Origin of the sequence: Mesorhizobium sanjuanii (assembly GCF_002529485.1) — a bacterium.
Lineage (GTDB): Bacteria > Pseudomonadota > Alphaproteobacteria > Rhizobiales > Rhizobiaceae > Mesorhizobium > Mesorhizobium sanjuanii.
On sequence record NZ_NWQG01000047.1, the window covers coordinates 1 to 55,054 of the forward strand.

At 63.8% G+C, this 55,054-nt stretch carries 58 protein-coding genes (1 of these 58 cut by a window edge); 27 read left to right on the forward strand and 31 right to left on the reverse strand.

Annotated elements, in window-relative coordinates:
- Positions 1–95 precede the first annotated feature (95 nt).
- The 3 genes from CN311_RS09190 to CN311_RS09200 all read left to right on the forward strand — a co-directional run bounded on the left by CN311_RS09190 (position 96) and on the right by CN311_RS09200 (position 1,151).
- A complete protein-coding gene (locus tag CN311_RS09190; RefSeq protein WP_097573011.1) occupies positions 96–377 on the forward strand; it encodes a cupin domain-containing protein in 282 nt (93 codons plus the stop codon).
- 115 nt (positions 378–492) lie between these two features.
- A complete protein-coding gene (locus CN311_RS09195) occupies positions 493–741 on the forward strand; it encodes a type II toxin-antitoxin system VapB family antitoxin (RefSeq protein ID WP_097573012.1) in 249 nt (82 codons plus the stop codon).
- Positions 738–1,151 carry a type II toxin-antitoxin system VapC family toxin gene (locus CN311_RS09200; protein WP_097573013.1) on the forward strand — a complete coding sequence of 138 codons (414 nt, stop codon included), beginning with the start codon at positions 738–740 and terminating at the stop codon, positions 1,149–1,151. The genes CN311_RS09195 and CN311_RS09200 overlap by 4 nt, the downstream gene beginning before the upstream one ends.
- A 133-nt stretch (positions 1,152–1,284) precedes the next feature.
- Here the strand turns inward: CN311_RS09200 and CN311_RS09205 are convergent, their stop codons facing one another.
- From CN311_RS09205 to CN311_RS09230, 6 genes are all read right to left on the reverse strand, one after another.
- Positions 1,285–1,704: a VOC family protein gene (locus tag CN311_RS09205; protein WP_097573014.1), complete on the reverse strand. Its 420-nt coding sequence runs from the start codon at positions 1,702–1,704 to the stop codon at positions 1,285–1,287.
- A 37-nt stretch (positions 1,705–1,741) separates the two neighbouring features.
- A complete protein-coding gene (locus CN311_RS09210; protein WP_097573015.1) occupies positions 1,742–3,067 on the reverse strand; it encodes a bifunctional folylpolyglutamate synthase/dihydrofolate synthase in 1,326 nt (441 codons plus the stop codon).
- Between the two features lie 125 nt (positions 3,068–3,192).
- Positions 3,193–4,119 (reverse strand): acetyl-CoA carboxylase, carboxyltransferase subunit beta, encoded by a 927-nt coding sequence (gene accD / locus CN311_RS09215; RefSeq protein ID WP_097573016.1) that lies wholly within the window; start codon positions 4,117–4,119, stop codon positions 3,193–3,195.
- Between the two features lie 47 nt (positions 4,120–4,166).
- Positions 4,167–5,006, reverse strand: coding sequence for a tryptophan synthase subunit alpha (trpA, locus tag CN311_RS09220; RefSeq protein ID WP_097573017.1), 840 nt, complete (start codon positions 5,004–5,006; stop codon positions 4,167–4,169).
- Between the two features lies 1 nt (position 5,007).
- A complete protein-coding gene (trpB, locus tag CN311_RS09225; RefSeq protein ID WP_097573018.1) occupies positions 5,008–6,228 on the reverse strand; it encodes a tryptophan synthase subunit beta in 1,221 nt (406 codons plus the stop codon).
- Between the two features lie 87 nt (positions 6,229–6,315).
- Positions 6,316–6,975 carry a phosphoribosylanthranilate isomerase gene (locus CN311_RS09230; RefSeq protein ID WP_097573082.1) on the reverse strand — a complete coding sequence of 220 codons (660 nt, stop codon included), beginning with the start codon at positions 6,973–6,975 and terminating at the stop codon, positions 6,316–6,318.
- Positions 6,976–7,087: 112 nt separating this feature from the next.
- On the opposite strand from CN311_RS09230, the gene CN311_RS09235 reads away from it, so the two are divergent.
- Positions 7,088–7,306 (forward strand): hypothetical protein, encoded by a 219-nt coding sequence (locus tag CN311_RS09235; RefSeq protein WP_097573019.1) that lies wholly within the window; start codon positions 7,088–7,090, stop codon positions 7,304–7,306.
- Positions 7,307–7,423: 117 nt separating this feature from the next.
- Here the strand turns inward: CN311_RS09235 and CN311_RS09240 are convergent, their stop codons facing one another.
- The 4 genes from CN311_RS09240 to CN311_RS09255 all read right to left on the reverse strand — a co-directional run bounded on the left by CN311_RS09240 (position 7,424) and on the right by CN311_RS09255 (position 10,830).
- Positions 7,424–8,182, reverse strand: a complete 759-nt coding sequence (locus CN311_RS09240; protein ID WP_097573020.1) for a M48 family metallopeptidase — start codon at positions 8,180–8,182, stop codon at positions 7,424–7,426.
- Between the two features lie 119 nt (positions 8,183–8,301).
- Entirely contained in the window at positions 8,302–8,802 is a 501-nt protein-coding gene (locus CN311_RS09245) for a DUF2852 domain-containing protein (RefSeq protein ID WP_097573021.1), read from the reverse strand.
- A gap of 117 nt (positions 8,803–8,919) precedes the next feature.
- Positions 8,920–10,062, reverse strand: coding sequence for a benzoate/H(+) symporter BenE family transporter (locus CN311_RS09250; RefSeq protein WP_097573022.1), 1,143 nt, complete (start codon positions 10,060–10,062; stop codon positions 8,920–8,922).
- Positions 10,063–10,065: 3 nt separating this feature from the next.
- Positions 10,066–10,830 (reverse strand): alpha/beta hydrolase, encoded by a 765-nt coding sequence (locus CN311_RS09255; protein WP_097573084.1) that lies wholly within the window; start codon positions 10,828–10,830, stop codon positions 10,066–10,068.
- A 205-nt stretch (positions 10,831–11,035) separates the two neighbouring features.
- On the opposite strand from CN311_RS09255, the gene infC reads away from it, so the two are divergent.
- From infC to CN311_RS09295, 9 genes are all read left to right on the forward strand, one after another.
- A complete protein-coding gene (gene infC, locus CN311_RS09260) occupies positions 11,036–11,572 on the forward strand; it encodes a translation initiation factor IF-3 (RefSeq protein WP_097573023.1) in 537 nt (178 codons plus the stop codon).
- Positions 11,573–11,719: 147 nt separating this feature from the next.
- Entirely contained in the window at positions 11,720–12,361 is a 642-nt protein-coding gene (locus CN311_RS09265) for a methyltransferase family protein (RefSeq protein WP_097573024.1), read from the forward strand.
- 181 nt (positions 12,362–12,542) lie between these two features.
- A complete protein-coding gene (gene rpmI / locus CN311_RS09270; protein ID WP_006201248.1) occupies positions 12,543–12,746 on the forward strand; it encodes a 50S ribosomal protein L35 in 204 nt (67 codons plus the stop codon).
- A 93-nt stretch (positions 12,747–12,839) separates the two neighbouring features.
- Positions 12,840–13,241 carry a 50S ribosomal protein L20 gene (gene rplT / locus CN311_RS09275; protein ID WP_006201247.1) on the forward strand — a complete coding sequence of 134 codons (402 nt, stop codon included), beginning with the start codon at positions 12,840–12,842 and terminating at the stop codon, positions 13,239–13,241.
- A gap of 142 nt (positions 13,242–13,383) precedes the next feature.
- Positions 13,384–14,481 carry a phenylalanine--tRNA ligase subunit alpha gene (gene pheS / locus CN311_RS09280; protein WP_097573025.1) on the forward strand — a complete coding sequence of 366 codons (1,098 nt, stop codon included), beginning with the start codon at positions 13,384–13,386 and terminating at the stop codon, positions 14,479–14,481.
- The gene (locus CN311_RS09285; protein WP_097573026.1) at positions 14,478–14,936 is read left to right on the forward strand and encodes a GFA family protein; all 459 of its coding nucleotides are present in this window, start codon (positions 14,478–14,480) and stop codon (positions 14,934–14,936) included. Before pheS ends, CN311_RS09285 begins: the two co-directional genes overlap by 4 nt.
- Positions 14,933–17,341: a phenylalanine--tRNA ligase subunit beta gene (gene pheT, locus CN311_RS09290; protein WP_097573027.1), complete on the forward strand. Its 2,409-nt coding sequence runs from the start codon at positions 14,933–14,935 to the stop codon at positions 17,339–17,341. The genes CN311_RS09285 and pheT overlap by 4 nt, the downstream gene beginning before the upstream one ends.
- 123 nt (positions 17,342–17,464) lie before the next feature.
- Positions 17,465–17,692: a hypothetical protein gene (locus CN311_RS32195; protein WP_133117159.1), complete on the forward strand. Its 228-nt coding sequence runs from the start codon at positions 17,465–17,467 to the stop codon at positions 17,690–17,692.
- Between the two features lie 44 nt (positions 17,693–17,736).
- A complete protein-coding gene (locus CN311_RS09295; RefSeq protein ID WP_097573028.1) occupies positions 17,737–18,339 on the forward strand; it encodes a nucleotidyltransferase family protein in 603 nt (200 codons plus the stop codon).
- 110 nt (positions 18,340–18,449) lie between these two features.
- On the opposite strand, the gene CN311_RS09300 is transcribed toward CN311_RS09295, so the two are convergent.
- Positions 18,450–19,445 (reverse strand): aldo/keto reductase, encoded by a 996-nt coding sequence (locus CN311_RS09300; RefSeq protein ID WP_097573029.1) that lies wholly within the window; start codon positions 19,443–19,445, stop codon positions 18,450–18,452.
- Positions 19,446–19,541: 96 nt separating this feature from the next.
- On the opposite strand from CN311_RS09300, the gene CN311_RS09305 reads away from it, so the two are divergent.
- The 5 genes from CN311_RS09305 to CN311_RS09325 all read left to right on the forward strand — a co-directional run bounded on the left by CN311_RS09305 (position 19,542) and on the right by CN311_RS09325 (position 24,663).
- The gene (locus tag CN311_RS09305; protein WP_097573030.1) at positions 19,542–20,432 is read left to right on the forward strand and encodes a LysR family transcriptional regulator; all 891 of its coding nucleotides are present in this window, start codon (positions 19,542–19,544) and stop codon (positions 20,430–20,432) included.
- 28 nt (positions 20,433–20,460) lie between these two features.
- Positions 20,461–21,039 carry a cytochrome b gene (locus CN311_RS09310; protein WP_097573031.1) on the forward strand — a complete coding sequence of 193 codons (579 nt, stop codon included), beginning with the start codon at positions 20,461–20,463 and terminating at the stop codon, positions 21,037–21,039.
- Between the two features lie 67 nt (positions 21,040–21,106).
- A complete protein-coding gene (locus CN311_RS09315) occupies positions 21,107–21,682 on the forward strand; it encodes a YceI family protein (protein WP_097573032.1) in 576 nt (191 codons plus the stop codon).
- Positions 21,683–21,994: 312 nt separating this feature from the next.
- A complete protein-coding gene (locus tag CN311_RS09320) occupies positions 21,995–22,981 on the forward strand; it encodes a Gfo/Idh/MocA family protein (RefSeq protein ID WP_097573033.1) in 987 nt (328 codons plus the stop codon).
- A 23-nt stretch (positions 22,982–23,004) separates the two neighbouring features.
- Positions 23,005–24,663 (forward strand): FAD-binding dehydrogenase, encoded by a 1,659-nt coding sequence (locus CN311_RS09325; protein ID WP_097573034.1) that lies wholly within the window; start codon positions 23,005–23,007, stop codon positions 24,661–24,663.
- 4 nt (positions 24,664–24,667) lie between these two features.
- Here the strand turns inward: CN311_RS09325 and CN311_RS09330 are convergent, their stop codons facing one another.
- The 7 genes from CN311_RS09330 to bcoG form a co-directional block, all read right to left on the reverse strand.
- Positions 24,668–25,609 (reverse strand): alpha/beta hydrolase, encoded by a 942-nt coding sequence (locus tag CN311_RS09330; protein WP_097573086.1) that lies wholly within the window; start codon positions 25,607–25,609, stop codon positions 24,668–24,670.
- A gap of 17 nt (positions 25,610–25,626) precedes the next feature.
- Positions 25,627–26,409, reverse strand: coding sequence for a carnitinyl-CoA dehydratase (locus tag CN311_RS09335; RefSeq protein WP_097573035.1), 783 nt, complete (start codon positions 26,407–26,409; stop codon positions 25,627–25,629).
- Positions 26,402–28,480, reverse strand: coding sequence for an acetate--CoA ligase family protein (locus CN311_RS09340; protein WP_097573087.1), 2,079 nt, complete (start codon positions 28,478–28,480; stop codon positions 26,402–26,404). Before CN311_RS09340 ends, CN311_RS09335 begins: the two co-directional genes overlap by 8 nt.
- A 64-nt stretch (positions 28,481–28,544) precedes the next feature.
- Positions 28,545–29,708 carry an acyl-CoA dehydrogenase family protein gene (locus CN311_RS09345; RefSeq protein WP_097573036.1) on the reverse strand — a complete coding sequence of 388 codons (1,164 nt, stop codon included), beginning with the start codon at positions 29,706–29,708 and terminating at the stop codon, positions 28,545–28,547.
- Positions 29,709–29,712: 4 nt separating this feature from the next.
- On the reverse strand, positions 29,713–30,813 hold the full coding sequence (locus CN311_RS09350) for a carnitine 3-dehydrogenase (RefSeq protein ID WP_097573037.1): 1,101 nt from the start codon (positions 30,811–30,813) through the stop codon (positions 29,713–29,715).
- Positions 30,810–31,439, reverse strand: a complete 630-nt coding sequence (locus CN311_RS09355) for an HD domain-containing protein (protein WP_097573038.1) — start codon at positions 31,437–31,439, stop codon at positions 30,810–30,812. Before CN311_RS09355 ends, CN311_RS09350 begins: the two co-directional genes overlap by 4 nt.
- A 21-nt stretch (positions 31,440–31,460) precedes the next feature.
- On the reverse strand, positions 31,461–32,378 hold the full coding sequence (gene bcoG / locus CN311_RS09360; RefSeq protein WP_097573039.1) for a 3-dehydrocarnitine:acetyl-CoA trimethylamine transferase BcoG: 918 nt from the start codon (positions 32,376–32,378) through the stop codon (positions 31,461–31,463).
- 77 nt (positions 32,379–32,455) lie between these two features.
- Between bcoG and CN311_RS09365 the strand changes: the two genes are divergently transcribed.
- Entirely contained in the window at positions 32,456–33,436 is a 981-nt protein-coding gene (locus CN311_RS09365; RefSeq protein ID WP_097573040.1) for a GlxA family transcriptional regulator, read from the forward strand.
- Between the two features lie 6 nt (positions 33,437–33,442).
- Here CN311_RS09365 and CN311_RS09370 read toward each other — a convergent pair whose 3' ends face one another.
- Both CN311_RS09370 and xylA read right to left on the reverse strand, forming a co-directional pair.
- Positions 33,443–33,652 carry a hypothetical protein gene (locus CN311_RS09370; protein ID WP_097573041.1) on the reverse strand — a complete coding sequence of 70 codons (210 nt, stop codon included), beginning with the start codon at positions 33,650–33,652 and terminating at the stop codon, positions 33,443–33,445.
- Between the two features lie 188 nt (positions 33,653–33,840).
- Positions 33,841–35,166 carry a xylose isomerase gene (gene xylA, locus CN311_RS09375; RefSeq protein ID WP_097573042.1) on the reverse strand — a complete coding sequence of 442 codons (1,326 nt, stop codon included), beginning with the start codon at positions 35,164–35,166 and terminating at the stop codon, positions 33,841–33,843.
- 108 nt (positions 35,167–35,274) lie between these two features.
- Here xylA and CN311_RS09380 point away from each other — a divergent pair, with 108 nt between their 5' ends.
- Positions 35,275–35,637: a nuclear transport factor 2 family protein gene (locus CN311_RS09380; protein ID WP_097573043.1), complete on the forward strand. Its 363-nt coding sequence runs from the start codon at positions 35,275–35,277 to the stop codon at positions 35,635–35,637.
- Between the two features lie 197 nt (positions 35,638–35,834).
- On the opposite strand, the gene xylB is transcribed toward CN311_RS09380, so the two are convergent.
- The 3 genes from xylB to CN311_RS09400 all read right to left on the reverse strand — a co-directional run bounded on the left by xylB (position 35,835) and on the right by CN311_RS09400 (position 39,700).
- Entirely contained in the window at positions 35,835–37,289 is a 1,455-nt protein-coding gene (xylB, locus tag CN311_RS09390) for a xylulokinase (protein WP_097573044.1), read from the reverse strand.
- Positions 37,290–37,371: 82 nt separating this feature from the next.
- Positions 37,372–38,694, reverse strand: a complete 1,323-nt coding sequence (locus CN311_RS09395; RefSeq protein ID WP_097573045.1) for a tetratricopeptide repeat protein — start codon at positions 38,692–38,694, stop codon at positions 37,372–37,374.
- A 382-nt stretch (positions 38,695–39,076) separates the two neighbouring features.
- Entirely contained in the window at positions 39,077–39,700 is a 624-nt protein-coding gene (locus tag CN311_RS09400) for a LysE family translocator (protein ID WP_097573088.1), read from the reverse strand.
- A gap of 229 nt (positions 39,701–39,929) precedes the next feature.
- Here CN311_RS09400 and CN311_RS09405 point away from each other — a divergent pair, with 229 nt between their 5' ends.
- From CN311_RS09405 to CN311_RS09435, 7 genes are all read left to right on the forward strand, one after another.
- Positions 39,930–40,694 (forward strand): L,D-transpeptidase, encoded by a 765-nt coding sequence (locus CN311_RS09405; protein WP_097573046.1) that lies wholly within the window; start codon positions 39,930–39,932, stop codon positions 40,692–40,694.
- A 116-nt stretch (positions 40,695–40,810) separates the two neighbouring features.
- Positions 40,811–41,977 carry a diphosphate--fructose-6-phosphate 1-phosphotransferase gene (locus tag CN311_RS09410; RefSeq protein WP_097573047.1) on the forward strand — a complete coding sequence of 389 codons (1,167 nt, stop codon included), beginning with the start codon at positions 40,811–40,813 and terminating at the stop codon, positions 41,975–41,977.
- Between the two features lie 16 nt (positions 41,978–41,993).
- Positions 41,994–42,713 (forward strand): MBL fold metallo-hydrolase, encoded by a 720-nt coding sequence (locus CN311_RS09415; RefSeq protein ID WP_097573048.1) that lies wholly within the window; start codon positions 41,994–41,996, stop codon positions 42,711–42,713.
- Between the two features lie 99 nt (positions 42,714–42,812).
- Positions 42,813–43,346, forward strand: a complete 534-nt coding sequence (locus tag CN311_RS09420; RefSeq protein WP_097573049.1) for a dihydrofolate reductase family protein — start codon at positions 42,813–42,815, stop codon at positions 43,344–43,346.
- Positions 43,347–43,640: 294 nt separating this feature from the next.
- Positions 43,641–45,194 (forward strand): DegQ family serine endoprotease, encoded by a 1,554-nt coding sequence (locus CN311_RS09425; protein ID WP_097573050.1) that lies wholly within the window; start codon positions 43,641–43,643, stop codon positions 45,192–45,194.
- 163 nt (positions 45,195–45,357) lie between these two features.
- Positions 45,358–45,969 (forward strand): sulfite oxidase-like oxidoreductase, encoded by a 612-nt coding sequence (locus CN311_RS09430; RefSeq protein ID WP_097573051.1) that lies wholly within the window; start codon positions 45,358–45,360, stop codon positions 45,967–45,969.
- A complete protein-coding gene (locus tag CN311_RS09435; RefSeq protein WP_097573052.1) occupies positions 45,966–46,712 on the forward strand; it encodes an FAD-binding oxidoreductase in 747 nt (248 codons plus the stop codon). The genes CN311_RS09430 and CN311_RS09435 overlap by 4 nt, the downstream gene beginning before the upstream one ends.
- 25 nt (positions 46,713–46,737) lie before the next feature.
- Here the strand turns inward: CN311_RS09435 and dhaL (CN311_RS09440) are convergent, their stop codons facing one another.
- The 8 genes from dhaL (CN311_RS09440) to CN311_RS09475 form a co-directional block, all read right to left on the reverse strand.
- A complete protein-coding gene (gene dhaL / locus CN311_RS09440) occupies positions 46,738–47,406 on the reverse strand; it encodes a dihydroxyacetone kinase subunit DhaL (protein WP_097573053.1) in 669 nt (222 codons plus the stop codon).
- Positions 47,407–47,469: 63 nt separating this feature from the next.
- Entirely contained in the window at positions 47,470–49,560 is a 2,091-nt protein-coding gene (locus CN311_RS09445; RefSeq protein WP_097573054.1) for a bifunctional sugar-binding transcriptional regulator/dihydroxyacetone kinase subunit DhaK, read from the reverse strand.
- Between the two features lie 203 nt (positions 49,561–49,763).
- On the reverse strand, positions 49,764–50,426 hold the full coding sequence (dhaL, locus tag CN311_RS09450; protein WP_097573056.1) for a dihydroxyacetone kinase subunit DhaL: 663 nt from the start codon (positions 50,424–50,426) through the stop codon (positions 49,764–49,766).
- Between the two features lie 11 nt (positions 50,427–50,437).
- The gene (locus CN311_RS09455; protein WP_097573058.1) at positions 50,438–51,430 is read right to left on the reverse strand and encodes a dihydroxyacetone kinase subunit DhaK; all 993 of its coding nucleotides are present in this window, start codon (positions 51,428–51,430) and stop codon (positions 50,438–50,440) included.
- A 22-nt stretch (positions 51,431–51,452) separates the two neighbouring features.
- Positions 51,453–52,223, reverse strand: a complete 771-nt coding sequence (locus tag CN311_RS09460; protein WP_097573060.1) for an SDR family oxidoreductase — start codon at positions 52,221–52,223, stop codon at positions 51,453–51,455.
- A gap of 57 nt (positions 52,224–52,280) precedes the next feature.
- Positions 52,281–53,267, reverse strand: a complete 987-nt coding sequence (locus CN311_RS09465; RefSeq protein ID WP_097573062.1) for a substrate-binding domain-containing protein — start codon at positions 53,265–53,267, stop codon at positions 52,281–52,283.
- A 91-nt stretch (positions 53,268–53,358) separates the two neighbouring features.
- The gene (locus CN311_RS09470) at positions 53,359–54,363 is read right to left on the reverse strand and encodes an ABC transporter permease (RefSeq protein ID WP_097573090.1); all 1,005 of its coding nucleotides are present in this window, start codon (positions 54,361–54,363) and stop codon (positions 53,359–53,361) included.
- A gap of 40 nt (positions 54,364–54,403) precedes the next feature.
- Positions 54,404–55,054 carry the 3' portion of a sugar ABC transporter ATP-binding protein gene (locus CN311_RS09475; RefSeq protein WP_097573063.1) on the reverse strand. Its footprint extends 828 nt past the window's final position, so the window shows 651 of its 1,479 coding nt (coding positions 829–1,479); its start codon lies beyond the right edge, outside the window — the gene reads right to left on this strand; it ends in the stop codon at positions 54,404–54,406.

Consider the following 55,054-nt stretch of genomic DNA (forward strand, 5'->3'; position numbering starts at 1 on the left):
CGAAGCCGGGCTTTTCTTTGGCGTCATCGACTGGTCGCTCTGGCCCTCGCACTGTAGCGCTCCATGTCCTCTGTTCAGGCAGACAGGAGAAACCCATGACCGGATCCGCCAAGGCCACCGTCTTCATCGACAATGAGCGCGTCATCGTCACCGAGTACCGCTTCCAGCCGGGCGACAACACCGGCTGGCACCGCCATGGCCACGACTATGTCATCGTGCCGCTGATGGACGGCAAGCTGAAGCTGTTAACCAAGGACGGCGAATCCTTCGCCGAGATGAAGAAGGGCGCGCCCTATTTCCGCAAGGAAGGCGTCGAGCACGACGTCATCAGCGCCAATGAGGGCGAATACGCCTTCATCGAGATCGAGCTGAAGTAGATGCCGTGGGATTGGCAAAAGGTCCGACTGGTACGAGTTTTGATGGCAAGCTGTCAGCTGCCATCTTGATGGCAAGCCTGCGCAGAGGTATATCTTTTGCAAGCAGGAGGTTGAAATGGCCGAGCCACAGCTGTCTGTGCGTAGCGCAAAAGCACGCGATCTGGCCCATAGGCTTGCTCGTCGCGAAAATCGTTCGATAGCCGATGTGGTCGAACGTGCGCTTGAATCCTATGAGATTCGTGAAGCGGGCCGCGAGCCCGCTTCCTCTTTCTATGCTCGCCTGACGGCGAGCAGCGGTGCTGACATTGATCTGGAGAAAATCATCCGCGAAGACCGCCAAGCTCATACAGGGCCCGATCTTTGATCTTCATCGATACCAACGTGGTTTCGGAGACTCTGAAGAAGGCACCGCATCCAGCCGTTGTGGCCTGGCTTGTCCGGTATGATGCTGAACTGGCACTTCCTACCGTGACGATCGCTGAAATTGCCTTTGGCATCCAAAAAGTACGCCCTGACGAACGCGCCGATCGCTTGGAGCAGGGACTCTCCCAGTGGCGTCGTCGGTTTGCCGACCGGATTTTCGGGCTGACGGAAGAAGCTGCCCTGGCCTATGGCGAGATCATGGGAAGTGCCGTGCGCCAAGGCCGTGGCATGTCGGCTCCCGACGGCATGATTGCTGCGATCGCGCGCGTGAACGGCGGTCGGCTGGCAACGCGCAATCTCAGTGACTTTGGCACTACCAGCCTTGAGCTGATCTCACCGTGGGATTTCTGAACGGCTCTTAAATCCGTCCAGCTGAAAGCCAGGGCAGTTTTCGCTACCGCAGGCACAGAAACTAACGCATGTCGCGCAAAAGTGCGCAGGGGTTTGCGATAGCGACATGCATAAAAGCCGCTCCGGGGCGCTATCACCAATCGGCGATACGATCGCCGCCGACGAATTGTGCACTTTTGTCGGTATATTCGAAAAGCTCGATCTTCACGTCGTTGGGGTCGCGGATCCAGGCCTGGTATGTGTCGTCACAGGCATGTTTCTTTGCCGTGACATCGATGCCCTTCGACCTGATATGGACGATCGCCGCGTCGATATCTTTCACTTCAAGGCAGAAATGGTTGATCTGGTTGAACTCGCTGTAGCTCGTTCCATCTTTCCTGAACACCTCGACATGGCTGCGGCCACCGCAATTGAGGTAGAAGCCGAAGATCTTGCCGTCGCGCAGGAAGTTGAACTGGGTGTCCAGGCCGAGCACGTCTCGGTAGAAACTTCGCGTCGCTTCCAGATCATGCGCGAAGATGCAGACGTGAGCGAGCTGTTTTACCTCGATCATGATTAGCTCCTTACGCTGGACGCGACAAGACGAATGCTCAGGTCGGCGGCGTGCCGTTTTCGGCCAGCACCGCGCCGGCCAGGTACAATGAACCGCCGATCAGGATGCGTGGCGGCTGCCCGTCCCAGCTGTCGCGCAGCAGCATCAGCGCGTTGGCGACGGAACTGACCGGCTCGGCCGACAGCCCCGCTTCCGTGGCGCGGATCGCCAGTTCGTCGTTCGGCACGCCGGCCTCGCTGAGGCTCACGGGAACGGTGTAGACATGCCGCACGAGGCCCTTGAAGGCGCGGAAATAGCCGGCCTGGTCCTTGGTGTTTATCATGCCGGCGATCAGGACGAGCGGCCGCGGGTTCTTTTCCTCCTGCTCGGCCAGGGCTTCGGCGACGACGATGCCTGCTCCCGGATTGTGCCCACCGTCGAGCCAGATGTCGGCGCCCTTCGGCGCCAGATCCGTCAGCCGACCCTGCGGCAGTTTCTGCATGCGGCCCGGCCAGGCGACAACGGCCATCGCCTTTTCGGCGGCGCGGTGGCTGATCTCGAAGCCGGCGGCCTTCACCGCCGCGATCGCCGCCGCCGCGTTGGCGAACTGGTGACGTCCCGGCAGGCGTGGCGGCGGCAGGTCCATCAGTCCGTCCTCGTCCTGGTAGACCATGCGGCCGTTTTCCTCGAAGGCGAGGAAATCCTGGCCGTAGACGAAGGTCGGGCAGTCGAGCCGCTCGGCGGTTTCGATCAGCACCTGCAGCGCCGTGTCGCTTTCCTGCGCGCCGATGACCACCGGGCAACCGCGCTTGATGATGCCGGCCTTTTCGGCGGCGATCAGTTCGACCCGGTCGCCGAGATAGGCTTCATGGTCGAGCGAGACCGGCATGATCACCGACACCGCCGGCCTGGCGACGACATTGGTGGCGTCGAAACGGCCGCCGAGCCCGACCTCGATGATCGCGGCTTCGGCCGGATGCTCGGAAAACAAGAGAAAGGTGACGGCGGTGAGGATCTCGAAGACGGTGATCGTCTGACCTTCGTTGGCCTTGGCGACGCGCGCTATTGTCTCGGCGAAGACATCATCGTCGACCAGTCTGCCGCCGCCTTCGGCGGCCAGCCGGTAGCGTTCGTGCCAGTTCACCAGATGCGGCGACGTGTGCACGTGGACGAGATGGCCGGCCGCTTCCAGCAGCGCCCGCGAGAAGGCGGCGCATGAGCCCTTGCCGTTGGTGCCGGCGATATGGATGACCGGCGGCAGATGGTCCTGCGGATTGCCCAGCCGCTCGAGCAACCTGGAGATACGGTCCAGCGAAAGATCGAAGCCCTTCGGATGAAGCGCCATCAGGCTTTCGATTTCGCGGTCGGCGGCAAGTGTTGTCATGGGAGAGAATCCTAGCGCATGAGCCCGCGGATCGGAATCGATTTCCAGAAAGGGGCATGCGCAAAATCAAGAAGCTGCGGCGCGCGACATCTCGCGCAACCGCGGTTCGCGCCAGGAATGTCGCGTCAGGCCTGCGGACGCGCTTCCACCGGGATCGTCGCCGGCGGGAGGATTTCGGGCTCCAGCGGCTTCTGCTCCTGCGGCACCTTGAGCAGCATTTTCAGGAGCCGCGCGATTGTCTCGCGCATCTCCAGCCTCGACACCACCATGTCGACCATGCCGTGCTCCATCAGATATTCGGCGCGCTGGAAGCCGTCGGGCAGTTTCTCCCGGATGGTCTGCTCGATGACGCGCGGCCCGGCAAAGCCGATCAGCGCGCCGGGCTCGGCGATGTGCACGTCGCCCAGCATCGCATAGGACGCGGTGACGCCGCCGGTGGTCGGGTTGGTCAGCACCACGATATAAGGCAGCCCGGCCTCCTTCAGCCGGTCGACGCCGACCGTGGTGCGCGGCAATTGCATCAGCGACAGGATGCCTTCCTGCATGCGGGCGCCGCCGGAAGCGGCGAACAGGATCAACGGCCGCTTGCGTTGCAGGGCGACCTCGAACGCATGCACGATGGCGTCGCCCGCCGCCATGCCGAGCGAGCCGCCCATGAAAGCAAAATCCTGCACCGTCACCACCACCGGCAGGCCCTCGATCGTGCCCAGCGCATTGACGATCGCATCCTCCAGCCCGGTCTTGGCCTTGGCGTCCTTCAGCCGGTCGGTGTAACGTTTCTCGTCGCGGAATTTCAGTGGATCCAGCACCACCTTGGGATTATCGAGCGTCTCGTATTTGCCGTCGTCGAGGAAGAATTTCAGCCGCTCCTTGGCCGAGATCTTCATGTGATGGCCGGACGACGGGATGACGAACTGGTTCTGCTCCAGATCCTTGTGGAAGACCATCTCGCCGGTCTCGGGATCCTTGATCCAGAGATTCTCGGGCATATCGGTGCGCCGGCCGAGCATTGAATTGATCTTCGGGCGGACGTAGTTGGTGATCCAGTTCATCGCTTCGGCTCCTGTCCTGACGAAGAGGTAGGAAAGACGTAGGGATACTATTCGGCGGCAGCAAGGCGGGCCGAACGAACGCCCTGGGCGAGGCCGCTGACCAGTGTGGCGACCGCCTCGGCCGGATCGGCGGTCTTCTCGCCCTTCGGGCCCAGCACATTGGCGACGGCATTGACGATCGCGGTGCCGACGACGACGCCATCGGCATTGGCGCCGATGATGCGCGCCTGCTCGGCGGTCTTGACGCCGAAGCCGACGCAGACCGGCAGGTCGGTATGGCCCTTGATGCGCTTGACCGCCGCCGCCACCTTGCCGGTGTCGGCCAGCGCGGAGCCGGTGATGCCGGTCATCGACACGTAGTAGACGAAGCCGGAGGTGTTCTGCAGCACCTTGGGCAGTCGCTTGTCGTCGGTGGTCGGCGTCGCCAGCCGGATGAAGTTGATGCCAGCCTTGAGCGCCGGAATGCAGAGTTCCTCGTCCATTTCCGGCGGCAGGTCGACGACAATCAGCCCGTCAATGCCGCTGGCGATGGCATCCTTGAGGAAGCGGTCGACGCCGTAGATGTAGATCGGATTGTAGTAGCCCATCAGCACGATCGGCGTCTCATTGTCGGCGGCGCGGAATTCCGACGCCATCTTCAGCGTCTTGACCAGCGTCTGTCCGCCCTTCAGCGCCCTGAGCCCGGCCGCCTGGATCGCCGGGCCGTCGGCCATCGGATCGGAAAACGGCATGCCGAGTTCGATGATGTCGCTGCCGGCGCCAGGCAGCGCCTTCATGATCGACAGCGAGGTCTCGTAATCCGGGTCGCCGCCCATGAAATAGGTGACGAGCGCCGGGCGGCCTTCGGTTTTCAGCTTCGCCATGCGGCGGTCGATGCGGGTGGTCATATCAGATCTCCATGCCCAGCATGTCGGCCACCGTGTGCACGTCCTTGTCGCCGCGGCCGGACAGGTTGACGATGACGATCTGGTCCTTGTCCATGTCAGGCACGATTTTGACCGCATGCGCGATGGCGTGGGCCGATTCCAGTGCCGGAATGATGCCTTCGACCCGCGTCGTCAGCTTGAAAGCCTCCAGCGCCTCGTCGTCGAGGATCGGCACGTATTCGACGCGGCCGCTATCGCGCAGCCAGGAATGCTCGGGGCCGACGCCCGGATAGTCGAGGCCGGCCGAGATCGAGTGCCCGTCCATGATCTGCCCGTCGGCGTTCTGCAGGAGATAGGTGCGGTTGCCGTGCAGCACGCCGGGCGCGCCGGCATTCATCGAGGCGCAATGTTCGACGCCGTCGAGACCGCGGCCGCCGGCTTCGATGCCGATGATGCGGACCTGCCTGTCGTCGAGGAAGGGATGGAACAGGCCGATGGCGTTGGAACCGCCGCCGACACAAGCGATGATGGTGTCCGGCAGCCGGCCTTCCTGCTCGAGGATCTGGGCGCGCGCCTCGGTGCCGATCACCGACTGGAAGTCGCGCACCAGTTCCGGGTAGGGATGCGGGCCTGCGGCGGTGCCGATCAGGTAATAAGTATCCTCGACATTGGTCACCCAGTCGCGCAAGGCCTCGTTCATGGCGTCCTTCAGCGTGCCGTGGCCGGCCGTCACCGGCCTGACCTCGGCGCCGAGCAGTTTCATGCGAAAGACATTGGGGCTTTGGCGGGCGACGTCGGTGGCGCCCATATAGACTATGCAGGGGTAGCCGAAGCGCGCCGCCACCGTGGCCGTTGCGACGCCGTGCTGGCCGGCGCCCGTCTCGGCGATGATGCGCTTCTTGCCCATGCGCTTGGCCAGCAGTATCTGGCCGAGGCAATTGTTGATTTTGTGCGAGCCGGTGTGGTTCAGGTCTTCGCGCTTGAAATAGACTTTCGCCCCGCCCAAATGCCTGGTCAGGCCCTCGGCGAAATAAAGCTTCGACGGCCGTCCGGCATAGTGGGTCGAAAGGTCAGTCAGTTCGGCCTTGAAGTCCGGGTCGTTCTTGACCTCGTTCCAGTGCCGCTCGAGGTCGAGGATCAGCGGCATCAGCGTCTCGGCGACGAAGCGGCCGCCAAAGATGCCGAACATGCCCTGTTCGTCGGGTCCAGTGCGGAAGGAATTGGGTGTCGCCGGCTTGTCCATCGCCGATCTCCTACTTCTTGTTTTGGAGCATGTCCTTGTCGGAAAACCGGCTTCCACTTTTCCGGGACATACTCCGGGTTCTATCCTTCAGGCTGCGCGGTTGTCGCGCGCTGCCCTCACGGCCCGGAAAAACTGTTCGATCAGCGCCGGATCCTTGACGCCCGGTGCACTTTCCACACCGGACGAGATGTCGATTGCGGGCGGGTTGGCAAGTCTTAGGGCATCGCCGATATTGCCGGCGTTGAGCCCACCGGAAAGCATGTAATCGACGCCGGCGTCAAGACCGGCCAGGATGCGCCAGTCGAAGGCGACGCCATTGCCGCCCGGCAATTCCGAACCTTTAGGCGGCTTGGCGTCGAACAGGAAGCGGTCGGCAATGCCGAAGAAGGGCTTTATCCGCTCCAGATCCGCAGCCTCGCTGACCGGCAGCGCCTTCATGACGGGCAGGCCGTAACGCGCCTTGAGCTCGGCCACCCGCTCCGGCGGCTCGGACCCGTGAAGCTGCAGCATGTCGGGATGCATTTTTTCGACGATCTCGTCCAGGAACGCATCGCTGGCGTCGACCGTCACGGCGACAGCCTTGGCCTTGCCGATCGCTGCTTCACGCAAGCGGCCGGCATCCGGTGGATCGATAAAGCGCGGGCTTTTGGCGAAGAAAATAAAGCCGACATGGCTGGCGCCGCCGGCCAATGCCGCGGCCAATGCCCCGTCGGTCTTCAACCCGCATATCTTGATGTCGAGCGCCATGGCGCGGGATTGGCACGAAACGGCAAAAGAGTCGAGAAAAAGCATACTGTTTGCCAGCCGGACAGAAAGCGCTAGCTTCTTTCGAAGGCAATAGAGGCGGGAGCAAACAAGCATGGCAGACGAAACCGTCGTCGAACTCAGGCAAAAGATCGCGCAGGCCCGCGAGGTCATTGCCCATCTGATGGGCAAGGCCGCCTTCAACGGCGCCGAGGCACAGCGCGCGCTCGACTATTTCGGCAGCGACGCCTTCGAGAAGGGCTTCTTGCCATGGCCCCGCCAGGCCGATGAAGGCTTGCGACCGGAGGAACTCAACGCGGCGAATGATGATTGAGCGGACTGGCTAATGCCGTGACATCCGAGCGGCGGCGCAGAACCTTTCGACGCCGGCGGGACAGCGGAGGGCGCGAAGGATCGCTACGGTTTTTCATTCCGCGCTCCTACAGGCACCCTACTCGAACATGATCGCCTGCAGCGCGCCGCCATTGCGCTTCAACCAGTCCTTGCAGCGCTCGGTGTCGGGGCAAAGCTGCTCGCACAATTTCCAGAATTTCGGGCCGTGGTTCATCTCCTTGAGATGCGCCACCTCATGCGCGACGAGATAGTTGATGACCGGCGCCGGCGCCATCATGATCCGCCAGGAGAAGGACAGGTTGCCGTCCGAGGTGCAGGAGCCCCAGCGGCTGGATGTGTCCTTGAAGCGGATCGCCTTGGCGCGCTTGTTGATCGTCGCAGTGTGCTTGACCACCAGCCGCTCGATCTCGCGCTTGGCTTCGCGCTTGAGGAAATCGGCGATGCGGCGCGGCAGATGTATGCGTTCGCCATGCACGATCAGCAGCGGTCCGCGCTCGTCGCGCGAGATGGTGACCGTGCCGCGCTTTGCCGGTTCATGGACGATGCGGTGCGGCACGCCGCGCACCGGGATCTTGATGCCTGGCCGCACCTGCGGCCGGTTTGGCACCTTGGCCAGCCGCTGCTCCAGCCAGTCCTGATGGCGGTCGAGGAATTTTTCGACCTCGCCCCGGCGCAGGCCCGGCGGCACGGTGATGCGCAGACCACGGCCACCGGAATCGATGCGCAGCGTCAGCCGCCGCGCCCGGTCGCTCTCGACGATCTTGAGGGGCAGCGTGCGGCCGGCGACACAATGCTCGCGCTCCACGACGGGCGCAGGCTTGGGCTTGGTCAGGTTGCGGAAGAAGCCGATGGTCATGGCCGGACGATACGCGATTCGAGGAAAACGACTAGAGGTGCGAACGCGAAAAGAGAACAAAAAAGAAACGGCGCCGCTCGCGCGACGCCGTTCATCATGCCAAGGCTTGTTGCTCGGCGCTAGTCGTCAAGCAGGTTCGAGCCCTTGCGCTTGGGCGTCGCCGGCCCGGTCGTCTTGGTCGTTCCCGTTGTCGTCGAGCCCGTCGTGGTCGGGGCAGTCGACCTGTTGCGGTTCGCCATGAACCGGTCGAATTCGTCCTGGTCCTTGGCGCGGCGCAGCTCGCGAGCATAATCGTCGAACTCGCTCAGCATCTCGTCAAGCTTGCGGCGCTCTTCAGCCAGGCGCTCGAGTTCCTTTTCGCGCCAGTCGTCGAAAGCGACATTGCCGGTGCGGGCGGAGCCATGACCCCAGCGCGCGGCCTTGTCGGAACCGCGGCGGCAGCCGGCGAAGATGCCGTCGGTGGCGCGGTTGACGTCGCGCTTGAAGCCGTCGAGCCGGTCGCCCCAGATGATGTAGGCGAGCATGGCGAAGCCGAGCGGCCAGAACACCATGAAACCGATTACCATCAGCGCGATGGTCGCCGGCGTCCAGGCCGGACGGATCAAAGCAGATGTGTTCATTTTCTCCCGTTCCTTCAGTTGGAGACAGCCAAACCCGGCTGCGTGGAATCGAAATGGGAACGGAAAAACGGCGATTCAAGACAGTATCGACCAAAACCGGAGAAGCGGCTGAAATGATTATCGCTTTTTGAGCATTTCGAGGAAAAGCACGACCAGGCCGGCAACCAGGCCCCAGAACGCGGCGCCGACACCGAACAGCGTCAGCCCCGAGGCGGTGACAGCAAAGGTGACGGTGGCGGCCATGCGCTCGCTTTCTTCCTTGAGCGCGATCGACAGCGCGTTGGCGAGCGGCGCCATCAGCGCCAGGCCGGCGACCAGCACGATCAGGCTCTGCGGCAAAACGGCAAAGATCGCCACCAGCGAGGCGCCGAACAGGGCGAAGACGAGATAGGCAAGCGCATAGAAGGGCCCGGTCTTCCAGCGCTCGGTGGGATCCGGATGCACGTCCGGTCCGGTGCAGATCGCCGCCGAGATCGCCGCCAGATTGGTGGTCGAGGCGCCGAGCGGCGCCGTCAACAGCGAAAACAGGCCGGTGACGCCGATCAGCGGGCCGGGCTCGGGATGGTAGCCGGCCGCCCTCAGCACGGCGAGGCCGGACAGGTTCTGCGAGGCCATGGTGACGAGGTAGAGCGGCAGGGCGAGCCCGATCAGCGCCGTGACGGAGAAATGCGGCGCAACCAGCGTCAGGGTCGATAATTCCGGTGTCGGCAGGCCGCCGACCCGGCCGGTGAGGAAGGCGGCGAAGCCGCCGCCGATCAGCACCGCGAGAACCGACAGCGCCGGATTGAACAGCCTGATGACGAAGAAGGCCGCGATCAGCGGCAGGATCAGCCAGGGATCGACGGGAATGGCCTTGACCGCATTGGTGGCGAAGCTGACGAGTATGCCGGCCAGCATGCCCGACGCCACCGAGGCCGGTATCCTGGCGATCAACCGGGTCAATGGCTTGAACAGTCCGGTGACGATCAAAAGGATACCGGTGACGATGAAGGCGCCGACGGCCTCCGCCATCGAAAAGCCGCTCGATGCCGCGATCAGTGCCAGCCCCGGCGTCGACCAGGCGGTGATGACAGGCATTTTCGTGCGCCATGACAGCCACAGACTCTCGATCGCCATGGCCAGGCAAAGCGCCGTCACCCAGCTTGCGGTTTCGATTTGCGTCGCGCCGACCGCCTTTGCGGCGGCGATCACGATGGCCAGCGTGCCGCCGAAGCCGACAATTGCCGCCACGAAGGCGGATATCGGAATGGAAATGCGCATTCTCTAGGCTGCCTGCCGCGCCATGGCGTCGACTGCCCGCACCAGCATGTCGAGATCCTGCGGCCGCGACAGGCGGTGGTCGCCGCCGGGGATCAGCGACAGCGTCACGTCGTCGGCCGGCAGCAGGCTGACCAGTTTCAGCGCATGGCTTGACGGCACATCGGGATCGGCCAGCCCTTGCAATACGTGGACCGGGCAATGCGTGTCGATCGGCCCGGTCATCACAAGGTTGTTGCGCCCGTCCTCGATCAGCGCGCGCGTGTAGATGTAAGGCTCGGCGGAATAATCCGACGGCTCCTCGAAAAATCCCTTCTCCTTGAGGGCGCGCTTCTGCGCCTTGGTCAGCACCGGCTCGACCAGTTCGGCGGTGAAATCCGGCGCCGGAGCCAGCAGCACCAGGCCGGCGATGCGGTTCTCGCCCGCCTTGCGCAATTCCTGGACCATGCGCAGCGCGATCCAGGCGCCCATCGAGGAGCCGACCAGGATCTGCTTGCCCTTGGTGCAATGGCGGAACACCGCAAGGCTCCCGGTCAGCCATTTCGAGATGGTGCCGTCGGCGAAGGCGCCGCCGGATTCGCCATGGCCGGAATAATCGTGGCGCAGGAAGGCGCGGCCCTGCCCCTCCGCCCATTGCGACAGCGTTTCGGCCTTGGTGCCCAGCATGTCGGATTTGTAGCCGCCGAGCCAGACGATGCCGGGCGCGGCGCCCGCTATCTGTCGGACGGCGATGTTGGTTCCGTCGACGTCGAGAAAAACCGGATTGGTCATGGTTGGTTCCTTCACGCCGGTCTTTTGGCACAGCCGCAGGTCCCGCGAAAAGTGCTGTCGGTCTTTCTTTGCTTGGTGCAGGCCTGCAATCAGGTGATTTCCTGAGAATGCTGTGCTATTGACTCCGACCGCGCGCTCACCACATTGGCGCGTTCACAAACCGAACTGAACATCCTGAACGAAACGGCTCAAGGAGAACACGACCATTCGCAGACCTTTCAAAGCAGCGGCGCCCACCAAGGATGGCCCGCGCTCCAACCGTGACATCCGGGTTCCCCGGGTCCAGCTTATCGACGCCGACGGCCAGAACCGCGGCGATACCTCCATCAACGACGCATTGCTGCTCGCCGAAGAGGCGGGGCTCGATCTGGTCGAGATATCGCCCAACGCGGTGCCGCCCGTCGTGAAAATCCTCGATCTCGGCAAGCTGAAATACGCCAACCAGAAGAAGGCGGCCGAGGCGCGCAAGAACCAGAAGGTCATCGAGATCAAGGAGATCAAGATGCGCCCGAACATCGACAGCCATGACTACGAGACCAAGATGAAGGCCGTCCGGCGCTTCTTCGAGGAAGGCGACAAGGTCAAGCTGACATTGCGCTTCCGCGGCCGCGAGATGGCGCATATGGAACTCGGCATGCAACTTCTGAACAAGGTTCGCGAGGAAGTGGCGCCCATCGCCAAGGTCGAAGCCGAACCGAAGCTCGAAGGCCGGCAGATGATGATGGTGCTGGCGCCCCGTTAAGCGCCGTTGCCTCAAAACCGGCAAGGTTTTGGCTGACGTGCATTAAATCCGCCTGAATCATGGTGCAAGGCGTCCCGGCGATCGGCGGGGCGCCTGTTTTCTTGGCCGGGCGCTCTCGGCAAGTTCCTCGACGATCGGAAATCCGACATGGTCAATGAAGTCAGATACGAGCAAGTCAAGCACGGGCTTGGCGGCTACCAGCATATGCGCAGGTTGGTGCTTGCCGTGCTGATCGTGGTGATGTTCGCAGCGCTGCTGTTCGGCCAATCGACCTTTCCGCCCGACACGATTGTGCATGAGACGATCGAAATGGTCGGCGTCCTGCTGATCTTTCTCGGCGTCGTCGGGCGCTTGTGGTCGACGCTTTATATCGGCGGACGCAAATCCTCCGAAGTGGTGATCGGCGGACCCTATTCGATCACCCGCAACCCGCTCTATGTCTTCTCCACTCTGGCTGCCGCCGGCGTCGGCGCACAGATCGGCTCGATCACGGCCACGATCGGCTTTGGGGTGCTCTGCGCTTGTGCCTTCTACATCGTCATCCTGCGCGAGGAGAGGTACCTCAAGGAGATCCTCGGCGCGCCATACCGGGCCTATCTGGCGAAAGTGCCGCGCTTCTTGCCGAAGCTTTCGCTCTATGAGGAGGGCGACACCGGCAGCTTCAAGCCGCGCCTGCTGCGCACCACGCTGCTGGACGGGCTGGTGTTCCTGGTGGCGCTGCCATTCTTCGAACTGATCGACGGCGCGCAGCAGTCGGGTATGCTGCCGGTGCTGTTTCGCTTCCCGTGATCGGGGCGGAACGTCGCCTCTCCTGAGGTGTTGCACAGCCGCCGGCTTTGACGTATAGAGCCGCCGTTCCCAAAAAACCGCCCGGCAGGGCATGCCGTGGCGGTTTCATTTGCTTTTCGGGCTTTGGTCGGCCTGAAGCGAACAAAAAGCGCGATCGTGCGCATATAAACGGAGTAGCAAAATGCCCAAGATGAAGACCAAATCGGCCGCCAAGAAGCGGTTCAAGATCACAGGTACGGGTAAAGTCCTGTCGGCTGCGGCCGGCAAGCGTCACGGCATGATCAAGCGTTCCAACAAGTTCATTCGAAATGCCCGCGGCACGATGGTTCTGGCTGAACCGGATGGCAAGAAGGTCATCAAGAATTTTCTGCCGAACGGCCTCTAGGGCATTCGGTCCGGACACGCATTTGTTTTACGCAATTCCGAACGGAAAACCGCTAGCCACTTTTCCTGGAATTGCTTTTAAGGAGATCATGACATGGCACGCGTAAAAAGAGGCGTCACCTCGCACGCCAAGCACAAGAAGGTCCTGAAAGCCGCCAAGGGCTTCTACGGCCGCCGCAAGAACACCATCCGCATCGCCAAGCAGGCGGTGGAAAAGTCGCTGCAATACGCCTATCGCGACCGCAAGAACCGCAAGCGGTCGTTCCGCGCGCTGTGGATCCAGCGCATCAATGCCGCGACCCACGAACACGGCCTGACCTATGGCCGCTTCATCGACGGCCTCAACAAGGCCGGCATCGAAATCGACCGCAAGATCCTGTCGGACATGGCCATCCACGAGCCGCAGGCTTTCGCCGCACTCGTGGCCAAGGCCAAGGTCGCGCTCGAATACCTCAAGAACACCACGCCGAACGCTTTTGAAAGCGCTGTCGCTTAAGACCAGCGCTTCCCAAGCATTCGCAATTTTGATTTGGGGAACCCGCGCTGGCACGGCTGGCGCGGGTTCTTTTTTGATCCCGATGTAACCAAAATGGTGACGCACCGCGCGGTGTTGCTCACCTGATCGAGAGAGTTTCGCCGTGAACGCCACCGCTGGAAATCTTGAAGTCCTGGAAGGCTCGCTGCTTGCCGACATCGCGTCGGCCGCGGACGAAGCCGCGATTGAAGCCGTTCGGGTCGCTGCGCTCGGCAAGAAGGGCTCGGTCTCCGAAATGCTGAAGACGCTGGGCGCGATGAGCGCCGAAGAGCGCCAGCTCAAGGGTCCGGCGATCAACGGCCTCAAGAACCGCGTCACCGAGGCGCTTTCCGCTCGCCGGGCCGAGTTGAAGGATGTGGCGATCACCGCCAGGCTCGCTGCCGAGAAGGTCGATGTCACCTTGCCGGTGCGCCAGTCGCCGGCCGAGCGCGGCCGCATCCATCCGATCAGCCAGGTCATCGACGAGATCGCCGCGATCTTCGGCGATCTCGGCTTTGCCATCGCCGAAGGCCCGGATATCGAGGCCGACTATTACAATTTCACCGCGCTGAACTTCCCCGAGGGACACCCGGCGCGCGAGATGCACGACACCTTCTTCTTCCAGCCGGACGAGAAGGGCGAGCGCAAGCTGTTGCGCACCCACACCTCGCCGGTGCAGATCCGCACCATGGAGCGGCAGAAGCCGCCGATCCGCATCGTCATCCCCGGCAAGACCTACCGGCAGGATTCCGATGCCACCCACTCGCCGATGTTCCATCAGGTCGAGGGGCTGGTGATCGACAAGACGGCCAATGTCGCCAACATGAAGTGGGTGCTGGAAGAGTTCTGCAAGGCCTTCTTCGAGGTTCCGCAGGTCAAGATGCGCTTCCGGCCGAGCTTCTTCCCGTTCACCGAGCCCAGCCTCGAGGTCGATATCCAGTGCGACCGCTCCAGGCCGGGCGAGGTGCGCTTCGGCGAAGGCTCCGACTGGCTGGAGATCCTCGGCTGCGGCATGGTCCATCCCAATGTGCTGCGCCATGGCGGGCTCGACCCGGACGAGTACCAGGGCTTTGCCTGGGGCATGGGCATCGACCGCATCGCCATGCTGAAATACGGCATGCCGGACCTGCGCGCCTTTTTCGACGCCGATGTGCGCTGGCTGTCGCATTACGGTTTCAGGCCGCTCGACATGCCGACCCTGTTCGGAGGACTGAGCACATGACAGCGCCGCACGCCGGCGGCTGCCGCTGCGGCGCCGTGCGGTTCGAGGCCTCGGCCGAACCGCATCACATCAGCTACTGCCATTGCGGCGATTGCCGGCGGGCCAGCGGCGCGCCGGTATCGGCCTTTGTCGGCTTCATGACCGGTCAGGTCGCCTTTACCGGCAAGGCGTTGAAGATGTTCGAGAACGGGCCGGTGACGCGCTCCTTCTGCGGCATCTGCGGCTCGCCCATCGCCTATGTCGACGAGCGGCTGGAAGACCATATCTACTTCATGCTCGGCGCCATGGACATGCCGGCCTATTTCAAGCCGACCCACCACGCCCATGTGCGCGAGCAACTCCCCTATTTGCACATGCCGGACGACTTGCCGAGACATCTCAAGACCAGCGTGCCCAGACCTGCCAACTTGCAAAGTCCTGACGGGCAAAGACCATCAGACGGAACACTGTCATGAAATTCACCCTCTCCTGGCTCAAGGACCATCTCGAGACCGACGCCTCGCTGGCGGAGATCGTCGAGCGGCTGACCTCGATCGGCCTCGAAGTCGAGCATGTCGACGACAAGGCGGGCCTGAAACCTTTCGTCATCGCCAAGGTGCTGACGGCGGTGCAGCACCCCGACGCCGACCGGTTGCGTGTGCTCACCGTCGATACCGGCGACGGCAAGGCCCCGGTGCAAGTGGTGTGTGGCGCGCCAAACGCCCGCGCCGGCCTGATCGGCGCCTTCGCCGCGCCCGGCACCTATGTTCCCGGTATCGACGTGACGCTGACCGTCGGCAAGATCCGCGGTGTCGAGAGCCACGGCATGATGTGCTCCGAGCGCGAGCTGGAGCTGTCAGACGAGCATCACGGTATCATCGACCTGCCGGAGGATGCGCCTGTCGGCACCAGCTTCGCCGCCTATGCGCATCTCGACGATCCGGTGATCGAGATCAACCTGACGCCGAACCGGCCGGATGCGACAAGCGTCTACGGCATCGCCAGGGATCTCGCCGCAAGCGGGCTTGGCCGCCTCGTTGGCGGCGCGATCATGCCGCATGCCGGCGATGGCATGTGCCCGGTCAAGGTGAAGATTGAAGCGCCGGAGCTTTGCCCCGGCTTCGCGCTCAGGCTGGTCAAGGGCGTCAAGAACGGCCCATCGCCGAAATGGCTGCAGCAGCGGCTGCTCGCCATCGGGCTGAGGCCGATCAGCGCGCTGGTCGACATCACCAATTACGTGACCTTCGACCGCGGCCGGCCACTGCATGTCTTCGACGCCGCGAAGGTCGCCGGCAACCTCACCGTGCGCAGGGCGCGCGATGGCGAAAAGGTGCAGGCGCTCGATGGTCGCGAATACACGCTGACGCCCGAAATGTGCGTCATCGCCGACGAGGACGGTGTCGAGTCGATCGCCGGCATCATGGGCGGTGAGCATTCGGGCTGCGACGAGAACACGTCGGACGTGCTGATCGAATCCGCGCTCTGGGATCCGATTACCACGGCCCGCACTGGCCGCACGCTCGGCATCATCACCGATGCGCGCTACCGCTTCGAGCGTGGCGTCGATCCCGAATTCATGGTCCCCGGCGTGGAGTTGGCGACGAAGCTGGTGCTCGATTTCTGCGGCGGCACACCGACCGAGATCGAAGTCGTCGGCTATGCAGGCCACACGCCCAAGATCGTGGCCTTCCCGCTGTCGGAAGTGAAGCGGCTGACCGGCATCGAGGTGCCCAGGGACGAAAGCCTCGACATCCTGTCGCGCCTCGGCTTCGAGCCGCAGGGCTCGGGCGACATCGTCGACGTGAAGGTCCCTTCCTGGCGGCCGGATGTCGACGGCAAGGCCGACCTGGTTGAAGAGGTGATGCGCATCCATGGGGTCGACAACATCTTGGCCCAGCCGCTCGGTGCCCATGACGCCGTCAACGCAAAAATCCTGACGACGCTGCAGATCCGCACCCGCGCGGCCAAGCGGGCGCTTGCCGTGCGCGGCATGATGGAGGCCGTCACCTGGTCGTTCATTCCGGCAAAGCACGCCGAACTGTTCGGCGGCGGCCAGGCAGCACTTAAGCTTGCCAACCCGATCGCCGCCGACATGTCGGACATGCGGCCCTCGCTGCTGCCCGGCCTGATCGCCGCCGCCCAGCGCAATGCCGACAAGGGCATTGGCGATGTCGCGCTGTTCGAGGTCTCGGGCACCTATGAGGGCGATGGCGCCGACCAGCAGCGGCGTGTCGCTGCCGGCGTGCGGCGCGGCACGGCCAAGCTCGACGGCTCCGGCCGCAACTGGGCCGGCAATTCAGGTCCGGTCGGCGTGTTCGACGCCAAGGCCGATGCGATCGCAGCACTAGAGGCCTGCGGCGCGCCGGTCGAGCGGCTGCAGATCGAGGCCGGCGGCCCGGCCTGGTACCATCCCGGCCGCTCCGGCACGATCAAGCTCGGACCGAAGACGGTGCTCGGCACATTCGGCGAGTTCCATCCGAAGACGCTGGAAGGACTTGATGTCTCAGGGCCGCTCTGCGGCTTCGAGGTCTTCGTCGATGCCGTGCCCGAGCCAAAGGCCAAGCCGACGAAAACAAAGCCGAGGCTCGATTTGTCGCCCTTCCAGGCGGTCAAGCGCGATTTCGCCTTCGTCGTCGACAGGGCGGTCGAGGCCGGCACGCTTGTTCGCGCGGCCCTTGCCGCCGACAAGAAGCTGATATCGGGCGTCTCGGTCTTCGACGTCTTCGAAGGGGCGTCGCTGGGTACCGCCAAGAAGTCGATCGCCATCGAAGTGTCGATCCAGCCGGTCGAAAAGACGCTGACCGACGAGGATTTCGAGGCGCTGGCCAGGCGCATCGTCGAGAATGTCGGCAAGCAGACCGGTGGTGTGCTACGAGGTTAAGCTAATGGACCTGAGTCCGCTCGAGATTTTTTTGTTCAGGAGTTCTGTCGTTCAGCAGGCATTTCTCATGATGCGGCGCACGTACTGAAGGTCAAAGGCCGCAGCCGCAATCCTGTAGGATTCATGACAACAGTCATTCCCTCGTCGGTTCCCCCTGAATTGCGTTTTGAGAGCCGGGTGTTCAGTTCGCTTCGGGTCGCCTGCGTTGGGCCTGATCAGCTTCGCTGCGGCATGGTGCTGTTCTTCGATGAGGTTGCAGGAAAGCTGGATGCAATCGAGGGCTTTGTATATGGCGAAAAGTGGCCGCCAATCGAGGAGCCTGTATTCTGGTCCGAGCCCAACCCACAGTGAGTAAAGAGATTGCGTGCAGGTGACGAATCGCCCTCCAAAGGGCGATGGACCATCTGCGCTATTCCGGGCTCTCCTTTGAAACCCAACGGGCGGCGTTCCTCGACATCGTCTCCGCCGACCCCCTGCTCGGCGAGACGCTGGCGCGTGCACGCGCGCTCGATCTGCCCGATTGGCTGGTTGTCTCAGGCGCGCTCTACAACAGCGTCTGGAACCATCTGACCGGCAAACCGTCGGGTTACGGCATCAGGGATGTCGACCTGTTCTATTTCGACGAGAGCGACCTGTCCTATGAGGCCGAAGACGGCGTGATTGCCCGCGCCGCTCCAGTCTTCGCCGGCTTGCCGCTGCCGGTCGAAATCCGCAACCAGGCGCGGGTGCATCTGTGGTATCCCCTCAAGTTCGGCCGAACCTGCCCCCGCTATATCAGCTCCAGCCACTCGCTCGGCCATTTCGCCTCGCGGACCCATGCGGTTGGCGTGCGTTACGACATTGACGGGCAGCTGGAATTGGTGGCGCCGTTCGGCCTCGACGACATCTTCTCGTTCCGCATCACGCCGAACCGGGTGATGGACAACAGGCAGACGCATGAGGTCAAGGGCGCGCGTGCGAAGGAGAATTGGCCGGAGATCGCGGTGGTGCCGTGGTGAGCCTATGAAAGTTTGAAATGTCGGCGGGGGGCGCTGTCCCGCCAACGTCTCGCGGCCTTCTGCGCTGCGCGGCGCTCAAAAAAGGGGCGCCGATGCGCCCCTTCAGGCATTCACCCGTTGACCAACGCCAGCAGCTCCTCCGTGTAGCGTTTGCCAACGACCTTGTCCGGCGACAGCGCGTCGCCAATGGCCGCGACCTCGGCCGCGTTCAATTCGATCTCAGCCGCCGCCGTGTTCTGCTCGAGATGGCGGATTTTTCGCGCGCCGGGGATCGGCACGATGAAATCCCCCTGGTGCAGCACCCAGGCCAGCGCCAACTGGGCTGACGTCACGCCCTTCTCCGCCGCCATCTTTTCCAGAGTGGCGATCACCTTGGCATTGGCTGCCATCGCCTCGGCCTGGAAGCGCGGCAAGCTAAGGCGCCAATCGTCGGCGCCGAGAACGTCGGGCTTGGCGATGGTGCCGGTGAGCAGGCCGCGGCCGAGCGGGCTGTAGGGGACAAAGCCGATACCGAGCTCGCGGCAGACGGCGAACACTTCTTCTTCCGGGTCGCGGCTCCATAGCGAATATTCGCTCTGCACGGCCGCGATCGGATGCACGGCATGCGCCCGGCGGATGGTCGCCGCGCTCGCTTCCGACAGACCCAGCGCCCGCACCTTGCCCTCGCGCACCAGCTCGGCCATGGCGCCGACCGTGTCCTCGATCGGCACATTAGGATCGACACGGTGCTGGTAGTAGAGGTCGATCACATCGGTGCCGAGCCGCTTTAGCGACGCCTCGGCGACCGCCTTGACGTGCTCGGGGCGGCTGTCGAGACCAGCCATGCGATCGATGCCCGCGCCTTCTTCGAGGATCCTGAAGCCGAATTTGGTCGCGATGGTCACGCGGTCGCGGACCGGTCCCAGCGCCTTGCCGAGCAGGCTCTCGTTCTCATAGGGGCCATAGACCTCGGCCGTGTCGAAGAAATTGACGCCGATCTCGACGGCGCGGCGCAGCGTGGCGATTGACTCCTTTTCCTCCTGGCCGCCATAGACGAAGCTCATGCCCATGCAGCCGAGGCCGACGGGGTAGACATCCAATTCAGTTCCTAGCTTGCGGGTCTGCATCACGCGTCTCCTTGTTGCGATGCGGCAGACATAGCGCCTTGCTTCCTGTTCGATAATCAGCTCTCATTTGCACAGGCTGTTCTAAAAGATAGATCAATGAATCGAGCTCACCTTTCCCAACTGGCGGTGCTGGCAACCGTCGCCCAATTCGGCAGCTTTCGGGGTGCCGCCAGGGAGTTGGCCATTGCACCCTCGGCGGTCAGTCACGCGATCGCCACCCTGGAAGCGCGGCTCGGCGTTCGCCTGCTGGCGCGCAGCACGCGCAGCGTCGCCCCGACGGAAGAAGGCGCGCAATTGCTGGAGCGTCTGCGGCCGGCGCTGTCGGAGATCGATCTTGCGCTGGAATCGGCGGTCGAGGCGCGCGACCGGCCTGCCGGCAATCTCAGGCTCACCGTGCCGCGCACCGCAGCCCATCTGGCGCTGACGCCACGGCTCGGCGCATTTGCCGCGGCCTATCCCGATATCGTGCTGGAGATCGTCATCGAGGATCGCTTCACCGATGTCGTCGAAGGCGGCTTCGACGCAGGCGTCCGGCTCAGCGAGAGCCTGCAGCGTGACATGATCGCGGTGCGCATCGGCCCCGATATTCGCGGCGCCGTCGTCGGTGCGCCGTCCTATTTCAGGAACATGCCCAGGCCGCGCCATCCCAATGATCTCGCCGACCACCGCTGCCTGCGCTTCCGATTCTCCAGCGGCATCCTCTATCGCTGGGAATTCGAGAAGGACGGTGAGGAGATCGAACTGGCGGTGCAAGGCCCGCTGATCCTCGACGAGGACTATCTGATCGCCAATGCGGCCATCGATGGCGCCGGGCTTGCTTTCCTGTTCGAGGATTATGTCCGCGAGGCGATTGCCGATGGCAGGCTCATTCGCGTGCTGGAGGACTGGTGCCAACCCTTCAACGGCTTCTTCGTCTATTACCCGAGCCGCCGCCAGATGCGGCCGGCGCTCCGCGCCTTTGTCGATTTCTTCAAGGTGGCCGGATGAAAGCCGGGCTCGCGGGCGTTCACCCACCATGTCCGCATCGATTACCAACAGCACGACCCGCTACGGCTGGGCGGCGATCTTTCTTCACTGGTTGATCGCTTTGATCTTCATCGGCCAGTTCGCGCTTGGCTTCGTCATGGTGCGGCTAACCAGCCAGCGCAGCGCCTTCGAGCTGATCCAGCTGCACAAGTCGTTTGGTTTCCTGCTGCTTGGCCTCATCATCCTGCGCATCGCCTGGCGCATCGGCAATGCAGCGCCGGCCCTGCCGCGCTCGGTCGGACCTTTCGAACGCCGGACCGCGCCGCTCGCGCATCTTGCGCTCTACGCCTTTCAGCTTGCGCTGCCTCTGTCGGGATGGGCGCTGGTGTCGGTCTCGATGCTGGAGATCCCCAGCATGCCCTTCAACCTGTTCGTCATGCCGAACCTGCCATTGGCCGAATCGGATGCGGCCGAAAGCTTCTGGGCGGCGGCGCATTGGTATCTTGCCTATGCCGGCATCGCGCTTGTCGCTCTGCATGCGCTGGCTGCGCTGCGCCATCATTTCTGGCTGAAGGACACGGTGCTGACGCGCATGATCACGCCTTCGTCAGACCGTGACATGGAATAGGGCGGACGGCTCATTCGTTGATGGGGCGACGACGCAGACAATGCGTGTCTCGAGAAGGAAAAAACCCATGTACGCACGCATCTTCGGATTTGCGGCTCTTGCCGCTTGCCTTGCCATGCCTGTTTCCGCGGCGGTCGCCCTTAGCGATGCTGCCGGCAGCTATACGATCAGCCCGGCCAATTCCAGCATCCACTTCACCATCGGCAATGCCGGCGGCGGCGCCCTCGATGGCGCCTTCGCCCGCTTCAAGGGCACGATCCGCATCGACAACCGCGATGTCGGGCGCTCCCAGGTCAATTTCACCATCTTCCCCGAAAGCGTCGGCACCGGCCAGAGCCGCATCGACGCCTTCCTTCGCTCGGACGCTGTGTTCGATGCCGCTAACAGCCCGGAAATCCAGTTCCGCTCGACCAGCGTCAAACGCACCGGCGACACCACGGCGCTTGTCACCGGCCGGCTGACGGCGCGCGGCAAGACCTTTCCGGAAAAGTTCACCGCCGAACTCGGCGGCCTCAAGGCCGGCATGATAAAGTTCCACGTCACCGGCAAGGTGCTCAGATCACGCTACGGCATGGATGTCGGCACGCCGATCTACTCCAACATCGTCGACTTCGACATGACGCTTATGGGTAGAAGGGGCTAGCCCTCGCAGGACCTAGGTTCCTCGCCCCCGCGAAGTGGGGGAGAGGTGGCCCGGCGAAGCCGGGACGGAGAGGGGGACGACGGTCGCGAAGCCAGAACCCTCTGACTTGGGCGGTCATGAAGCGAAGCCCAAGGGCGCTTAGATTGGCAAGCCCGGGCACTCTACGAAGGCCCCTCTCCGTCCCGGCTTCGCCGGGCCACCTCTCCCCACTTCGTATCCACTTCGTGGGGCGAGGAACCAGAGCTCCCGCATTGGCTTTTCCGACGATTTCGGGCAAACCTCCACTCCTGCAATCGAGATGGAGGAAGCCTGATGTTCCGATGGGGTGTTTTGTCGACGGCCAAGATCGGCCGCGAGCATCTTTTGCCTGCGATGGTCGAGGCGGAGAACGGCGTTTTGTCGGCGATCGCCAGCCGCGATGTGTCGAAGGCGCGTGCGCTGGCCGAGCGCTTCGGCGCGCGCCATGCCTTCGGTTCCTATGAGGAGCTGCTCGCCTCCAAGGAGGTCGATGGCGTCTACATCCCGCTGCCGACCTCGCAGCATGTCGAATGGACGGCCAAGGCGATCGAAGCCGGCAAGCATGTGCTGGTCGAAAAGCCACTGGCGCTCGATGCCAAGGACATTCCACCTTTGATCAAGCTGCGCGACACCAAAAAGGTGCTGGTCTGCGAGGCCTTCATGGTCGTCTACCATCCGCAATGGATCAAGGTGCGCGAGCTCATCGCCAGCGGCGCCATCGGCCGGCTGCGCCACGTGCAGGGTGCATTCTCCTATTACAATGTCGATCCCACCAACATGCGCAACCAGCTCGACCTTGGCGGCGGTGCGCTGCCCGATATCGGTGTCTATCCGACGGTGTCGACGCGCTTCTCGACGGGCAAGGAGCCGCTGCGGATACAAGCCACCATCGAGCGCGACAAGAAATTCGGCACCGACATCTATTCCTCGATCCGCGCCGATTTCGGCGACTTCGAACTGTCCTTCTATCTGTCGACGCAGATGGCGGCGCGGCAGGTGATGGTGTTTCACGGCGAGAAGGGGTTCATCGAAGTGTTCTCGCCGTTCAATGCCGGTCTCTACGACCATCACCGCATCGAATTGCACAACCAGAGCCACACCGAGGCACAAGTGTTCCGCTTTCCCGGCACGCAGCAGTACCGGCTGGAGGTCGAGGCCTTCGCGCGGGCGGCACAGGGCGGCAAGGACCGCGTTTTCACGCTGGAAGAATCCGTGCTCAACCAGAAGGTCATCGACGCCATCTTCCGGGCCGGCGAGAAGGACGGCTGGGAGAAGGTCTGACAATTCCCAGCCGGGAGGAGAGTGTGGCTGACGATGCGGATGTAATCGTGGTCGGTGCCGGCCTCGCCGGGCTCGTCGCCGCGGCGGAGCTGGTCGAGGCCGGCAAGAAGACCATCATCCTCGACCAGGAGCCTGAGCAATCGCTCGGTGGCCAGGCGTTCTGGTCGCTTGGCGGCATTTTCCTCGTCGGTTCGCCCGAACAGCGGCGCATGCGCATCCACGACTCGCATGACCTCGCGCTCGAGGACTGGTTGGGCACCGCCGCCTTCGATCGCGCGGAAGATTCCTGGCCGCGCCGATGGGCCGAGGCCTATGTCGGCTTTGCGGCCGGCGAGAAGCGCTCTTGGCTGATGCAGCGCGGCATGAAATTCTTTCCGGTGGTCGGCTGGGCCGAGCGCGGCGGCGGCAATGCCGTCGGCCCCGGCAATTCGGTGCCGCGATTCCATATCACCTGGGGCACCGGCCCCGGCGTGCTCGAACCCTTCATCTACCGCCTGCGTGAGGCCGAAAGCCAAGGGCTGATCCACGTCAAGTTTCGCCACCGCGTCAACGAACTGACCCGGGCCGGCGCCGTCGTCACCGGCGTGCGCGGCGACATACTCGCGCCCAGCGACGTCGAGCGCGGCCGCAAGAGTTCGCGCGACATTTCAGGCGATTTCGAACTGAAGGCGCAAGCAGTCATCGTCGCCTCCGGCGGCATCGGCGCCAATCACGAGCTTGTACGCAAGAACTGGCCGCAGCGGCTGGGTTCGCCGCCGCGACGCATGATCAGCGGCGTTCCCGATCATGTCGACGGCCGCATGCTGGCGATCACCGAGCAAGCCGGAGGCAGTGTCATCAACCGTGATCGCATGTGGCACTATGTCGAGGGGATAAAAAACTGGGCGCCGCTCTGGACCGGCCATGGCATCCGCATCCTGCCCGGTCTGTCGTCGCTGTGGCTCGATGCACGCGGCAAGCGCCTGCCGGTGCCGCTCTATCCCGGCTTCGATACGCTGGGCACGCTCAGCCACATCATGGCGACGGGCTTCGGCTATTCCTGGTTTATCCTGACCAGGAAGATCATCCAGAAGGAGTTCGCGTTGTCGGGCTCCGAACAGAATCCCGACCTGACGGGCAAGAGCTGGCGCCAGGTGCTCGGCCGCGCCACGTCAGGCATTCCGGGTCCGGTGAAGGCCTTCATGGAGAAGGGCGAGGATTTCATCGTCGAGTCCGAACTGCCGGCGCTGGTTTCCCGCATGAACGCCTTGGCCGGCGGCGAGCCGCTGCTGGAGCTGGCTCAGGTCGAACGCGAGATCCGCGCCCGCGACCGGCAACTCGACAATCCCTTCTCCAAGGACATGCAGATCATCGCGCTGCGCGGTGCGCGGGCCTATCTCGGCGACAAGCTCATCCGCACGGCAAAGCCTCACAAGATGCTCGATCCGGACAATGGCCCGCTGATCGCGGTCCGGCTCAACATCCTGACCCGCAAGACGCTGGGCGGGTTGCAGACCGATCTCGACAGCCGTGTGCTGGACGCAGGGGGCGAGCCGGTCGAAGGGCTCTATGCCGTGGGCGAAGTCGCCGGTTTCGGCGGCGGCGGCATGCATGGCTATGCCGCGCTGGAGGGCACCTTCCTCGGCGGCTGTATCTTTTCGGGCCGAGCCGCGGGTCGCGCGGCCGGGCGCGCGGTCGGATAAAGTCTCACCAGATCCATTCGCCTCGCCCCAGAACCGACACCGCGTCGACGATCCGGGTAAAGCTCGTACGCGCCCGGCCGACCGTGTGCCTGGCCCTGAGATAGCCGTGCACCAGTCCCGGCTCCTCGAACCAGTAGGCGCGCCCGCCTGCTGCAATGATACGGTCGCGATAGGCTTCGCCGTCGGACGACAGCGGGTCGCATTGCGCGGTGGTCAGCACAGTCGGCGGCAGATAGGCAAAATCGGCGTCGGCAAGCGGTGACAGCGTGAGGTCGCCGGTGCGGTCCTCGTCGCCGGTGCGGATGTGCATGTAGAATTCGATATCGCGGGTCGTCAGCATGGGCGCTTCGGCATGCGTCACATAGGAGCCCTTCGAGCGGTCGCCGAACAGGCCTGCATAGATCAGCACCTGGCCGATCGGTTTTCTCTTGTGGCCGCGTGTAGCATGGCTGACCGCCGCGGCGAGATTGCCGCCGGCGCTGTCGCCGCAGAGCAGGATCGGGCGCTTGTAGGTGGTTGCCGCCCATTCGAAGGCGCTCATGGCATCGTCGAAGGCTGCCGGGTGAAGATGCTCCGGCGCCAGCCGGTAGTCGATCGAAACCACCTCCAAGCCAGTGCGGGCGCAAAGCTCGGCGCAGACATCGTCATGGCTGTCCAACCCACCGAGGATGAAACCGCCGCCATGGAAATACAGCACCATGGCCGCCGCTTCCGGCGCCGGCGTGCGGTAGATGCGGATCGGGATGGCATGTGAAGGCGTGGCAATGGCGGTGGTTTCGGCCGTCACGCCCTCGGGGTAGCCAGCAAAGAATTCGCGGCACATGCGGTCGTAGATCTCGCGCTGCTGCGCGATCGTGTAGTCGATCGTGTCCGGCGGATAATAGGAATTGGTCCGCTCGATGAAGGCCCAGGTCTCGGCGTCGATAAGGGTTTTGTAGTCGGTCATGGGCGTTGAACTGCCGTTCACTTCCCCTTCCACACGGGATCACGCTTCTCAGCGAAAGCACGAAAGCCCTCTAAATTGTCCTCCGAGCCGTACAACGCGTCAACCGTCGCCAACTGCCGGCGCGTCACTTTGTTCATCGCATCCTGGAAGGTCAGAGCCTCGGCGACCCGCGCCGTTTCCTTGATCGCCGCGAAGACCAGCGGCGGGCCGCTGGCGAGCAGGCGGGCGATCTCCCAGACGCGCTCCTCGAGCTTTTCCTTGGGCAGAACTTCGTTGACCAAGCCCCAGCGGTGGGCTTCCGCCACATCCATCCAGCGGCCGGTGAGCAGGAGGTCCATGGCGACATGATAAGGAATGCGCTTCGGCAGCTTGATCGTTGCCGCATCGGCCAGCGTCCCAGCGCGGATCTCGGGCAGCGCGAAGGAGGAATGGTCGGAGGCATAGATGAGGTCGCAGGACAGCGCCAGCTCGAAGCCGCCGCCGACCGCCATGCCGTTGACGCAGGCGATCACCGGCTTGTTGAGGTCGCGCAATTCCTGCAGCCCGGCGAAGCCGCCAACGCCATAGTCGCCGTCGACCGCGTCGCCACCGGCCGCGGCCTTGAGATCCCAGCCGGCGCAGAAGAACTTGTCGCCGGCGGTCTTGACGATGGCGACGCGCAAGCCCGGATCGTCGCGAAACGCCTTGAACGTCTCGCCCATCAGCCGCGACGTCTTCAGGTCGATGGCGTTGGCCTTGGGCCGGTCGAGCGTGACTTCGAGGATCGTGCCTTCACGGCGGGTCGAAATGACATCAGACATGCTTGTTCTCTCCCAGCACCAGCAGCGCGTCGGCGATCCAGGCGCCCTTGCCTTGCGCGCAGACAATCAGCGGATTGATGTCGAGTTCCTCGATCTCGCCGGCATTCTTCTGCACGAAGGCGGCAATGCCTGCTATGGCGTCGATGGCCGCCGGCACATCGGCCCTGGGCCGGCCGCGATAGCCTTCGAGCAGCGGGAACAGTTTCAGGCCGCGCAGCGCCGCCTCAATGTCGTCGCGGCTTGCCGGCAGCATCAGCGTGACGCTGTCGCGCAACAGCTCGACCAGCACGCCGCCGGTGCCGAGCGTCATCACCGCGCCGAACATCGGGTCGCGGGTGAAGCCGACGATGAGCTCGGCGACGCCGTCGCGCACCATGCGCTCGACATAGAGGCCGGAACCGAGCGGCAAGAGATCATGGGCGGCAGCGCTGACGGATTCGGCATCCCTAAGGTTGAGCCGCACCGCGCCAAGCTCAGATTTGTGGGTGACGCCCAGGGCCTTCAGCGCCACCGGAAAGCCGAGCGCCATCGACGAGATCACCGCCTCGACCGCATTGCCGGCACGTTCGCCCTTGGGCACGGAAAGCCCGGCCTCGATCAGCCGCGCCTTCGCCTCGGCCTCGTCGGGCGTGACATGACCGCCGGCCGGCGCGCCGGAGGCTGACGTGTCGATGGGCTGCGCCTGCGGCTCGCGCCACGCCCAGCCGATGAAAGCCGCCGCCTGGGCGGCATCCAGGGCTTCGGAGATGCCGAACAACGGCACCATGCCGCGCGCCATCAGCTCGGCGGTGTATTCCTCTGGCAGGTTCTCCGGCAGCGAAGAGACGATCGCGCCGTGCGCCATGTTGGTCTTCAGCGCCGATTCGAAGGCGCGCAGCGTCGCCCACCAGTCGGTGACCGAGCAGCGGTCGGGACGCGGGAAGTCGAGCACCAGCATGTTGAGGTCGAAACCACCCGACACCATGGCGGTGAAGGTGGCGGTCATCGCCGGCTCGTTGTTCCAGATGAAGGTGTGATAGTCCAACGGATTGGCGACAGCCACCAGCGGGCCGAGGGTCGATTTGACATGGGCGCGGTGCTTGTCGGTGAGCACCGGGAAATTCACCCAGCGGCCCTCGGCGCTGTCGGCCATGACGGAGGCCTCGCCGCCCGAACAGCTCATCGACGACAGAATGTAGCCGGGCAGGGGGCCTGTCACGTGCAACAGCTTCAGCGCCTCGATGAAGGCGGGAATGGAATCGACACGCGCGATGCCGAGCCGCTTCAGGAAGGCACCCGAGGCGGCGTCGGAACCGGCCAGCGAGGCGGTGTGCGACACCGTCGCTTGCCGCGCCTGTTCGGACCGGCCGACCTTCATGGCGATGATGGGCTTCTTCAGTTCCCGTGCCCGCGCCGCCAGTCGCTCAAAACCGGCTACCGAATCGAAGGCCTCGATATGCAGGCCAAGCGAAGTGACGCGATCGTCCTCGATGAGCCCAAGCGCCATTTCGGAAAGCCCGGTCTGCGCCTGGTTGCCGGCGGTCATCAGGAAGGCGATCGGCAGGCCGCGTTTCTGCATCGTCATGTTGATGGCGATGTTGGACGATTGGGTGATGATGGCGACGCCCTTGCCGCCCTGGGCCAGCCTGATGCCACCATGCTGGTCGGGCCACAGCAGCGCGCCGTCGGCATAGTTGATAAGGCCGTAGCAGTTCGGCCCGATGATCGGCATCTGGCCGGCGGCGGCGACCAGTTCGGCCTGCAGCCGCTCGCCATCCTCGTCATAGGCTTCGGTTTCCAGGAAGCCGGCGGCAAAACAGACCGCACCCCCGGCGCCGCGCTCGGCCAGCGCCTTGACCACCTCGATGGTCAGGTGCCGGTTGACACCGACAAAGGCGGCATCCGGCGCGCCGGGCAGCTCGGCGACGGAGCGATAGGCCTTGCGGCCGGCAACCTCGTCCTTGGTCGGGTGCACCGGCCAGATCTCGCCGACAAAGCCCATCTTGATCGACTGCGCGACGACGGCAGCCGCCTGCGCCCCGCCGAAGACGGCGATCGATTTGGGACGCAGGAGGCGTTCAAGCTTGTGCATGGTCATCTTTTCGTTCGAGCATGATCTTATCCAAAAACCGGATTCCACTTTTTGGGATCATGCTCTAGCCCCCAACCGCCCGCAGCAGCGCCCGCGAAATGATGTGGCGCTGGATTTCCGACGTGCCTTCCCAGATGCGCTCGACGCGGGCGTCGCGCCAGATGCGCTCCAGCGGCAGATCGTCCATCAGCCCCATGCCGCCATGGATCTGGATCGCCTCATCGGCGACGAAGGCAAGCATTTCGGTGGCCTTCAGCTTGGCCATGGCCATGTCCTGATCAGTGACCGTGCCCTGATCGTACTTCCAGCCGGCTTCGAACACCATCAGGTCGGCGGCCTTCAATTCGGTCGCCATGTCGGCGAGCTTGAACGACACGCCCTGGAACTTGCCGATCTGCTGGCCGAACTGCTGGCGCTGCGCGGCATATTCGATGGCATGGCCAAGCGCCCGTTCGGCCCGGCCGAGACAGGTGGCGCCGACCTGCAGCCGGGTCGCGCCGAGCCAGGAATTGGCAACGTCGAAACCCTTGTGGACCTCGCCGAGCACCTGGCTTGCGGGCAACCGGCAATCGTCGAATTCGAGGATGGCGTTGGTGTAGCCGCGATGCGAGACGTTGCGGTAGCCATCGCGCACCGCAAAGCCCTTGGTGCCCTTGTCGACGAAGAAGGCGGTGATCTTCTTGCGGTTTCCCCGCGAAGTCTCTTCCTCTCCCGAGGCCATGAAGACGATGGCGAAGTCGGCGAGATCGGCGTGGGAGATAAAGTGCTTGGTGCCATTCAGCACCCAATCGTCGCCATCCTGCACCGCGGTCGCCTTCATGCCGCGCAGGTCGGAGCCGGCGCCCGGCTCGGTCATCGCCAGGCAGTCCCATTTCTCGCCGCGAATGCAAGGGAACAGGTATTTTTCGCGCTGTTCGGGCGTGCCGGCCAGAAGGATGTTGGAGGGCCGCGCCACGCAGGTCCAGTGCAGCGCATAGTTGGCGCGGCCGAGTTCCTTTTCGTAGAGCAGCCAAGTGACCGTATCGAGCCCGGCGCCGCCGACATCCGCCGGCATGTTGGCTGCATAGAGCCCGGCCTCGATCGCCTTGGCTTTCAATTCCTCGATCAGCTCGCGGCGCAGCACGCCGGTGCGTTCCACCTCGCGCTCATGCGGATAGAGCTCGTTCTCGACGAAGGCGCGCGTCGTCTCGACGATGAGTTTTTGCTCTTCGGAAAGACCGAAATCCATGGCGTCAGCCTTTCTTCTTTTTCTTCGGCTTTTCCGCCTTTGCCTTCTTCACCGGCTTGGCTGCTTTGGCCTTCTCGGCCGCCTTGGAGGCCATGGGCTTCTTCGCCGCCAGCTTGGCCAACTGCTTCGTATAGTCCTTGTGCAAGGCACCGGCGCCCCAGCCCTTGCCCCTGTTCTGTTTCGACAGCGCCTCCATGATCGCGACCAGATTGTCGTCGCGGATCTTTTCCAACTCGCGGATCGACAGGCCATGCGCCTGGTCGTCCGACTGGGTGGCGATCAGGTCGACCAGTTCGTCGTTGAATTCCGGCACGTCCATCAGCTTGGTCCATGGCCATTTCAGGCATGGTCCGAACTGCGCCATGAAGTGGCGCATGCCGGCCTCGCCGCCGGCGACGCGATAGACCTGGAACATGCCCATCTGCGCCCAGCGCAGGCCGAAGCCGTAGCGCATGATGTCGTCGAGTTCCTCGACGGTACAGATACCGTCCTTGATCAGCCATAGCGCCTCGCGCCACGCCGCTTCCAGCAGGCGGTCGCCGACAAACGCCTCGATCTCCTTGCGGATCACGACAGGCTTCATGCCGATCGACGCATAGATCTCCTTGGCGACTTCGATCGCCTCGGGAAAGGTCTGCTCGCCGCCGACGATCTCGACCAGCGGCAGGAGATAGACCGGGTTGAACGGATGGCCGACCACCAGCCGCTCCGGATGCTTCTTCATCGCCACCTGCATGTCGGTCGGCTTGATGCCGGAGGTCGACGAGCCGACAATGGCGTTCGCCGGCGCATAGAGGTCGATCTCGGCCAGCACGCGGTGCTTGAGATCAAGCCTTTCCGGCACGCTTTCCTGGATGAAGTCGGCATCGGCCACCGCCTCGGCGATCATCTTTGCGAAGGTGAGTTTTCCCTCCTTGGGCAGGCCACCGGGCAGCATCTGCTTGTAGGCGCGGCGCGCGCCCTTCATCACCTCGCCGACCTTGCGTGACGCCTCGGGATCGGGATCGAAGATCGACACGTCGATGCCATTGAGGAGCAGACGCGCCACCCAGCCGGCGCCGATGACACCGCCGCCGATGGCGGCTGCCTTGTTGATGATGCTCATGCGGGGGCTCCGGTTCTTGTCCTGGCAATTGTTGGATCGACGAGAGGCACGCGCTCGCCGGCGCGGATCACGGCCGGGTCATAAGCCTTGCGCGCGAACACTTCGAGCACGAAGGGTCGGAAGAAATCGATCGGCAGCGTCTCGTAGGCCGGGTCGAAGCTCGACTGGTCCCAGCGCTCGCAAAACTCATCGCAATCGTCGAAATAGGCGTGGCCGGCGAAGCGGTCGCGGGCATGCGGATTACCGCCGAGATGGTGGGCATAATAGAAGCGCTGGAAGTCGCCATGCTTCTCCACCACCCAGGTGCATTGCTCGCGCACGAAGGGTTTCAGGATGGCGGCCGCATATTCGTCGTGATTGTAGGGCGCGTAGATGTCGCCAATGTCGTGCAGCAGGGCGCAGGCGATCCAGTCGGTGTCGGCGCCGTCGCGCCAGGCGCGGGTGGCCGCCTGCAGCGAATGGCCGAGCCTTGTGATCTTGTAGCCGGACAGGCCCTCGTCGAGCTGCACCAGCGCGTCGAGCAGCCGCTCGCCAGTCTTTGCGGCATAGTCGATTTCATGGGCGGTCAGGAATTCGTAGTCGTCCTTGTCGCCATCCTTCATCGCGGTGAATTTGACGGTAGTCATGTCGACCTCCCAGCGAATAATTTATGCCGCTATCGGCGCCCGCTTGGTCAGGTTCAGCTTCTGGCGCACTTCTTCCGGCCCAAGGATCCGGGCGCCCAGATTGGTGACGATGCTGGCGGCGCGCTCGACCAGCTGCGCGTTGGTGGCGAGCACGCCCTTGTCGAGCCACAGATTGTCCTCCAGCCCGACGCGGATATTGCCACCAGCAAGCACCGCGGCGGCGGCATAGGCCATCTGGTTGCGGCCGATCGAGAAGGCCGACCAGTTCCAGGTCGACGGCACATTGTTGACCATGGCCATGAAGGTGTTGAGATCGTCGGGAGCTCCCCACGGCACGCCCATGCAGAGCTGCACCAAGGCGTCCGGCTTCAGCACCTGTTCCTCGACCAGTTGCTTGGCGAACCACAGATGCCCGGTGTCGAAGGCCTCGATCTCCGGCTTGACGCCGAGCGCCGTCATCATGCCACCCATGGCGCGCAGCATGCCGGGCGTGTTGGTCATGACATAATCGGCTTCGGCGAAATTCATTGTGCCGCAATCCAGCGTGCAGATTTCCGGCAGGCACTGGCGCACATGTTCCACGCGATTGGTGGCGCCGCCCATGTCCGTGCCTCTTTCGTTCAATGGCAGCGGCGCTTCCGGCGGGCCGAACACCATGTCGCCACCCATGCCGGCGGTCAGGTTCAGCACCACGTCGACGTCGGCCGCGCGGATGCGCTCGGTCACTTCCCGGTAGAGATGCACGTCGCGCCTGGGTTTGCCGGTCTCGGGATCGCGCACATGGCAGTGGACGATCGCCGCGCCGGCCTTTGCCGCGTCGATGGCGGAATCGGCGATCTGCTTGGGCGAACGCGGCACATGCGGGCTGCGGTCCTGCGAGCCGCCGGATCCGGTCACGGCACAGGTAATGAAAACCTCACGGTTCATCGCGAGCGGCATGAAATTTCCTCCCAATCGAGACAGACCATAACAATGCCCGACTTGTCGAAAACTGTTTTGCGTTTTACGAAGGCCATATGATAAAAAGCGAAAAACCTGACATCTTTCGCGCCGAGCGCTCGCCGCTGAGGGTGACGCTGCTGGTGTTCTCAGGCTCGTCGATCATGTGCGTGGCCTCGGCCGTCGATCCACTGCGCGCCGCCAACCGCATTTCCGGCGAGATCCTCTTCGATTTCAAACTGGTCTCGGTGACGGGAGAGGCGCCGGTCACCACATGCGGCCTGCCGGTGGCGGTCAGCGGCCGCTTCGATGCGGCCGAACCAACCGATGTGCTGGTCGTGGTTGCCGGTTTCGGCACCCAGAACTACGCCACATCGGCGCTGCTTGCCGGCCTGCGCCGCGCCGCGCGCGCCGCGCGCGCCTGCGGCGGCGTCGAAGCCGGAACCTGGCTGGTGGCACGCGCCGGCTTGCTGGAAGGGCGCAGCGCCACAACCCATTGGGAGGACATGGAGGATTTTTCCGCGGCCTTTCCCGGTGTCGACGTGCGCCCCGACCGCTATGTCATCGACGGGCCGGTCTTCACCTCCGGCGGCGCCTCGCCGACCTTCGACCTGATGCTGCATCTGATCCGCACCCGGCTCGGCATGGCGGTGGCGCTCGATGTGGCGAGCGTCTTCATCTACGATCAGGCGCGCGCCGCCACCGACGCCCAGCCGCTGGTCTCGCTCGGCCGCCTCGACGGCTATGATCCGCGGCTGGCGCAGGCGATCCGGCTGATGGAAGCGCATGTGGACCAGCCGCTGACCATTGCCGCGGTGGCCAAGCGCGCCGGGGTGACGGCACGGACGCTGGAAAGCATCTTTCGCAAGTCGATTGGCGAGACGCCGGGCGCCTACTATCTCAGGCTGCGGCTCGGCGCGGCCCGCCGGCTGGTGGTCGACACGCGTGTGGCCATGGCTGACATCGCCGGGCGGACGGGTTTCTCGTCCGCCGCGGCATTTTCGAGAGCGTTTTCAAGAGCTTTCGGCGAAGCGCCGGTCAGGCTACGCCGGGCCTAGTGCCAGCTATGCGGCGTTCTGATGGTCGCCGGCGCCGTCGATCTGCGAGCGCATCTGTCTCGCCAGATGGGTCTCGAAGCGGCTGGCTACCGCGCGATCCCATTCGTTCTTGCCGCGCGCACCTTCCTTGGGATGCGGCAGCGCCATCAGCCGGTCGATGATCGAACCGGCTTCGCCAGATGAGAGCAGGGCGTCGATTTCGCGTTCATGCTGCATATCGGGTCGCCTCCTTCTTCCTGATTCCCGCCATGAGCCACTTTATACGAGGTCCGTGACGGCTGTTTGAAGGCAAGAGCGAGGCGATTGAGGGGCGGCGCGGGGCAAAACCTTGTCGTTGGTTTCGCCCTCACGCAAAGCCGTTTCACGGCAACAGGGTCGGTCAGAAGATCTGCTGGCGCCACGTCTCAGACGTAGCGATTGACGATGTTCTCGAGCAGTTCCTGGCGTCCGGACCGGGGCTGCGGCTCGATCTTCTTCTTGACGACCCGCTCGGCGATCTCCTCCAGCGTGCGCTTGCCCGACAGCATCGCCTTGGCTTCCGCGCTGTTCCAGCCGGCATAGCGCTCCGCCAGGGGACCAGACAGCGCCTTGTCCTCGACCATGCGGACGGCGGCCTTGAGCCCGCGCGCGCAAGCGTCCATGCCGCCGATATGGCCGATCAGCAAATCCTGCGGGTCGAGCGACTGGCGTCTCAGCTTGGCGTCGAAATTGGTGCCGCCCGTCTTGAAGCCGCCCGCCAGCAGCACCTGATAATAGGCCAGCGCCATTTCCGGCACATTGTTGGGGAACTGGTCGGTGTCCCAGCCCGACTGGTAGTCGTTGCGGTTCATGTCGATCGAACCGAAGACGCCGAGCGCATTGGCCAGCGCCAGTTCGTGCTCGAAGGAATGGCCGGCCAGGATCGCATGGCCCTGCTCGATGTTGAGCTTGACCTCCTTCTCCAGCCCGAAGCGCTTGAGGAAGCCGTAGACCGTCGCGACATCGTAGTCGTACTGGTGCTTGGTCGGCTCCTGCGGCTTCGGCTCGATCAGGATGGTGCCCTTGAAGCCGATCCGGTGCTTGTAGTCGACGACCAGGTTGAGGAAGCGGCCTGCCTGCTCCTGTTCGCGGGCCAAGTCGGTGTTGAGCAGCGTCTCATAGCCCTCGCGCCCGCCCCACAGCACATAGTTCTCGCCCTTCAGCCGCTTGGTGACGTCGATGCAGCTTTTCACCGTCGCCGCCGCATAGGCAAACACATCCGGATCGGGATTGGTCGCCGCGCCCGACATGAAGCGGCGGTTGGAGAACATGTTCGCCGTGCCCCACAGCAGCTTGACGCCGGTCTGCTTCATCTTTGCCGCAAAATAGTCGGCGATCTCGTCGAGGCGTGCGGCACTTTCCGAAAAATCCTTGCCTTCCGGCCTGACATCGGCGTCGTGGAAGCAGAAATAGGGCGCGCCGAGCAGCGAAAACATCTCGAAGGCGACATCGGCCTTGAGCTTGGCCAGTTCCATCGTGTCGACGCCGCCGGCCTTGGCGAACCACGGACGATCGAAGGTCTGCCCGCCGAAGGGATCGCCGCCTTGCCAGGCAAAGGAATGCCAGTAGGCCACCGCAAAGCGCAGATGGTCCTCCAGCCGCTTGCCGGCAACGACTTCGTCCGGATTGTAGAACCGGTAGGCCAGCGGATTGGTCGAATCCGGCCCCTCGTATTTGATCTTGCCGATGTCGCCGAAAAATCCGCTGCTCATGATTTTGTCCTCTCCTAGGTCTGCCCGATTACCTCAGGCGTAATTGGTTTCGTTCTTCCCTGGGGTGAAAAAGGTCGTGTCAAAGCCACTCAACGAAGGAGACAGACCATGACCGACCTCAACACCATCGCCCAAAACTACATCACCGCCTGGAACGAAAGCGACGCCGCCCGCCGCCAGGCCTTGCTGGAAGTGACCTTCACCGAGGATGTCAGCTATCGCGATCCGATCATGCAGGGCGACGGCCATGAAGGCGTCGCGGCCCTGATCGACGGGGTGCAGCAGCGCTTTGCCGGCTTCCGCTTCTCGCTGAAAGGCCAGCCGGACGGCTTTGCCGACACGATCCGCTTCTCCTGGAATCTCGGACCCGAGGGCACTGAGTCCGTGATCGAGGGAACCGACATCGGCGTCATCGAGAACGGCCGCCTGAAAAGCATCACCGGCTTTCTCGACAAGGTTCCGGCGCAGTGAGGCTGACTGGGCAAGGGAGGTGCGAGGCACCCCCCTCTGGCCTACCGGCCATCTCCCCCTCAAGGGGGGAGATTGGCAGCTTCGGTGCTGGCATTCATCTTGCGAGGTTGGCGATTGGCGAAGGCCGCGAAAGGGCGTGATCTCCCCCCTTGAGGGGGAGATGCCCGGCAGGGCAGAGGGGGGTGCCTGGCGCCGGCTCACGCGGTTACAGCCCTGATCGCCGGATAAAGCGCCCGGTAGCGCTGGTAGGCATCCGCATAAGCGCTGCCGAGCGCCGCGTCGGGGTCTATCGTGGCATCGGTCGCTGGCGCCGTGCAGACGGCAAGCGGGTCGGCGCCTGTCGCCGCGATCAGGCCAAGCCGGGCCGCGCCGAAGGCGGCGCCGAAATCGCCGTCGGCGGGAATATCGACAGGCAGGCCAAGTGCGGTGGCGATGGCCTTCAGCCAGTAGCGCGAGCGCGAGCCGCCGCCGATTGCCGTCACCCGCGTCAGCGTCGTGCCGGCTTTTCTCAGCGCTTCGAGGCTGTCGCGGAAAGCGAAGGCGACGCCTTCGAGCACCGCCTGGGTCAGCACCGCGCGGCTGGATTCGTGCGCCAGTCCCGTAAATGAGCCGCGAATGGCGGCATCATTATGCGGCGTGCGCTCGCCCGAGAGATAGGGCAGGAAGGACACGCCGTTCGGCGCCTTCAGCGTATCGCCGAGTTCGGCGGTCAGGTCGCCGGCATTCTTGCCGGTGATCTCGCACAGCCAGTTGAGCGAATCGGTCGCCGACAGGATGACGCCCATCTGGTGCCAGGTATTGGGCAGTGCGTGGCAGAATGTATGCACAGCACTTGCCGGATTGGGCAGGTAGGCGGCGTTGGCGGCAAACAGCACGCCCGACGTGCCGAGCGAGACGAAGGCATGGCCTTCGCCCACCGTGCCCATGCCGCAGGCCGAGGCCGCATTGTCACCGGCGCCGCCGGCGATCGGGATGCCGGCCTGCATCCCCCATTTCGAGGCCAGTTCGCCGCGCAGGGCGCCGGCCTTGGCCGTGCCTTCGACCAGCGACGGCATCTGCGTCTCATCGAGCGATGTTGCAGCAAGCAACTCGGCCGACCAGCGCCGCTTGCCGACATCGAGCCAGGACGTGCCGGCCGAATCCGACATCTCTGAAATATGCCCACCGGAGAGCCAGAGCCGCAGGAAATCCTTGGGCAGCAGTACCTTCGCCACCTTGGCAAAAACGCCGGGTTCATTGTTCTTCACCCAGGCGAGCTTCGGCGCGGTGAAGCCGGGAAAGACGATGTTGCCGGTCAGTTTGCGAAAGCGCGGGTCGGCGTCGAGCGCAGCCGCTTCGACATGGCTGCGCGTATCGTTCCACAGGATGCACGGGCGCAGCACCTTATCGCCGGCATCGAGCAAGGTGGCGCCGTGCATCTGGCCGGAAAGGCCGATGCCCTTCACCGCCGCAAGCTGTTTTGGATGGGACGCCTTGAGCTCGGCGATCGCTTCTTCGCAGGCGCGGATCCAGTCGTCGGGGTTCTGCTCGGACCAGCCGGGATGCGGCCGAGACACTTCGAGCGTACCATGGCCGGAACCGACGATGGTCTGTCCGGCGTCGATCAGCAGCGCCTTGACGCCCGACGTGCCCAGATCGAGCCCGAGATACATGATTTCCTCCCACTGCCATTAATTTTTTCGTGTCTCGAAAAAATCTGGCTCGACCAGTTTTTAAGGCAAGATCGGTCGCGGGTCAATTCTCGGACAAATCGGCCGCACGTCGCGAAAACAGCACCGACAGTGGACTGTCGGGCCGCGCCAGCGCGCGCTCCGCGGTCAAGGCTCTTGCCAGCGCCCCATCGCCGGAACGCAGCGCCGCCTCGATCAGCGTCAGATCGATGACGTCGCGCTGCGCATGGCTGCCGCCGAAGCGATTGGCGATCGCCCGGATCGGCCGGATCAGGCGCACGGTCTCGGCGTAGTTGCCGTCGCCGAACGCCTTGATGGCGAGCGTCAGGGGATGGCCGACATCCCGGGTGAAGACTGCATTGTCGTCACTGCCACCCATCGCCTCGCGTTGCGCCTCGAGCAAGCCGCTTGCCCGCGCGTCGAGGCCGGCGCCGACGAAGGCCATCATCGCGTGCGCATCGTTGAAGGCATAGTTGCCGACGCCGGCCTTGGGCCAGTTGGCGGCGAGTGCTGCCCAGCGGTCGCCGATATCGACACCGCCGAGATGTAGCCGCCACAGGATCGCCGAGGCATCGACCATGTTGAGCGCCAGCGCCGAATGGTCGCCGTAGATCGGCCCGTCATAAAGCGCCAGCACCTCGTCGGTCTCGCCGAGATCGTAGTGGAACAGCGCCAGATGCCACCAATTGTGCACCTTGAGGAAACTTTCCCGCGTCCACGCGTCGGGGTTGGCGCGCATCCAGTCGATGCCATCCTTTTGCCGGCTCTGCATTTCCATGACATGGGCGACGGCATGTTGGGCCCAGCCATCGCGCGGCTCGATCTCGACCGCGGCGCGGCCAAGCTTTTCGGCGCGCGCATAGTCGCCCATCTCCTCGAGTCCAAAGGCCTGCATCCCAAGTACGGCATGATAGCCCGGCATGCCGCTTTGCCAAGCGGGCAGCGCGCGGCCGATGCGGTCGCGCAGCATGCGCGAATTGCCGGTGAAGAAGTCAACCTGGTGCCCGGTCAACAGCGCCAGCAGGTCGAGCGGGGTATCGATGGCGATGTCCTCGAGGATGCGCGATGCCTCGTGCCAGCGTCCCCATGCGAGATGGCCAAGGGCCGCGACATGCGCCTGCTCGCGCGTTGTTGCGGCAAGCGGCAGTGCGGCCTCATGGCAGGTCCTGGCCACCGTCGTCGCCTCGCGCTCGGTGGCGAGGCCAAACAAATAGCCCTTGAACACATGCGCCATGACGAAATCAGGGTTTGCAGCGATGGCGCGGTCGACAGAGCCGATCGGGTCGCCGATGAAGCACTGCAATTCACCGACAGCCTGGCCGTAGGGCGAGAACCCGGCCTCCGTTGCGCCTGAAAATGTCAGGCCGAATGCGTCCCTGACTGCCATGTGATGCCCTCTGCTTGGCTTCCCGGACCTTAATGCCTGTCGCGCAAAAGCACGCAACGCTTTTTGGCATAACGAGATTCACAAATCAGGGAAGTAAAGCGCGTCACATGGATCGCTTACACGTGGCACCCCTTAGGTCCGATATGATCATAATGCATAGGCCGCAGACGCGCTATCCTTGCACTTCTGCCCTGTAGTGACGGAAAGGAAGCTGGCCGCAACGCCGGTGCCCTCTTTGCCGCGCCGATAGTTGATGACCCGTCGATGAGAGCGCTGTCTCCCCGTCACTATACGAGGAGAGGATGCCGGGAGGCAGGTGAGGGGCGGCGCCAACACTTCAAAACGGGCGTATCCAACCGTTCTCGTTCAAGAAAATCTGCTCTCAATTGCCCGAACGCATCGCCACCGTGGCGATGCCGGCGCCGACCAGCAGCGTGCCGCCGGTTCGGTTGAAGATGCGGATCGCCCGGGGATTGCGCACCACATTGCGCGCCCTTGCCGCAATCAGCGCGTAGCCGAAGGCATTGGCGAAGGCGAGCGCCAGGAAGGTCGTCTCGAAGATCAGCATCTGCGTCCAGAAATCGGCATGCCGGTCAAGGAACTGCGGCAGGAAGGCGACGAAGAAGGTAATGCTCTTCGGGTTGAGCGCGGTGACCAGCCAGGCATGCGCCATCATCTTGGCCGAGGACACCGCGTCGGTGCGCGGTTCGGCCCGGAGCGCGCCGCCGGCGCGAAACAGCTTGATGCCGAGATAGATCAGATAACCCGCGCCAATCACCTTCAGCACCGTGAACACGGTGGCCGAGGTCGCCAGCAGCGCGCCGATGCCCAGCATCGACAGCGTCATCGCAGTGAAGTCGCCGAGCGCCACGCCGACCGCCATCGGCAGCGCGGTGCGCCAGCCCTGGCCAAGCGCATAAGACACGACCAGAAGGATGGTCGGGCCCGGAATGACAAGAAGGATGGCTGAGGCGGCGGCAAACGCGGCCCAGTTTTCGAAGGACATGTTTGTCTCCTTGAGCGCAAAGAAAAGGATAAATCCTTGGGCGCGTGAGGATGTAAAGAGGCAATGTCGAAAAACTGCCGCCTGCCGGTTCGGCATGTCCGGAAGATGCGGCAGCAAATCAGGGTCAAGGGCAACCGGCGGCTCTTCACGCTTTTTCAACCATGATTGGTGAAAATGCCTGCTATCCGGCCGGACCGTGCTTCCCGCCGATAGCGTAGGGTTTGGGTAGATGCGTGAGTTGCCGCAAAGTCTGACGCCGCCGCACAACGGCGACGCAATCGAAACTGAAATTCAGCTTTCCCGTCGCTCGGTGTTGACCGGCGCCGGCGCCGTGGCGCTGCTCGGCGTCGCCGGCTGCAGCCAGACGCTGGATCTGCCGTCGCTCCAGCTCGATGACACGGCCACCGGTTCGATCCGGCCCGTGCGCCCGAGCATCAGCGTCGACAAGAACATCACCAGCCCGGACGTCATGTATGCCGCGCTCACCGACGGCGGCTTCAATGTGCCGAAGGTGCCCTATCTCAAGGTCAAACCGGAATTCCGCCGCCAGATCGTCGTCGACAAGACCGGTGAGGCCCCCGGCACCATCGTCGTCCACCTGGAGGAGCGGAAGCTCTATCTGGTGCAGCCCGGCGGTGACGCCATCCGCTATGGCGTCGGCATCGGCAAGGACGGCTTCCGCTGGTCCGGCCGCGCCAACATCCAGTACGGCAAGGAATGGCCGATCTGGACCCCGCCGCCGGAAATGATTGCCCGCAAGCCGGAACTGGTGAAGTGGCAGGGCGGTCAGCCCGGCGGCCTCGAAAATCCGCTCGGCGCGCGTGCGCTCTACATCTATCAGGACGGCCGCGACACCGGCTACCGTATCCACGGCTCGCCGGAATGGTGGAGCATCGGCCAGGCGATGTCGTCGGGCTGCGTGCGCCTGATCAACCAGGACATCATCGACCTCTACAGCCGCGTATCGAAGAAGAACCCGGTCGTCGTCGTCTGATCCTGCGGCCGCGATTGCGGCCGATCGACTCTCCCCGTTGCGGGATCCACCCCGTTGCATGATCCAGCAAGACAGGCGAATGTGCCTGCGAGACCACTGCTGGGGAGAAACGAAGGATGTCAGGAACGTTTGTGATCGCGCAGGGCGGCGGCCCGACCGCCGTCATCAACCAGACCATGGTTGGCGCCGCGCTCGAGATCCGCAAGCGGCATCCCGGCGCCAAGGTCCTGGGCTCCATCCACGGCGTGCGCGGCATTCGCGACGGCAACTATGCCGATCTCTCCTCCATTCCCGAAGACCGGTTGCGGCTCATCGCGGCGACGCCGAGCGCTGCCCTTGGCTCGACGCGCGACAAGCCGGACGCCGCCTATTGCGAAATCATCCTCAACGGCCTGAAGAAGGCCGGCGCCGACGCCTTCATCTATATCGGCGGCAACGACACGTCGGGCACGCAGCAGATCCTGACCGATGCCGCCGGCGGCAAGATGGCTTTCGTCCATGCGCCGAAAACCATCGACAACGATCTCGAGGAGAACGACCACACGCCCGGTTTCATCTCCGCGGCCGAGTTCGTCGCCGGCGCCTTTCTCTCCGTCGATCTCGATTTCCGTGCCCTGCCCGGCATCTATGTCGGCATCGTCATGGGCCGGCATGCCGGCTTTCTAACCGCGGCGGCGGCTGCCTGGCAGCTCGATCCCGACAGCGGCCCGCATCTCGTCTATGTGCCGGAGCGCCCATTCTCGGCCGCCGCCTTCATCGACGACGTGCGCGCCACGCTCGACCGCCACAAGCGCTGCATCGTCGCCGTCTCCGAAGGCGTCAGCACCGCTGACGGCAAGGCGCTGGTCGAAAGCCTGGTGCCGCCGGAGAAGCTGGAGCGCGACGCGCATGGCAACGTCAAGCTTTCGGGCAGCGACCTGCCGGCAGCGCTCGAGCGCGCGCTGGCCGAAGGCCTGCCGGGCAAGCGGGCGCGTGTCGATGCGCTCGGCTACATGCCGCGCGGCTACGTCGGCGCCATCAGCGCGGTTGACGCGCAGGAGGCCTTCGATGCCGGCGCTTTCGCCGTCAAGGTGGCGGAAGAGGGCGGTGGCTCGGTGGCGCTGCAATATGACGGCAAGAAAACCGTGCTGAAGAAAGTGCCGTTGAAGAATGTCGCCGGCAAGACGCGCCACATGCCGGACGATTTCATGAAGCCCGGTGTCAACCAGCTCTCGGAGGCGGGCATGACCTATCTCAGACGGCTGGTCCCGGAAAAGTACAAGGTCGGAAAGCCGTTCGTCTGATGCCGGCTTTTTTCTGATGGATAACTGGTTCAGCAAGATGCAAGTCGACGCCCGCACGTCGATGCTCAGCGAGCCGTTCGTGCATGATTTCGTGCGCGCCAATATCTGGCATTTCAGCGGTCGCGACGCCGACCTGCTCGTCGACACCGGCATGGGCATCCAGCCGCTGGCGCCGCAGATCGACACGCCTGATGGCAAGCCGCTCATCGTCGTCGCCACCCATATCCACCTCGACCATGTCGGCTCGCTGCACGAATTCCCGCTGCGGGCAGGACCGAGGATGAGTGCCGCGACGTTCGAAACCATGGATCAAGCGGTCACCTACGCCTACATGTTCCACACGCTTGAAGGCGCCGTCTCGAAATTACCGGAGCCGGGATGGAAAGCAGCCGACTACAGAATTCCGCCGGCGCCGCTGACACGCACCCTCGACGAGGGCGATGTGGTCGATCTCGGCGATCGGCAATTCCGCGTGCTGCATCTGCCCGGCCATTCTCCCGATTCTATCGCCCTGTTCGACGAGGCGGACGGCCTGTTCTTTGCTGGCGATGCCATCTACGATGCCATGCTGATCGATGACCTGCCGGATTCCGACCGCGCCGCCTATCGCCGGACGATGCAGCGGCTGCTCGACCTGCCTGTCCGCATCGGCCATGGCGGCCACGGGCCAAGCTTCGATGGAAAGCGGATGCGCGAGCTGGCGTCGGCCTATCTCAGGCGAACGGACGATCTCTAGTGGTGAAAACCTGACGCTTGGTACCGGACGCGGAGGCAACCTCGTTTCAGCGTAACGGTGGCTCATGCTATTCTGAAGAACAGGGGGGAGATTTGCAGCATGGCGAAGATCGTCTTCGGAATGAACCAGTCCCTGGACGGCTATGTCGACCACCAGGAATTACCGCCGCCAGGTCCCGGGCTCTTTCGTCACTGGATAGAGCACGTGCGCCACCTGACCGGCAGTGTGTACGGTCGCCGCATGTACGAGGCCATGCGCTATTGGGACGAAGACCGTCCCGAGTGGAGTGCGGAGCGACACGAGTTCGCGGCGGCGTGGCGGCGCCAACCGAAGTGGGTCGTGTCGCGCTCGTTGAAGTCGGTCGGCCCCAACGCCACTCTTGTCGAGGATGACATCGAGGCGGTGGTCCGTGGCCTGAAGGCCCGGCTCGTCGGGGAGATTGCAGTTTCCGGACCAGACCTGGCGCGAAGCCTTACCGACCTTGGTCTTATCGATGAGTATCGACTCTACTTCCACCCAGTCGTGCTTGGTCGCGGCAAGCCATTCTTCGCCGGCCCCCGGCCGCCGCTCCGCCTTGTGGCCAGCGACTTAGTCGGCGAGGACGCGATTAGGTTGACGTACGTTCCTGCTTGATTGCGCAGCTCTCCGGACGGGCTGCGCCGACCCGTCGGGTCCGCATTGGTCGGTTCCTGTTTCCACCCGGTACCAGGTGTCAGACTTTCACCCATTAGCGCTTTCCGGATATTAAATCTTCGTAAGGTCGCCCTGAAACCCTAATTCGGGCCGATCCGAGCCCTAGATGGTGGGCTGTCGATCCGGTCCGCTGCCATGCAGGCGAGACGGGCAACCGCGACCGTCGACACGCCGACGGCGATTCCTGGAGAACCGGCCGCGGCGCCAGATCCACTCTCGCCCGGACAAACGACCATGTCAGACATTCTTCGCAGACATCGCGTCGCGGCCTTGCTGGGCGCTGCGCTGATCATATCCCCCTTCGTCATGTCTTTCGCCCAGAGTGCGAACAACATGAGTGCGAACAACATGGGCGCGAGCAACGCCGTTGCGACGACCCGGACACCTGTCGCCGGGATAACGGCCCCTAACGGCTCGTTCGCCCCCATCGTGGCCGCAGACAAGCCGGCGGTGGTGACCGTTACCACGGTCATGAAGGCGCAGCCGGAGACGATGAGCGACGGTTCTCCTTTCGACGGCAGATCGCCCTTCGATGAATACTTCCGCCAGTTCTTCGGGGATCAGGGGATACCTGTCCCCAGGACGCCGCCACAGCAGGCGCAGCGCACCGAGGCGCTCGGCTCCGGCTTCATCGTCGACTCGGATGGCACCATCGTCACCAACAACCACGTAGTCGACGGCGCCACCTCGATCAAGGTGACGCTCGATGACGGCACCGAACTTCCCGCCAAGCTGGTCGGCCGCGACGCCAAGAACGACCTCGCCGTCCTCAAGATCAAGGCCGACAAGCCTTTGCCGACCGTGAAATGGGGTGATTCCGACAAACTGATGACGGGCGACCAGGTGCTGGCGATAGGCAATCCGTTCGGCATCGGCACCACGGTCACGTCAGGCATCGTCTCGGCGCGCGGACGCGACCTCAACAGTGGCCCGTTCGACGATTTCATCCAGATCGACGCACCGATCAATCACGGCAATTCCGGTGGTCCCCTGGTCGATGTGAATGGCAACGTCGTCGGCATCAACACCGCGATCTATTCGCCGAATGGCGGCAGCGTCGGCGTCGGCTTCGCCATCCCGTCCGACCAGGCTGAAAAGGTGGTGGCCAAGCTGATGAAGGGCGGCTCCATCGAGTACGGCTATCTCGGCGTCCAGATCCAGCCGGTGACGCAGGACGTTGCCAGCGCGGTCGGCCTCGACCATCCCGGCGGTGCGCTGGTCTCGCAGGTCAATGATGGATCACCTGCCGCCAAGGCGGGAATCGAGACCGGCGACGTCGTTACCAGCTTCGCCGGTCACGACATAAAGGATCCCAAGGATCTGTCGCGTGCCGTCGCCGACGTTTCGCCCGGCGCCAAGGAAGAACTGGACGTCTGGCGCAAGGGCAAGAGCGTCGAGATTTCCGTCGATGTCGGGCGAAATAGCGATGATGTGAAGACTGCCTCGGCCGAGGACCATGGCGGCAAGTCGCCTGAGCAGGCCTTGCGCGTGAGTTCGCTCGGCCTGGGCCTGACCGACGTCACACCCGATGTTCGCGAGGAGTTGAACCTGGCAACCAACCAGCACGGCGCATTGGTCGAGCGCGTCAATCCGGACAAGGCAGCCTCGGCCGCGGGCATCCAGCCGGGCGACGTAATCGTCGGCATAGACCAAACCCCGGTGAAAAGCGCCAGGCAGGCAAACCAGGCGATCGCGCAGGCCGGCAGATCAGGCAGGAAATCCGTACTGTTGCTTGTCGATCGCGGCGATGCTCAAATCTTCGTTGCGGTGCCATTCGCCGCCGGTTGAGGGCTCCCGAGCTCGACAATGGTGGTGGCGAGCCCGTGCGATCGTCGCGGGCTCGCCCCAACCCGTCAAGATTTCTGTTGCCCGTCGGAATATCTTCTAGAAGACTGCCGTCGGCTGACAAGCAGCCCGACGCAACGGCCCGATTCAAGAACGGATACTCCCGATGGTTACTCGCGGCTTCTCTTCCGGGCGAAAGCCTCCGACGGATACAGATGCGCGTATCCCGCCTGGCCAATACCTGGAGCAAGGCTTTCCTGTCCTGTCGGCGGGGCCGACGCCACGTGTGCGCACCGACGACTGGTCGTTCACGCTGAAACACGGACCGCGGCCGATCAAGAAATGGAGCTGGGCCGAGTTCAACGCCTTGCCCATGAGCAAGATGACCCGCGACATCCATTGTGTCACTGCCTGGACCAAGTTCGACACGGCCTGGCAGGGCGTTCTGGTCGACGACATTCTGGCCGATGCCGGCATCGAACCGCCGACCGCCTTCACGCTGGCGCTCTCCTACGACGGCTATACAACCAATGTGCCGACAAAGGATCTCACCGCCGGCAAGGCGATGGTGGCGCTGCTCTACGAAGGCAAGCCGATCACGGCGGACCATGGTGGCCCGGCGCGGCTGCTGGTTCCGCATCTGTATTTCTGGAAATCGGCCAAATGGGTGAACGGGCTGCAGTTCACCGAGCGCGACGAGCCCGGCTTCTGGGAATTGCGCGGTTACCACATCTATGGCGACCCATGGCGCGAGCAGCGCTACACGGGCGACCCATGAGCGAGACGGCGGCGACACAGTCGCCCTGGCAGACCGTCACCATCACCCGCATCGAAAAGCGCACGCCGCGCGTCACCAGCTTTTTCCTGCAGCCCTCGCGGCCCTTCACCTATCGTGCCGGGCAGCATGTCGACGTCAGGCTGACGGCGCCGGATGGTTATCAGGCGCGCCGCTCCTACTCCATCGCCTCGGCGCCGGAAACCGGCGAGACGATCGAGCTGGCGATCGAAAAACTCGACGACGGCGAGGTCTCGCCGTTCTTCCACGAGGTGGCGGCGGTCGGCGACGAGGTCGAGTTGCGCGGACCGCTGGGCGGGCACTTCGTCTGGTCCGACAGCGACGGCGGGCCGCTCCTCCTGGTCGGTGGCGGGTCGGGCGTGGTGCCGCTGATGGCGATGATCCGCCATCGCGCCGCGCGCAAATCATTGGTGCCCGTGGCGCTGGTATTTTCCGTGCGGGTCTGGGACGAAATCATCTTTCGCGACGAGCTGATCGGCCTTAACGACCGCCAGGACGGCTTCGATCTGGTGCTGACGCTGACGCGCGAACCCGCGCGTCGTCCGCAGGATTATGCACGGCGGGTCGACGTCCACATGATGGTGCAAACGATGATGCGGCTGCCCGAGCCGCCAGGGCTGGCCTTCGTCTGCGGTTCGAATGCCTTCGTGTCCGCTGCCGCCCAGGCGCTGATCGATGCCGGCGTTCCGGCAGGACTCATCCGCACCGAACGCTACGGCGTTTGAGAGCGATCGGAGCGGTAACCCGTCCTCAGCGGGAGCCCGGCTTTTCCCGCTCGCCCTCCTCAAACGTGTCCTTCATTGCCCGCAGGATGATGACGGCCGAGGCCGCGCCAGGATCCATATGGCCGAGCGATCGTTCGCCCAGCCGGGCCGCCCTGCCGCGCGCGGCGACCATCGACCGTGTCGAATTCGCCCCGGCTTCGGCGGCCTCCAATATGGCGTTCCACATTTCCGAGCCTCCGGCAGCGCGGGCGCGCGCATTGACGGCCGCTTCCGTTGCGGGGACCCAGGCGTCAAGCATCGTCTTGTCGCCGCGCTGGCCCTTTCCGCGCTCCTTGATGCCGGTCGTCATCGCCTCGACGATCGCCGCCTGGTCGGCGAGCGACAGGCATTCATCCTTTTTGAGGGCTTGCGCCGCCCTGCGGAACGCGGTCGCATAGAGCGGCCCCGTGGATGCGCCGACGGCATCGAGAAAGGCCGACGCGGCAACCGCGAAAACCTCCGACGGCAGCGTGTCGTCCAGGTTGAGTTTGGCCAGCTCGGCATTCACCGCCATGAAGCCGAGCGACATGGTGATGCCATGGTCGGCGTCGCCGATGGCGCCGTCCAGGTCCGAGAGGTGGTCCTTTCCCGCCTCGATCGCAATGGATATGCGATAGAACATGCTGCTCAGGCGTCGCGCCGCATTGTCCGACATGGTGTTCCTCCCAGTTCCAGCAGGATGCAGCCCCGTCTTTACAGGACGCCCGTCTTTTGCCCCTCAGCCGATCCGCAGGACGGCCGTATCGCAGGGATGATGCAACAGTTCCGTCAGCTCGGTGTCGAGATGCAAGACCGATATGGATGCACCGACCATGTCGAGCGAGGTACAGTAATGCCCCACCCAGTTCGCCTCTATCTTGATGTCCTTGGCGCTCAGCCGCTGCTCGACACGCCTGAACAGAATGTACAATTCCATCAATGGTGTCGCGCCGAATGAATTGACCAGCACCGCAACGCGATCTCCCGGCGCCGCCTTCATCTCGGAGAAGATACGGTCCATCACCCGGTCTGTGATCTCGTCGGCGGTCATCATCTTGTCGCGGATGACGCCGCGTTCGCCGTGGATGCCCATGCCGATCTCGATATCGTCGGGGCCGATCTCGAAATTCTGGCGGCGGGTCTGCGGCATGGAGCAGGGCTCCAGCGCGACGCCCATGGTGAATGTTCGTGCATTGGCCTTGCGGGTCGCCGCCTCGCAGGCATCGAGCGACAATCCGCGGTCGCAGGCGGCCCCGGCGATCTTGAACATGAAGAAGTTGCCGGCAACGCCGCGCCGGCCTTCCTTGTCCTCGATCGGGGACGAGGCGATATCGTCCGTCGTCACCACCGTGCGAACCTCGATATCGTGTTCCGCCGCAATCTCGGCCGCCATGTCGAAATTCATCACGTCGCCGGCATAGTTGCCGTAGACGAAGAGCACGCCTTGCCCGCCCGACGCGGCATTGGCGCATTGAAAGATCGTGCCGGGAGGCGGTGACGAAAAGATGTTGCCGACGGCAACGGCGTCGGCAAGCCCTTTACCGACATAGCCCAGGAAGCAGGGCTCGTGCCCGGTGCCGCCGCCGATCACAAGCCCGACCTTTCCCGGCCTCGGTCCGGTGCGAGCGACGAGGGCGCGATGCGATCCCTTGATCGGGCTGATATAGGCGGCATGGGCCTTGACCACGCCGTCGAGCATCTCCTCGACAACGTCGTTGGGATCATTGAGAAACTTCTTGATATGGGTGCGGAAGTTGCTGGGCAGGGCCGCGCGGTGTTCGACCTTCGGGCGTTGCGAGAGCTTCTGGTCAAGCTCGGTCACGCCGTCGGCGTTGAGAATGCCGCGGCCGGTCGCGGCGTCGGTGATCAGCACATTGACATAGCCGCCGCGCAGCGCGGCAAGGATTGCCGGAACCTTGTCGAAACCTCCGGCGACGGCGATGCGCAGGCCGATGGCCCTGAGCATCTCGAGCGAGATGCCGATGGTCCGGTCGTCGAGCGGGCCGGCCACCGGCTTGCCCTGCCCATCGATGAAGCGGCCGGCGACGACGCCCACCGCATTCCTGGCCAGATATTGCTGCAGCGAAACCGATTCAAAGAAGCCGCTGGTGTGGATCGTCGAATTCGGCCGCAGCGACGAGATGCCGAAAAGCGCCTTGTTGGCTTTGGCAAGCGCGTCGAACTGGCTTTCGATCAGCGGCTCGCGCAGCAGCATGTCGCGAACCCCGGCCGTGGAAACGACCGCCGGCGCCGTGATGTTGACCAGCCTTGCACTGATCGCGCCGGCCATGGCCGAAGCGCAGAGTTCCGGCGTGTAGGCAAAGTTGGCGGCGGTTCCGCCGGTGGCTTGCACGACGGTGACGTCCTGAAGGCCGGGCACCGAGGCCTGCTCCGCGATCGCCAGCACCGTTCGCCCCCAGGCGACGGCAAGCGTGTCGCCGGATTTCAGCAGCTTGGCAAGCGCCTGCGCCGCAGCTCCGCCAAGGCGATCGATCAGCGGCCGCGTATTGTCGTCGCTCGGCACGACGAGACAGTCATGCAGGCCGAAATGCCGTTTGAGTTCCTGCGCGATCGACAGCGAGCTCAGCCGTGACGGCTCTAGCGAGATGTTGACGATGCCGCGAGCGCGGGCATCGGCCAGATAGCTGTTCACCGTCGCCCGCGAAATGCCCATGATCTCGGCGATGTCGCCTTGCGTCATGTGGTCTTCATAGTAGAGCCAGCAGGCCCAGACATACGGGTCGTCGCCATAGCGCAGCGGAATGGGTTCGGTGCCGGCCTCTGCCCGCGCTGTTCCATTCTTCCGCGCCGATAGTGTCTTGACCGTCATGCTGCCCGGTTTCCCCGAATCCAAGATCGATCGCCAAGATGAGCGCAAATGGAAGAACTCTCAATCTTGGTCGGATTCCATCCTATTGTTTGAGCATGATCTTTTCCGAAAACCGGTTTCCATCTCTCGGGATCATGCTCCAACGCGCTCCCGGCTGGAAGGTCAGCCGGGAGCCTTTGCTCGGGAGGAGCATATCTCACAATTCAACGGCCGGCGGTCGCCGACATCAGCAGTTTCTGCTTGGCGCCGAGCGCCAGGGCTTTCAGGATCAATGCACAGGATGTGGCGCCGGCGTCGAGGACGCCGACCGAGCGTTCGCCGAGGCGACTGGCCCGCCCAACCTTCGCCACGAGATCCCTGGTGCTGTCGCGGCCTTTTTCAGCCGCAACGACGAGCGCATCCAGGGCGTCCGGGAACGACTTGCCGTCGGCATTGGCGGCGTCGAAGGCCTCGATGGCCGGAACGAGCGTGTCCAGCAGTGTCTTGTCGCCGACCTTGGCCGAGCCGATCGACTGGATGCCGTCGAGACCGTTGCTGAGCATGGCGCTGAACGTCCGGACGTCGATGGCAGGGGATTTCTCGATCGTTTCGGCGAATTGCGTGAACATGACGCCATAGAGTGGACCCATCGAGCCGCCGATCTCGGTCATCAGCACGGTGCCCAGCGTGTCGAGGGCCGTTGCCAGCGACATGTCGTTGCCCCGGATCCTGTCCGCCGCCATGCCAAAACCCTTGGCCATGTTGACGCCGTGGTCGCCGTCTCCGATCTTGCCGTCGATCTCGCTCAGATACGCCCGGTTTTCGATGATCCGGTCGGCGATCGAAAGGACGATGTCGCCGGCGGAAGCGTTTTCAAACTGCTGCATTCGCCTGTTTCCTAAAGCCTTGCCGGACAATCGACATCCACATCCAGCAGCCGTTTCAGCTCGGCGTCGAGCGCCATGACCGTGAGCGTGGCGCCGACCATTTCCAATGAGGTGAAATAGTTGCCGATATAGGTCTTGTGGATGGTCAGGCCGCGTCCGGTGATCTCCTGTTCGATCGTATCATTGAGGATATAGAGTTCGTTGGCCGGCGTGGCGCCGAGGCCCGACACCAGCACCGCAACTTCGGTTCCCGCCGCCAGATCGTGGTCATCGAGAACGATCTTGGCCATGTCCCGTGCGATTTCGGCTGCGGGCTTCAGTGGCTCCACCCGTACACCCGGTTCGCCGTGATGACCGATGCCGACTTCCATCGTGCCAGGCTCGATCAGGAAATTGGGATGCCCGACCGCCGGCAGCGTGCAGGGGCCGAGGCCGACGCCGATCGAACGGCAATTGTCGATAGCCCTTTGTGCCACCGCCTGAACGGCCTCGAGGCTGGCGCCTTCCGCGGCCAGGGCGCCGGCGCATTTCCACATGAAGATCTCGCCGGCGACGCCCCTGCGCTTTTCGCGCTCGTCCGGTCCTGCCGAGCAGACATCGTCATTGGCGACGACGGTTGCGATCGTAATGTCTTCCTTGGCCGCGAGCTTGATGGCCATTTTCACGTTCATGTTGTCGCCGGCATAATTGCCGTAGAGGCAGACGACGCCTTTGCCGCCATTGGCCTCCCGGGCGGCGTCAAGGAAGCTCTTTGCCGTCGGTGACGAGAAGAGCTCGCCGACCGCGACCGCGTCCAGCATGTTGCGGCCGGTGTAGCCGATGAAGGCCGGCTCGTGGCCGGAGCCGCCGCCGGTGATCACGCCGACCTTGCCGTCGACCGGCGCATGGCGGGCGGCGATGACGCGGGGATTGCTGGCGAGCCTGACGAGATCGGCATGCGCCTTGACGAAGCCCTTGACCGTATCCTCGACGACCTCGTCGGGATTGTTGATGAACCGCTGCATTGTTGCTCCAATCTTGCGCCGGTCAGACAATTGTGTAGCCGCCATCGACCAGCAGGTCGGCGCCGTTGATCATGTCGGCGCCGTTCGATGCCAGGAACACGGCGGCGGCGGCGATCTCCTGAGGGAAGGCAAAGCGGCCAGTCGGAATGCGTTGCTTCAGCGCCTCGCCGCGCGGGTTGTCCCAGGCCTTCCGGCCGAGGTCGGTCAGCACCACGGTCGGCGAAATCGTGTTGACCGTGATGCCGTGCTTGCCCCATTCCGCGGCAAGCGTCTTGGACAGGCCGATGACGCCGAATTTCGAGGCGCAGTAGGCGACATGCTGGTCGATCGCGACCGTGGCTGCCTGCGAGGCCATGTTGATGATCTTGCCGCCCTTGCCGGCTTTGATCATGGCGCGTCCAGCAGCCTGGGAGACCAGGAACGTTCCCTTGAGATTGATGTCGATGGTCTTGTCCCAGGCGTCGAGGCTGAGTTCCTCGGCGGGAGCGAGAATGGCGACGCCGGCGCTGTTGACGACGATGTCGACATGGCCGAAGGCCGCTTGCGCCGCCGCGAAGACGGCGTCCACGGATCGCGGATCGGACACGTCGCAGACGAAGGATTTCGCGCCGTTGCCGAGTTCGTCGGCCTTCGCCTTGGCAACCGATTCATTGATATCGATCACCCCGACAGTAGCGCCCTTCGTGGCGAATGCCGAGGCAATGGCGCTGCCGATGCCGGAGGCGCCGCCGGTGACCAGGGCGACCTTGCCGCCCAGCGAAAAATTGAGATCAACCTGGATTGAATCAGTCATGGCTCTCTTCTCTGTTGGAACGTGGGGTGCGCCAGGAGAGCCCACCCCACGGCCGGATTACTTGCGCGTCGCCAGAAGCTGGTCGACGTTTTCCGCCGTCACCGGCGTCCACGGCACATTGTAGATCTTCTCCTTGCCGTCTTTCCACGGCATGTCCTTGTAGGTCGCCCAGATGTCGGACTGCGGCTTGTAGTCACCCTTCTTGGCAGCGAAGATGGCAAGGTCGAGCGCACCCTGAGCCTGGGCACGCGCGTCCTGCAGGATCGAGGTCATCTCACCGGCCTTGACTGCGTGAAGCGCATCGGTGATGCCGTCGATGCCGGCAACGGTGAAGCTCTTCAGGTCGAGGCCGGCGGCCTTGATCGCCTCGATGGCGCCGAGGGCCATTTCGTCATTCTGGCCGATCACGCCGTTGATCTGGTTCGGATGGGCGGTAAGCCAGTTCTCCATCAGCGTCTGGGCTTCGGCGCGCGACCAGTTTGCGGTCTGATCCTCGAGGATCTTGACATCCGGGCACTCGGCAAGCGCCTTCTTGTTGCCTTCGAGACGGGAAATCTGCGCCGACTGGCCGATCGGCCCTTCGAGGATGACCACATTGCCCTTGCAGCCGATCTTGTCGAGCACGGTCTTGGCTTCCATGTAGCCCGAGATCGTGTCGTCGGATCCGACATAGGAGGTCAGCAGATCGGAATTGACGCGGGTGTTCGAGCCGATGACCGGAATGCCGGCATCGGCGGCCGTCTGCACCGCCGCGGCGCCGGCGTCGACGTCGATCGGAGCGAAGATGATGGCGTTGTATTTCTGCGTCGCCATCGTCTTGAACTGGTCCTGCTGGACCAGGGCGTCATAACGGCCGTCGAACACTGTCAGTTCGACTTCGCCGCTCTTGACCGCCGGGTGCTCCTGGAGCGCTGCCGCCCAGATCTGCATGAACTCGGCGTTCAACCCGTAAGGCGCCGCGCCGATCTTGATCTTCTCCTGCGCCATGGCCGACGAAGCCAGCAGAGCGGTCGCGGATGCGAGCGCAATCATCAATCTTTTCATTTCGTTACCTCCACTTTGAGTGAGCGACCGACATGGTTCGCCTTCACGGACGCGCGTGCTGCGGGTCCGGTACCGGAAGGGGCCTTATTGTCTAGGCCCCGTAGTTTCTCTTCTGATCAAGCATCACGGCGCCAACGATCAGGGCGCCCTTGAGGACTTGCTGGTAGTAGGATTGGATACCCATCAGATCGAGGCCGTTGTTCATGACGCCGATGATCAGCGCGCCGATCAGCGTGCCGGTCACCCGCCCGACGCCCCCGGAAAGGCTGGTTCCGCCGATCACCACCGCCGCAATCGCGTCCAGCTCGTAGGCAATGCCGGCCTGGGGCAGGGCGGAACCGGTGCGGGCGCTGAGCAGCATCCCGGCGAGGCCGGCAAGACCGCCGGAGATGACATAGACGGCGAACTGCGTGCGGGTGATGTTGATGCCCGAGGTCCTGGCCGCATGCGGGTTGCCGCCGACGGCATAGATGTAGCGGCCGAAACGGGTGCGGTTGAGGATCCACCAGGAGATGGCGAACACGACTGCGAGAATGACGACCGGCGCGGGTATGCCAAGGATGTTGCCTGTGCCGATCCAGCGGAAGGCCGGCGTCAGCGCGGGGACGGGACGGCCTCCACCATAGATGAGGGTCATTCCGCGTGCCGCCGACAGCATGCCCAGCGTCGCCACGAAGGCCGGCACCGAAAACCGCGACACGATCACGCCGGAAATGGCGCCGCAGGCGATGCCGACCAGCAGGCCGATGCCGAGGCCCAGGGCGACCGGATAGGGCGCGCCGGAGATCCCGGCGGTCGCCGAACTGGTCACGAAGCTCGCGCTGACAATGCCTGCAAGCGCCACGACGGAGCCGACCGAGAGATCGATGCCGCGCGTCAGGACGACGAAAGTCATGCCGATGGCGAGAACGCCGTTGATCGAGGTCTGCAGCAGCACGTTCGAGATGTTGCCGGCCGTCAGGAAGAATTCGTTGGAGACCGACAGGACCGCCACCAGGATCAGGAAGGCGAGGAAGATGCCGTATTCCTGGATCAACAGCCGGCGCTGCTCCGAACCGAGCCAACCCTTCGAATTTTTGTTGTCGCCAGCCGACATCATCGATTCCTCTGCCATTGAGCGAACACCCTGTCCCTGTTCAGGTTGAGAGATGGACGAGCGATTGGGCATTCGTTTCCTCCCGGCCGAAGGTACCGGCACTTCTGCCGGCCCGCATCACCATGATCCGGTCCGACATGCCGAGAACTTCGTCGATTTCCGACGAGATCATCACCACCGTGCCGCCGGAGGAGGCGAAGTCGCTGATGATCCGGTAGATTTCACGCTTGGCGCCGACATCGACGCCGCGGGTCGGCTCGTCCAGGAGCAGCACCTTCGGATTGCGAAGGAACCATTTGCCGAGCACCACCTTCTGCTGGTTGCCGCCTGAAAGGCCGGAGACCGGCATGGTGTCGCGGGCCGCCTTGATCTGGAATTTTTCCCGCATGCCACGGCTTGCGTCCGCCTCCCGCGCCCGATCCATGGCGAAGGTAGGGCTCATTTCAGGCAGGCTCGCCATGCAGATGTTCGCGCGCACGGAATCGGCGAGATTGAGACCGGTCAGCTTGCGGTCCTCGGTGACCAGCGCCAGCCCATGCGCCATGGCATCCGCCGGCTTTGCGATGCTGACCTCGGTTCCGTCGACCTTGATGCTTCCCGCCGACGGCTTGTCGAGTCCGAACAGGCAGTTGAAGATCTCCGTACGACCGGCTCCCATCAGGCCGTAAATGCCGAAAATCTCGCCCTTGCG

Bases quoted from the DNA above. Each gene is read 5' to 3' on its own strand.
- CN311_RS09190 (WP_097573011.1), top strand. From the start codon at position 96: ATGACCGGATCCGCCAAGGCCACCGTCTTCATCGACAATGAGCGCGTC.
- CN311_RS09195 (WP_097573012.1), top strand. From the start codon at position 493: ATGGCCGAGCCACAGCTGTCTGTGCGTAGCGCAAAAGCACGCGATCTG.
- CN311_RS09205 (WP_097573014.1), bottom strand. From the start codon at position 1,704: ATGATCGAGGTAAAACAGCTCGCTCACGTCTGCATCTTCGCGCATGAT.
- CN311_RS09210 (WP_097573015.1), bottom strand. From the start codon at position 3,067: ATGACAACACTTGCCGCCGACCGCGAAATCGAAAGCCTGATGGCGCTT.
- accD (WP_097573016.1), bottom strand. From the start codon at position 4,119: ATGAACTGGATCACCAACTACGTCCGCCCGAAGATCAATTCAATGCTC.
- trpA (WP_097573017.1), bottom strand. From the start codon at position 5,006: ATGACCACCCGCATCGACCGCCGCATGGCGAAGCTGAAAACCGAAGGC.
- trpB (WP_097573018.1), bottom strand. From the start codon at position 6,228: ATGGACAAGCCGGCGACACCCAATTCCTTCCGCACTGGACCCGACGAA.
- CN311_RS09230 (WP_097573082.1), bottom strand. From the start codon at position 6,975: ATGGCGCTCGACATCAAGATATGCGGGTTGAAGACCGACGGGGCATTG.
- CN311_RS09235 (WP_097573019.1), top strand. From the start codon at position 7,088: ATGGCAGACGAAACCGTCGTCGAACTCAGGCAAAAGATCGCGCAGGCC.
- CN311_RS09240 (WP_097573020.1), bottom strand. From the start codon at position 8,182: ATGACCATCGGCTTCTTCCGCAACCTGACCAAGCCCAAGCCTGCGCCC.
- CN311_RS09245 (WP_097573021.1), bottom strand. From the start codon at position 8,802: ATGAACACATCTGCTTTGATCCGTCCGGCCTGGACGCCGGCGACCATC.
- CN311_RS09250 (WP_097573022.1), bottom strand. From the start codon at position 10,062: ATGCGCATTTCCATTCCGATATCCGCCTTCGTGGCGGCAATTGTCGGC.
- CN311_RS09255 (WP_097573084.1), bottom strand. From the start codon at position 10,830: ATGACCAATCCGGTTTTTCTCGACGTCGACGGAACCAACATCGCCGTC.
- CN311_RS09265 (WP_097573024.1), top strand. From the start codon at position 11,720: ATGGTCAATGAAGTCAGATACGAGCAAGTCAAGCACGGGCTTGGCGGC.
- rpmI (WP_006201248.1), top strand. From the start codon at position 12,543: ATGCCCAAGATGAAGACCAAATCGGCCGCCAAGAAGCGGTTCAAGATC.
- rplT (WP_006201247.1), top strand. From the start codon at position 12,840: ATGGCACGCGTAAAAAGAGGCGTCACCTCGCACGCCAAGCACAAGAAG.
- CN311_RS09285 (WP_097573026.1), top strand. From the start codon at position 14,478: ATGACAGCGCCGCACGCCGGCGGCTGCCGCTGCGGCGCCGTGCGGTTC.
- pheT (WP_097573027.1), top strand. From the start codon at position 14,933: ATGAAATTCACCCTCTCCTGGCTCAAGGACCATCTCGAGACCGACGCC.
- CN311_RS32195 (WP_133117159.1), top strand. From the start codon at position 17,465: ATGACAACAGTCATTCCCTCGTCGGTTCCCCCTGAATTGCGTTTTGAG.
- CN311_RS09295 (WP_097573028.1), top strand. From the start codon at position 17,737: ATGGACCATCTGCGCTATTCCGGGCTCTCCTTTGAAACCCAACGGGCG.
- CN311_RS09300 (WP_097573029.1), bottom strand. From the start codon at position 19,445: ATGCAGACCCGCAAGCTAGGAACTGAATTGGATGTCTACCCCGTCGGC.
- CN311_RS09305 (WP_097573030.1), top strand. From the start codon at position 19,542: ATGAATCGAGCTCACCTTTCCCAACTGGCGGTGCTGGCAACCGTCGCC.
- CN311_RS09310 (WP_097573031.1), top strand. From the start codon at position 20,461: ATGTCCGCATCGATTACCAACAGCACGACCCGCTACGGCTGGGCGGCG.
- CN311_RS09315 (WP_097573032.1), top strand. From the start codon at position 21,107: ATGTACGCACGCATCTTCGGATTTGCGGCTCTTGCCGCTTGCCTTGCC.
- CN311_RS09320 (WP_097573033.1), top strand. From the start codon at position 21,995: ATGTTCCGATGGGGTGTTTTGTCGACGGCCAAGATCGGCCGCGAGCAT.
- CN311_RS09330 (WP_097573086.1), bottom strand. From the start codon at position 25,609: ATGACCGACTACAAAACCCTTATCGACGCCGAGACCTGGGCCTTCATC.
- CN311_RS09335 (WP_097573035.1), bottom strand. From the start codon at position 26,409: ATGTCTGATGTCATTTCGACCCGCCGTGAAGGCACGATCCTCGAAGTC.
- CN311_RS09340 (WP_097573087.1), bottom strand. From the start codon at position 28,480: ATGCACAAGCTTGAACGCCTCCTGCGTCCCAAATCGATCGCCGTCTTC.
- CN311_RS09345 (WP_097573036.1), bottom strand. From the start codon at position 29,708: ATGGATTTCGGTCTTTCCGAAGAGCAAAAACTCATCGTCGAGACGACG.
- CN311_RS09350 (WP_097573037.1), bottom strand. From the start codon at position 30,813: ATGAGCATCATCAACAAGGCAGCCGCCATCGGCGGCGGTGTCATCGGC.
- CN311_RS09355 (WP_097573038.1), bottom strand. From the start codon at position 31,439: ATGACTACCGTCAAATTCACCGCGATGAAGGATGGCGACAAGGACGAC.
- bcoG (WP_097573039.1), bottom strand. From the start codon at position 32,378: ATGCCGCTCGCGATGAACCGTGAGGTTTTCATTACCTGTGCCGTGACC.
- CN311_RS09365 (WP_097573040.1), top strand. From the start codon at position 32,456: ATGATAAAAAGCGAAAAACCTGACATCTTTCGCGCCGAGCGCTCGCCG.
- CN311_RS09370 (WP_097573041.1), bottom strand. From the start codon at position 33,652: ATGCAGCATGAACGCGAAATCGACGCCCTGCTCTCATCTGGCGAAGCC.
- xylA (WP_097573042.1), bottom strand. From the start codon at position 35,166: ATGAGCAGCGGATTTTTCGGCGACATCGGCAAGATCAAATACGAGGGG.
- CN311_RS09380 (WP_097573043.1), top strand. From the start codon at position 35,275: ATGACCGACCTCAACACCATCGCCCAAAACTACATCACCGCCTGGAAC.
- xylB (WP_097573044.1), bottom strand. From the start codon at position 37,289: ATGTATCTCGGGCTCGATCTGGGCACGTCGGGCGTCAAGGCGCTGCTG.
- CN311_RS09395 (WP_097573045.1), bottom strand. From the start codon at position 38,694: ATGGCAGTCAGGGACGCATTCGGCCTGACATTTTCAGGCGCAACGGAG.
- CN311_RS09400 (WP_097573088.1), bottom strand. From the start codon at position 39,700: ATGTCCTTCGAAAACTGGGCCGCGTTTGCCGCCGCCTCAGCCATCCTT.
- CN311_RS09405 (WP_097573046.1), top strand. From the start codon at position 39,930: ATGCGTGAGTTGCCGCAAAGTCTGACGCCGCCGCACAACGGCGACGCA.
- CN311_RS09410 (WP_097573047.1), top strand. From the start codon at position 40,811: ATGTCAGGAACGTTTGTGATCGCGCAGGGCGGCGGCCCGACCGCCGTC.
- CN311_RS09415 (WP_097573048.1), top strand. From the start codon at position 41,994: ATGGATAACTGGTTCAGCAAGATGCAAGTCGACGCCCGCACGTCGATG.
- CN311_RS09420 (WP_097573049.1), top strand. From the start codon at position 42,813: ATGGCGAAGATCGTCTTCGGAATGAACCAGTCCCTGGACGGCTATGTC.
- CN311_RS09425 (WP_097573050.1), top strand. From the start codon at position 43,641: ATGTCAGACATTCTTCGCAGACATCGCGTCGCGGCCTTGCTGGGCGCT.
- CN311_RS09430 (WP_097573051.1), top strand. From the start codon at position 45,358: ATGGTTACTCGCGGCTTCTCTTCCGGGCGAAAGCCTCCGACGGATACA.
- CN311_RS09435 (WP_097573052.1), top strand. From the start codon at position 45,966: ATGAGCGAGACGGCGGCGACACAGTCGCCCTGGCAGACCGTCACCATC.
- dhaL (WP_097573053.1), bottom strand. From the start codon at position 47,406: ATGTCGGACAATGCGGCGCGACGCCTGAGCAGCATGTTCTATCGCATA.
- CN311_RS09445 (WP_097573054.1), bottom strand. From the start codon at position 49,560: ATGACGGTCAAGACACTATCGGCGCGGAAGAATGGAACAGCGCGGGCA.
- dhaL (WP_097573056.1), bottom strand. From the start codon at position 50,426: ATGCAGCAGTTTGAAAACGCTTCCGCCGGCGACATCGTCCTTTCGATC.
- CN311_RS09455 (WP_097573058.1), bottom strand. From the start codon at position 51,430: ATGCAGCGGTTCATCAACAATCCCGACGAGGTCGTCGAGGATACGGTC.
- CN311_RS09460 (WP_097573060.1), bottom strand. From the start codon at position 52,223: ATGACTGATTCAATCCAGGTTGATCTCAATTTTTCGCTGGGCGGCAAG.
- CN311_RS09465 (WP_097573062.1), bottom strand. From the start codon at position 53,267: ATGAAAAGATTGATGATTGCGCTCGCATCCGCGACCGCTCTGCTGGCT.
- CN311_RS09470 (WP_097573090.1), bottom strand. From the start codon at position 54,363: ATGTCGGCTGGCGACAACAAAAATTCGAAGGGTTGGCTCGGTTCGGAG.